We start from the raw sequence: 55,199 nt of genomic DNA, 5'->3' as shown, positions 1-55,199 counted from the left end.
AAGTGGCTGCGTCCGTCGTGGGTCCATTCGACCAGCAGAGCGAACCAGTCGCTGAGGCCCGCGACGGCGGGGCCTTCGAGCGCGATCGCCAGATCGTTCCACCCGTTCTGCTCGGGCGGGGCGAAATAGTCGTCGGCAATGTTGAAGCCGCCGAACAGAGCGCGCGCGCCGTCGGCGATGACCATTTTCTGGTGGTTGCGGATGAGATAACGCAGGCCGAGGCGCGGGCTGTAGCACGCATAGCGCCCGCCGGCATCGACAAGCGGCTGGAGGAACTTGTCCGATGCGGAGGCGCCGAAGCGATCGATTATCAGCGTGACCGCGACGCCGCGTTTCGCCGCCGTGCACAACTCGTCGCGCAATTCGGTCGAAACGGCATCCTCGGCGAAGATGTAGAAGCACACTTCGAGCGAGCTCTTGGCCGTACGGACCAGCTCCATGAGCGCTGCCCGGCGGTCCTTGCCGGCGGGATAGAATGTCAGCCGCTGCCCCTGAGCGTCGACCGTGAAGGGCGCGGGATCGCGATAGGCGCTTGGCTGGTCAGGAACATTTTTCTCGCCCATCGCCGATCAGCCTTAGCGCCCCGCTGCGCCCCGGCAAATCCTTGACTATCGCGGGCCGAGATCCTAAGTGGCGCGCTTTCCCGGAATCACTTGATTTGCATCGGAGTGCCCCATGGCGCGCGTTACCGTCGAAGACTGCGTAGACAAGGTCCCCAACCGTTTCGATCTCGTCCTGCTGGCTGCCCAGCGGGCGCGCGAGATTTCGGGCGGTGCGGAGCTGACGCTCGAGCGCGATCGCGACAAGAACCCGGTCGTCGCGCTGCGCGAGATCGCCGAGCAGACGGTCAAGCCGAAGGACCTGCACGAAGCGGCGGTAACCAACCTGCAGAAGATCCTCCCCGACGACGACGACGAGATGGATGAAGTCGGCTCGCTCAGCCAGTCGGCCGAAGCCCTGCGGATCACCGCCTCGGCCCCGACCCGGTCGACCTCGATCGGCGCCGATTACGACGGCTAGGTCGTCCCGCAGCTATGCCAATGTGAAAAGGCCGCCTATCGGGCGGCCTTTTTGCGTTGCGGCCCCCCTGCCTAAGGTTCTAGTCGATAGGAACAGGGGGGATCATGAGCGATTTTGGCGAGGCACTGGGTACTGCGGTCGAGGGCGGACTGTTCGCCAAGGCGATTGGCCGCGGCAAATCCGCGACGCCCGACGGCGTGCCGCTCGAGCGCGGCCATTTTGCCGAAGGCGCCTGCCTCAACTGCGGCACCCAGCTGATCGGCGAGCACTGCCACAGTTGCGGCCAGAAGGCCCATCTCCACCGTACTCTGGCCGCCTTCGGGCACGATCTCCTCCACGGCGCGCTGCATCTCGACGGCAAGACCTGGAAGACGCTGCCCCTGCTGGCGCTCAGGCCCGGCCAGCTGACGCGCCGCTATATCGAGGGTGAGCGTGCCCGTTTCGTCAGCCCGATGGCGCTGTTCCTGTTCTCGATCTTCCTGATGTTCGCCGTGTTCCAGGCGGTGGGACTGAGCGCGCCGACCGACATCAAGACCTCCGACGGCTTGCGTGCGGATATGGAGGAGGTGCAGCAAAAGGCACAGGAGAAGGTCGCCGCGCAGGAAGCCCGCGTCGAGGTGATGGCGAAAGACGATGAGGACTACGCCAAGCAGGTCGAGCGGCTCGGCAGCTATCGGGAGGAGCTCGACGGCATTACGAAGGCACGCGAGCTCGTCTCGGGAAACAACTCGGCTCCCGGCTACACGGTGAGCACCATCGGCGTGCCTTTCATTGATCACGCGCTGGAAAAATGGCGCACCAACCCAGGGCTGATGCTCTACAAGCTGCAGTCGAACAGCTACAAATTCAGCTGGCTGCTGATCCCGCTGTCGGTGCCCTTCATGTGGCTGCTGTTCTTCTGGAAACGGCGTTTCCGCGCCTATGATCACGCGATCTTCGTCACCTATTCGATCGCCTTCATGTCGCTGCTGTTCATTGCCATCTCGGTGGCTGTGAAACTCGGTGCCAGCGAGGCAGTCTGGGCATCGATGCTCGGCCTGATCCCGCCGATCCACATCTACAAGCAATTGCGCGGCGCCTACGGCCTGTCGCGCTTTTCCGCCTTCTGGCGCCTCTGCGTGCTCGGCGTGTTCATTTCCATCGTGCTGAGCCTGTTCCTCCAGCTGCTGCTGATCCTCGGCGCGTTCTGAAGCGCCTAGGGCGCCGCAGGCGGGCATAGCGCCAGCGTCTTGTGACGCTGGTCGATCAGCAGGACTTGGCCTTGCAATGCGTGCGCGCCGACAAGCACTTCAGGATAATCTGCCGCAACCCGCACCGGAACGTCTTCGAGCCGCAGGCTGCCGATCTGTACCGGACCGGCGAGCCGCGCCTTGGAGGACTCTATCCGCGTATTGGTGAGGCTGCCTTCGCCGGCGGGCTTGAGCGACGTGCCCTCCACCTGCTCATAGACCGCACCGGGCAGGACCAGCGTCACGTTGGCGCCGGTATCGACATTGCCCGTGGTCTCGAGGTCGCCCAGCGTCACGGGGACGCGAAAGGCGCGTTCATAGGTCATCGCACCCGCTTGCGAGGCGCGCATTTCCCGGCTGCGGTAGAAGTTCAGTCGCTCCGCCGAAAAATCGATCGCCAGGAGGCCATCGGCAAAGAATTCGCGACCGAGTATGCCCGAGAAAGCGGATTCGGCGGACATCCTGCTGCGATAATCGCGCGCGATAAGCGAGACATCGTGCCTTTCGAGCGCGCCAAGCGCCAAGCTGGCTATCCGTACCCTGTCGACCACCGCGCTGCTGACCCCGTCGGACGTCTCGTCCTCGCCATCCGGCGGCAGGGTCAGCTCCTCGACCAGGCTTGCATCGGCACGGCCCACGCCGCTGGCACCGGTATCGAGCGCGAAGACATAGGGCCCTGCGCCATTGACCATCGCCTCGAGGTAGATCCTCCCGTCGATCGTGCGGAAAGGCAGGCTGACCAGAGCCTCCGACGGTGCTTCGACCGCCAGTGCGCAGGCACCGTCGTCTGCAGCCGAAGAAGCGGATGCCGGCGTCGAAGCGAGCGGCAGCGCGCAGGCAGCCATGGCAGATGCGAAGTAACGGGCAACAAACAAGAACGACCTCCCTCAGTGTATTATTTGCCTAATACGCCAAGGGAGGGAGAGGTCAACCCGAGGTCAGGCGCCCTGCGGCGCGGGGCCTCCGCCGAGCTTGCGCCCGGCCTTGGGTACGGCGACGCCGCCGACCGGCTTGACCGTCACCGGCCCCTTGGGCTCGTCGGGCCGGTCGATCTTGCCGTCCTTCATCAGTTTGTCGATTTCCTCGCCGGTGAGCGTCTCGTATTCGAGCATGGCCTGGGCCAGCAGGTGGAGCTTGTCCTCCTGGCTGCTGAGGATTTCCTGCGCGCGCTTGAGGCCGCCTTCGACCAGCGCCTTGATCTCGGCGTCGATCAGCTTGTTGGTCTCCGCGCCCGCCATCGTGCGCTGGGTCCCGCTCATACCGAGATAGCCTTCCTGGCTCGCCTCGTACTGCAGCGGGCCGAGCTTGTCGGACATGCCCCATTTGGTGACCATGTTCTTGGCTAGGTCGGTGGCGTACTGGATGTCGCCCGACGCCCCGCTCGAGACCTTGTCGTGGCCGAAGATGATTTCCTCGGCGACACGGCCACCCATGGCGACGGCGAGGTTCGCGTGCATCTTGTCGCGGTGGTAGGAATAGCTGTCGCGCTCGGGCAAGCGCATCACCATGCCCAGCGCGCGTCCGCGCGGGATGATCGTCGCCTTGTGGATCGGGTCCGATGCCGGCTCGTTGAGGCTGACCAGCGCATGGCCGGCCTCGTGATAGGCGGTCATCTTCTTCTCGTCCTCGGTCATGACCATGCTGCGCCGTTCGGCGCCCATCATGACCTTGTCCTTGGCGTCCTCGAATTCCTGCATCGCGACGAGGCGCTTGTTGCGGCGGGCCGCCAAAAGGGCTGCTTCATTGACGAGGTTGGCGAGGTCCGCGCCCGAGAAGCCGGGCGTGCCGCGCGCGATGGTGCGCGGGTTGACGTCGGGCGCCAGCGGAACCTTCTTCATGTGCACCGCAAGAATCTTCTCGCGTCCGTCGATGTCGGGCACGGGCACGACCACCTGGCGGTCGAAACGACCGGGGCGCAGCAGCGCGGGGTCGAGCACGTCTGGGCGGTTGGTCGCGGCGATGATGATGATGCCTTCGTTGGCCTCGAAGCCGTCCATCTCGACCAGCAGCTGGTTGAGCGTCTGCTCGCGCTCGTCGTTCGAATTGCCGAGGCCATGGCCGCGGCTGCGACCGACCGCGTCGATTTCGTCGATGAACAGGATGCAGGGGGCGTTCTTCTTGGCTTGTTCGAACATGTCGCGCACGCGGCTGGCGCCGACGCCGACGAACATTTCGACGAAGTCCGAACCCGAAATGGTGAAGAAGGGCACGCCCGCCTCGCCCGCGATGGCCCGCGCGAGCAGCGTCTTGCCGGTACCGGGGCTACCGACCAGCAGCGCGCCCTTGGGGATCTGCCCGCCGAGCTTGGAGAAACGCTGCGGATCGCGCAGGAACTCGACGATTTCCTCGAGCTCTTCGCGCGCCTCGTCGATGCCCGCGACATCGGCGAAGGTGACCTTGCCCTGGCGTTCGGTGAGTAGCTTGGCCTTGGACTTGCCGAAGCCCATCGCGCCGCCGGCGCCACCGCCCTTCTGCACCTGGCGCAGCGCGAAGAAGGCGATTCCGAGGATCAGCACGAAGGGCAGGATCTGGATCAGCGCATAGAGCAGGATATTGCCGCTATCGGCCTCGACCCCCGAATAGCGTACGCCGTTGTTTTCGAGGAGCTGCGGCAGCGAAGTGTCGTTGGCGACGGGTATGGTCGAGAATTTCTCGCCATTCTTCATCTCGCCGACGATCTGCTTCTCGGAGATCTGCACCGTCGCGACCGAGCCTTCGGCAACCTTGTCGCGGAAGTCGGAATAGAGGATCTGCGCGCCGCCCCCACTCGAACTTCCGCCGAAGAAGGATACAACCAACAGCAGGGCGAGGAAAACGCCGCCCCACACCATCAGGCTCTTCACCCAGGGATTGGGCCCGTTGCCCTCGGGCTCGGGCGGGGAATTCTGATCGCTCATGCAGGGGATCCTTTCATGACCGATTATGTAGGATGCCGGGGGTGAATGGCAAGTTGACCCGTTGAGCGGAAATTCCGCACTCAGGCAAGCAGCCGGTCGATCAGCCAGTAGGCGCCGATGATCCCGACCGGGTAAGACGCGAACCGCAGCGCCCGCGCCTCGTCCCGCGGACGCCATCGCCGCACCAGGGCAAGCAGCGCCAGCACCGCGCAGATCACCAGCAGTTGGCCGGCCTCGACCCCGAGATTGAAGCTCACCAGCGCCGCCGGCACCTCGCCATCGGGCAGGCCGATCTCGCGCAGGGCCCCGGCGAAGCCGAAGCCGTGGATCAGGCCGAAGGCGAAGGCGACCAGCCAGGGCAAGCGCTGCGTCACCGTATCGCGCTGCCCGCGTGCGATCTCCACCGCGAGGAAGACGATCGACAGCGCGATCAGGGCCTCGACCAGATCCTGCCGGATCCCGGCGAAGCCGAGCGTGACCGCCGCCAGCGTGAACGAATGCGCCAGCGTGAAGGCCGTGGCCGCCTTCACCACCGGCCAGGGTCGCGCGACCAGCAGGACCAGCCCGATGACGAACAGCAAATGGTCCCAGCCCGACAGGATGTGCGCCACACCGATGGCGAAATAGCTGCGCCAGACCTGCAGCGACGAAGGCCTCGCCGCAATCACGGCGGCAGGGTGTTCGGGGGTCAGGCGATAGACCTGCACGCTCCGCCCCAGCGGTGCGACCCGCAGGATTGCATCGCTCTGGCCGATCAGCGCCGGCCAGCCGATGCTCTTGCCCGCGACCGGGCCGTCGCAGGTAATCCTTGCATGGCCGCTGACCGACAGCGGGGCGACGCGACGCGTGAGGGCGCCCGACACACGGCAGGTCTCGGGAAGCTGCGGCATGACGCTGCGATCATCTCCGGAACTGGCGATGGGCTGCCGCCAGCCGAGATCCCATTCCGCAGGCGAGACCTGCTCGAACTGGATCGCGACGGGCCGCATTTCGTCCGCCCATGCCGGCGCAGCAAGCGCCATCAGCCACAGCGCGGCCAGCCAGCGGATCATTCGACCTCGACCGAATAGGCCTCGCGCAGCAAGGCATAGGCCCGCTCGCGCCGAGCCGCGGCAGTCGCACTGCGCCAGTCGGCCTCGACCCGATCGCGAATCTCGGAAAGCGGCGGAATCCGTCCAGCTTCGCGCCGTTCGAGGTCGACGAGGTGGAAGCCGTATCCGGATTCAGTCTGAAGTTCTCCGGGCCGTTTCGCTTTTGCGACCGCCGCGGCAAAGTCCGAGCCGAATACGGCGGCGATCTCGGCGTACGTCGCGTCCACCATCTTCCGTGGCAATGCTGTCGCATGGCCTCCCGGCGGTCCCCCACCGTCGAGCGCTACATGCAATGTTTCCTCATCCGGGTAATAGGCCTGCGTGAAGGTGTATCTACCGCCATCGCTGAAACGCTCTTGGTGGGCATGGAACCAACTGCCAAGCGTCGTCTCGGCGACGGGTGCAAATTCCGCCTCGGCCCCGGCGAGCTCGTCCATCTTGGTCGCCAGCCGCCGCCGGACCACCGCGTCACCCTGGTCGAGCCCCAGCCGCAGCGCTTCGCGATAGAGCACTTCCTCGCGCACCCAGCGCGCGATCGCGGCGTCCATCTCGGCATCGGTCGGCGGGCGGCCCATCATCCGCTCGAACCCCAGCGCGATCCCGGCCTGGCGCTCGCGCGTGAGCTCGATCGTCCGGCTTGCGGGATCGACCGGCTCGCCGACCAGCGCGAAGATGCCCCAGATCGCCGCCCCGGCGAGCAGGAAATGCGCGAGCGGATCGCGCAGGAAAGCTGGTGTCATCCCTTGTCCATGATGCGCGGCGCATCGTCTGGCCCGCGGTGCGGGCGCAGCCAGACCGGCGAGGAATAGGCGCGTTCCTGGATGACATTGGCCTCGATGACCTCGGCGGGCAGGTCGACACCGAAACGCTTGGAATCGAACAGCACCCAGCTCGGCGTCGGAATCTCGATGACGCGGACGTAATAGAAGGCGCGCTGGCCGGGGCGATAGTCGGGATCACGCCAGGTCGCGCGCAATTCTGTGGCGCCGATCGAGTTGGTGTAGGTCGCCTCGCGGCGAACCACCGTATCGCCCACCGGGGGGACCTTGCCGCCGACGCGGCGGCGTTTGCCGTCCATGTCCGACCAGGCGACGTCGTAGATGCGCTCCTGCGCCTTGCCGCTTGCGTCGACCCAGCCCTTGATCACCTGAACGCGGTCGAGGTTGGCGCCTTCGGGGTCCTTGAGCGCGGAAATCAGGAACACCGGCGGCTTGCCCGTATCCTTAAGGTCGCCCCCCATCGGCACGCCGCGCGCATAGCCCGCGCGCACCCAGTCGCCCCCCCAGTCGCCATCGGTGAAATCGTGCCCGGCGAAGAGCCGCAGGACCATGCGCGGCCCGGTGGTGGCATAGACCTCGCGCCGCATGAAAGCGTCGAATATCTCGGCCCGCGTGTTGCCGCGCGCCCAGGCCGCGGCATAGCCCCCCGCAAGATAGTGCCAGCCGAAGCGCCCCTGCTTCGTGCCGAGGTTCTGGCTCTCCATCGCCCGCCCCTTGCGCGGTTCGACCCCGGTGTGCTTGCCGAAGAAATTGTCCTCGTCGCCGGTCGCCAGCGCGGTGTGGCTGTCGGTCGAACCGATCAGCCCGAAGGCATAGGGGTTCACTCCCATGCGCTGTTCGAGCGTCAGCCCGCGCAGCAGCGCGCTGCGGATATAGCTGCCGGCATACATGTCGGGCGTCGTCTCCTGCGTCAGCGGGAGATTGCCGAGCTCCCAACCCGCCACACCGAAGGCGGCGAATTCGTCATTGGGCGAAAGGAAGGGATGCGTCTCGCTGTCGCCCTTGATCTGCGTCGCCTCGACCACCGGCTCCCAGCGCGCGCGGCGGCGGGCATAGTCGGCACTCATCGGTCCGCCGTCGGGCCCGACGAGGTCGAACATCAACCCATTCGAGAGGTTGGAATTGTGCGGGATGGCGAGCACGCGCCCGCCGGTGTTGGCCTCATAGGCCTTCATATAGTCCCACAATTGCTCGGTTTCGGTGTCGAGCCCTGGGAAGGGCACGATCTGTCCCGTCTTTGCGCTGCCGTCCCTGAACATGACCACGCGGTGGAGGTTGTTGCCATCGGGCATCAGCGTCCATTCGAAGCCGGCAAAGGCGGTGAATTCGCCTGGACGATTGTAACGGTCGAGGATCGCGAGATGGTCGTCCCACAATTCGCGGGTCGCCTTCGCCTGACGCTCCGGATCGCGCAGGGCGGCGGGAATCTTGTTGTTCGCAGCGGCGGTGATGAGTTCGGCCACCGCGCGGGTCGACTGCTCGGGGCTCTCGTGCATCATGTCGTACCAGCGCCGCAGCGTCGGATCGCGCACCAGCATGCGCGGCGCATCGTAGAGCCGCTTGGTCGCGCCCATCGCATCCGAGTGGTCCGAAATGACGAGGAAATCGAGCGGGCGATCGAGCTGAGCCTCGACCCCGGTGGTCGAGGTGATCTTGTCGCCGCGCGCGAATTTCAGCGCGTCTTCCGGGCCCAGCCGGACGCCGAAGCCGAAGGCATCGACCGAGATGTCGGTGTGGAGGTGGGTGTCGCCCCAATAGGGGCGGTCGGGGAATTCGGCGAGTTCGATGGTGTCGCTGCCATCGCCTTGCTGCGCCTCGGTCGGTTCGCCTTCGCCCGCGAGATCGCAGCCCGCCAGCGCCACAACCGCCAGCACGACCCAGCTCCTTGTGATCCTCTTCACCGGCACTCCCCTCCCGATTGCCTTTTGCAACCGAATGTGCGCCACACCACGCGACGAGGTCAAGAGCGGCCCTAGAAGAAGGCCAGGCCGCCCCCATCGCCGCCACCCGAGGAATTGACATACATGGCGACTCCGATCGCCGTGGCGAGTGCGGTGAAGATCAGCGCTCCCAACACCAGCGCCCCGTCGCGGACTGTCAGCGCCAGACCGAGGATGGCGATCGCGAGCATCGGGATCGAGCTGGCGAAGGGCAGGAGTTCGAGCGGCGGAACGGTGCAGCACAGGGCCAGGATCGCCAGCGCGGTTATCTTGATCGCCGGCCCCTGCGTCAGGCCCTCGAGCCGCCCCTCGCTATGGCGATCGAGAAAGTCCCCCAGCCTGCGCAGCTTGCGCACCGATTTGTGAAGTTTCTTCGATCCCACCGCGCGCTGTTGGACGAATTGCGGCATCCACACGTGCTCGCGTCCGAGAAGCAGCTGGACGGCGATCAGCGCGATGAACAGCGCGAGGGCGGTGGGCACGCCCGGGATGCCGCCGACGGGCGTGATCTCGAGCAGCGCCGGGATCATGATGAAGGGGCCGAAGCTGCGACCGCCGAAATCGTCGAGCACGTCGGCGACGCAGACGGTGTCGCCATGCGTGGCGAGCTCGTCGAGCTCGCACAGCACATCGCTGACGCTGGTCGGTTCGTTATGCGGCACGCCTGTCTCCCTTTGCCACCGAACGCTTGTTGCAGCAAAAAGGCTACCTTTGCCTCAGTCGGGCGTCTTCCTGAGCAGCGCCGAGCGCTCGCAGCGGCACACCACCTCGCCACGCTGGTTGACCGCTTCGTGGAGGAAGGTGACGATCCCCGCATCGGGTCGCGACTTGCTCTCGCGCAGGGCGATCACCTCGCTCGTTGCGTGCAGCGTGTCGCCGAGGAACACCGGCTTGGGCATGACCAGCTTGTCGTAGCCCAGATTGGCGACAAGCGTGCCGAGCGTGGTGTCGCCGACGCTGAGCCCCACCATCAGCGAGAAGGTAAAGGTCCCGTTGACCAGGATCTGCCCGAACTCGCTCTCCCTGGCCGCTTCCACATCGAGGTGGAGCGGCTGCGGGTTGTGCGTCATCGTGGTGAAGAGGAGATTGTCGGTCTCGGTCACCGTGCGGCGGATGTCATGCGTCAGCTTGTCGCCGATCTGCCATTGGTCGAAGAACTTGCCCGCCATCAGCCGTGGCCCATGACCGCTTTCACCTCGAGGAAGTCGTGGAAGCCCCACTCGCCCCATTCGCGGCCGTTACCCGACTTTTTGTAGCCGCCGAAGGCTGCATTCAGGTCGTAGCCGCCGTTGATCGCGACGCGGCCCGCACGGATGCGCTTGGCGAGGCTGCGGGCGAGGTCCATGTCCTCGCCCGTGACAGCGCTGGCGAGGCCGTATTCGGTGTCGTTGGCGATGCGGATCGCGTCGTCGTAATCCTCGTAGCCGAGGATGCAGAGCACGGGCCCGAAGATTTCCTCGCGCGCGATGGTCATGTCGTTGGTGACATCGGCGAAAACGGTCGGTTTGACGTAGTGGCCGGTTTCGAGCCCCTCGGGCTTGCCCGGTCCGCCCGCGACCAGCGTCGCGCCTTCCTCGATGCCCTTCTCGATCAGACCCTGGATCTTTTCCCACTGCGCGCGGCTGACGACCGGGCCGATGGTGGCGTTACCCTTGGGATCGCCGGGGATGACGCCTTCGGCGGCTTCCTTGGCCGCGGCCTTGGCTTCCTCCATCCGCTTGTGTGGCACGAGCATGCGGCTCGGCGCGGTGCAGGTCTGGCCCGAATTGCCCATCATCCCGACGGTGCCCTTGGCGACCGACTGCGCGAAGACGCTGTCGTCGAGCACGATGTTGGGGCTCTTGCCGCCCAGTTCCTGCGCCACGCGCTTGACCGTGTCGGCGGCGTTCTTGGCGATGAGGATGCCCGCGCGGGTCGAGCCGGTGAAGCTGACCATGTCGATGTCGGGATGGCCCGAGATCGCCTCACCCACGCCCGGTCCGTCACCGTTGACGAGGTTGAAGACGCCCGCCGGAACGCCCGCTGCATCCATGATCTCGGCGAAAATATAGGCGTCGAAGGGCGCGATTTCGGAAGGCTTGAGCACCATGGTGCAGCCCGTCGCGAGCGCGGGGAAGACCTTGCAGGCGATCTGGTTCAATGGCCAGTTCCACGGGGTGATCATGCCGACCACGCCGATCGGCTCCCACACATGCAGCGTCGGGCCGTCCTGGCGTTCGAAGTCGAAGCCTTCGAGCACTTCGATCGCCTTCTGGCAGTGCCCGGCGAGCAGGCCGACATGCGGACCGTTCGCAAGGCTCATCGGGGCGCCCATCTCGTCGCTGACCGCGGTGGCGAGGTCGTCCTTGCGGTTCTCGATCTCGGCCTGGATCGCGCGCAGCAGCGTGAGCCGTTCCTGCTTGCTCGTCTGGCTGAAGCTCTCGAAGGCGCGGCGCGCGGCGGCCACCGCCTTGTCGACATCGGCCTTTGTGCCGAAGCTGATGTGGCCGATGGTTTCCTCGGTCGCCGGGTTCTCGACCGGCTGGGTGTTGGCGGTAACCGGGTCGACCCACCGGCCGTCGATGTAGAACTTGGTGCAATCGCGCATCTCAATCTCTCCTTTGCGCGCAGCCCTAGCCCTCTTGCCGCCAGCGCGCCACCACCTCTTCGCCGTCCTGAGCGCTGTCGCGAATTGTGTTCGGCGTGCGGTCGAAGCGCGGTGCCGGCGCGGTGTGCCAGCGCCCGCCCTTTTCGACGAAGGCGCCGCGCGCCTTCATGTGCGGGTGATCCTTGGCATGATCGAGCGGGACGACGGGCGCGAAGCAGGCGTCGGTGCCTTCGAGCAGGTCGCACCATTCGGCCTGCGTTTTCGTCGCGAACAGCGCGGCGAGATCCTCGGCATAGCTGTCCCATTTCGAGGGATCCATCTGCGCTTCGCGCAGGTGCTCGGGTGCATCGGCGCGCTGGAGCAGTTCGGCGTAGAACTGCGGTTCGATCGCCCCGACGCTGACTTCCTTGCCGTCCTTGCAGGTGTAGCAGCGGTAGAAATGCGCCGCGCCGCCAAGCAGGCCGGCACCGCGTTCGACCGTGCGCAGCGCGCTGTGCGGCTGGCCGTAGAAGAAACTCATCAGGCTGGTGACGCCATCGACGATCGCCGCGTCGACTACCTGCCCCTTGCCGCTCGTCTGGCGCTCGAACAGCGCTGCGAGGATGCCCATCGCGCAATACATCGAGCCGCCGCCGAAATCGCCGACGAGGTTCTGCGGCGGTACCGGCAGTTCGCCGCGCTTGCCGATCGCGTCGAGCGCGCCGGTGATCGCGATGTAGTTGAGATCGTGCCCGGCAGCCTGCGCCAGCGGACCTTCCTGCCCCCAGCCGGTCATCCGCGCATAGACGAGCCGCGGATTGGCGGCGAGCATCTCCTCTGGCCCCAGTCCGAGCCGCTCCATCACGCCCGGACGAAACCCTTCGACCAGCACGTCGGCATGCTTAAGCGCGGTCCTGACGAAGGCCTGCCCGTCCTCGCTCTTCAGGTCGACCGCCACCCGGTGCCGGGCGCGTTCGACCACCGCATTCATCGGCTGGTGTCCCGCGCGCTCGATCCGCACCACCTCGGCGCCCATGTCGGCGAGCATCATCGCCACGTGAGGACCGGGGCCGATGCCCTGGAATTCGACGACCTTGAGGCCGGTCAGCGGACCGTTGCTCGGCATATTTCTCTCTCCCTAGAAACTCTTCGGCAGGCCCAGCACATGCGTCGCCACATGGCTGAGGATCAGGTTCGTGCTGATCGGCGCGACCTGGTACAATCGCGTTTCGCGGAACTTGCGCTCCACGTCGTATTCCTCGGCAAAGCCGAAGCCGCCATGCGTCTGGATGCACATGTCGGCGGCGAACCAGCTCGCCTCGCTCGCCAGCATCTTGGCCATGTTCGCCTCGGTCCCGGCGGTCTCGCCCGCGTCGAACATGCGCGCCGCCTTGGTGACCATTTCGGCTGCGGCCGAAAGCTGGACATAAGCGCGGGCAATCGGGAACTGGACTCCCTGGTTCTCACCGATCGCGCGGCCGAAAACGGAGCGATCCTTGGCGTAGGCCGATGCGCGGTCGATGAAGAAGCGCCCGTCGCCGATGCATTCGCTCGCGATCAGGATGCGTTCGGCATTCATGCCCGAGAGGATGTAGCGGAAGCCCTTGCCCTCCTCACCGATCAGCGCGCTGGCGGGCACGCGGAGATCGTCGAAGAACAGTTCTGTCGTGGCATGGTTGAGCATGGTCCGCACGGGGCGCACGGTGAGCCCCTTGCCGATCGCCTCGCGCATGTCGACCAGCAGGACGCTCATCCCGTCGGACGGCTTGGAGCAGTCCTCGCGAGGCCTCGTGCGACAAAGCAGGACCATGAGGTCGGAATGCTCGGCACGGCTGATCCAGATCTTCTGCCCGTTGACCACGTAATCGTCGCCATCGCGGCGGGCGAAGGTGGAAATGCGTGTAGTGTCGGTGCCTGCCCCCGGCTCGGTCACGCCGAAGGCCTGCAGCCGCAGTTCGCCGCTCGCGATCTTGGGCAGATAGTGGCGCTTCTGCTCCTCCGACCCGTGCTTCAGCAGCGTACCCATGGTGTACATCTGCGCATGGCAGGCGCCGCCGTTCGAGCCCGAGCGATGAATCTCCTCGAGCACGGCGCAGGCCGCCTCGAGCCCGAGCCCCGAACCGTCGTATTCTTCCGGGATCAGCACCGACAGGAAGCCCGCCTCGGTCAGCGCCGCGACGAACTCGCTCGGATAGGCGCGCTCGCGATCGAGCTTCCGCCAGTATTCGCCCGGAAAGCGCGCGCACAGCCGCCGCACCGCCTCGCGGATTTCCGGAAAGGTCTCGCTCAAATGTCCGTCTCCCATTGCAACCTGTCTGGCGCGGGAAAACGGCTTTGGCAACGGGTGCGAAGGAGAATGGATGCCCCGTGAGGATTCGAACCTCAATTGACGGAGTCAGAGTCCGTAGTCTTACCATTAGACGACGGGGCATCAGCCGACCGGGCGGGCGAGAATCGCGTGACCGCTCCGGATTGGAGGCCGCGCATCTAGTTTCGTCGCCGCGCGAGGTCAACCCCGTGTCTGCGCGCGCCTCTTGCCCCGCCCCCGCTTCGCGGCTAGCGTCGCCGACAAGTCCCCGCGCACAATGGTTTGCGCGGGAGGAACAAGAAAGCTCTCGCACATGGCGGACCATCCTCCGCCGGACACGAAAAGGGGGCACGGGACACAACGGGGCGGCAAGTCCGGCAAGGTAGCCGATTTCCGCTACAAGCGCCCCTCCCGGCCCGATGGCAAGCGCAGCGAACGGCGCAAGGCGTCGCCTCGCGACAGCGTGATTGCACCTCCGTCGAATTCCGTCTCGACTCCGCAGGGCGGCCCGCCGCCGAGGCGGCAGGCCTATGCCGCACTCGATCTCGGCACCAACAACTGTCGCCTGCTGATCGCCCGGCCCTCGGGCGAAAACTTCACCGTCATCGACGCCTTCAGTCGTGTGGTCCGGCTGGGCGAGGGCCTGGCAGCGAGCGGCAAGCTGTCCGACGAAGCGATGGAGCGCACGCTCGCCGCGCTCCACGTCTGCGCCGAGAAGCTACGCCGCAGGAACGTGCGCCTCGCGCGCTCGGTGGCGACCGAGGCCTGCCGGCGGGCGGCCAATGGCCCGGCTTTCATCGAGCGGGTGCGGCGCGAGACCGGGATCATGCTCGATATCATCTCGGCTCAGGAAGAGGCGCGGCTGGCCGTGCTCGGCTGCCACATCCTGCTCGAAGATGGCGCGGGACCGGCGATCATCTTCGATATCGGCGGCGGTTCGACCGAGCTGGTGCTGGTCGAACCCGCCGACAAGGTCCCGCGCATCGTCGACTGGCTCAGCGTTCCCTGGGGCGTGGTCTCTCTGACCGACACGGTCCAGGGATCGGACGAGAGCGAGGAGACGCGGCTCGACCGTTATGTCGCGATGCGCCGGACGGTAGGGCGCAGCTTCGCCGAATTCGCAGAGCGCATCCGCGAACATACGCGCTCGCCCGAACCAATCCGCCTGCTCGGCACCAGCGGCACGGTGACGACGCTCGCCAGCCTCCATCTCGAACTGCCGCAATACGACCGCCGCGCGGTCGACGGGCTCATCGTTCCCTCGCAATCGATGCGCGACATCTCGCGCCGGCTGTCGCGGATGAGCGCGCCCGACCGAAAGCGCCTGCCCTGCATCGGCGACGACCGCGCGAACCTCGTCATCGCGGGCTGCGCGATCCTCGAATCGATCCTCGACATCTGGCCGTCGCAGCAGCTCGGCGTGGCCGATCGCGGGATTCGCGAGGGCATATTGCGCAGCCTGATCGCGGCCGACGCCGAGGGCGAACGCAGCCGCGCGGCGCTCCAGCGCATGCGAGAGCAGGATGTCTGAGGTTTTGCTTGTGGGGTGCGGTCGGGACGTCGGTCCCGACCTTCCGGCACCGGCCCACACCCCCACCCGACCGCCCATAAGATACCGTGCCGTGGGTGGCGGGGTGGGGGCGTGGGCCGGAGCAGCAGCAAGGGAAGCGCGGACGCGCTTCACGCACGAAACGAGGAACAGATAATGTCACGCTCGGGCAAGGATCGCGATACGCGGGTGCGCACCGCGAAGAAGCGCACGGCGAGTTCGACCCGCTGGCTGCAGCGCCAACTCAACGATCCCTACGTCAAGCAGGCCAAGGCCGAAGGCTATCGCAGCCGCGCGGCCTACAAGCTGATCGAGCTCGACGAGAAGTTCGGCCTGTTGAGAGGGGTGACCCGCGTGGTCGATCTCGGCATCGCGCCAGGCGGCTGGAGCCAGGTGGTGCGCAAGCTCAAGCCCAAGGCGCATGTCGTCGGCATCGACCTGCTCGAGGTCGAGCCGATCGAAGGCGTGACCATCTTCCAGATGGACTTTATGGACGACGATGCGCCGCGCATTCTCGAAGAGGCGCTCGGCGGCAAGGCCGATCTGGTGATGAGCGACATGGCCGCCAACACCGTCGGCCACAAGCAGACCGACCATCTGCGCACCATGGGGCTGGTCGAGGCCGGTGCCTGGTTCGCAGTCGAGAATCTCGCGCCCGGCGGCACCTTCCTCGCCAAGGTTCTCGCCGGCGGAACCGACAGCGACCTGCTCGCGCTGCTGAAGAAGCACTTCAAGACGGTCAAGCACGCCAAGCCGCCCGCGAGCCGCAAGGGCTCGAGCGAGTGGTACGTCATCGCGCAGGGCTTCAAGGGGTAGTTCTCCGCGCTCATACGAAAAGGGCCCCGCCGCAGCGGAGCCCTTCGAACTTTCCGGATAGAGTGAGCGTCAGGCGCCGGTCTTGGCTCCGCCGTCGTTGCTGGCCGCCGCCCCATCTCCGGCCACCGGCTGGTCGGCACCCATGGCACCCGCCGCCTCGGCTGCACCGGCTTCGGCACCTTCCACCGGACCCGGCCCCGCGCCCGGCGCATCCGCGCCTTCTGCGGCATCGGCTTCCGGTACGGCCGGTGCCGGATAGTCGGGCCCGCCGCCATTGGCCTTGAGGAAAGCGATCACATTGGCACGGTCTTCCGGCTTCGACAGGCCGGCGAAGCTCATCTTCGTACCATTGGCGAAACCGCGCGGGTTGGCGAGCCAGTGGTCGAGGTTTTCATAGGACCAGTCGCCGCCATGGTCCGACAGCGCCGAGCTGTAGGCGAAGCCCGCGGCGTGCTTGCCGATCGGCTTCCCGATGATGCCGTAAAGGTTGGGACCGATGCCGTTGGCGCCGCCCTGATTGACGGTGTGGCAGGCGGTACACTTGGCGAAGACCTTCTCGCCAGCCGCAGGATCGGCCGCAGCCAGCAGCGTGCCGAGATCGGGGCCTGCATCGGCGCCGCCCTCTTCGGCTTCGCCCTGGATGAAGAAGCCCGGCTCTTCGATATGCGCGTGCTTGTCGGCAGCAAAATACATGCCCGAAACGATGGAGCCGCCCAGCGCCACGATCCCGGCGAAGAGGACCCAGCCTGCAGCGGTGTTGAAACGATCGTCCATTGCGTAAAATACCCGGCGAAATTCGGTTGGTCGGATGGTTGGGCGCCGCTCTAGTGCGCACGGCGGGCTTTCGCAAGAGTGCAGGCGGCAATAGCGCTTGATGGCGGGGGACGGCCCCCGTAACGCGCATTCCACCATGCGCCAGTTTGCCAAGCCCGCCCTCGCCCTCGTCGACTCGATGCGCGCAGCAGCCGCCGAAGATCCGCCGCGTGCGATCGCCTTTGGCGGCGCTCCGGGATCGAACTCGCACCAGGCGGCGATGCAGTTCGCGCCGGATGCGCTGCCGCTGCCCTGCTTCAGCTTCGAGGATGCGCTCGAGGCGGTCGAGAGCGGGATGGCAGGCTGCGCGATGATCCCGATCGAGAACTCGCAGCACGGGCGCGTGGCGGATATCCATTTCCTGCTTCCCGAAAGCGGGCTGTTCATCGTCGCCGAGCATTTCATGCGCATCACGCACTGCCTGATGGCGCTGGGGCAGGGCCCGTTCGAGGCCGCCTACAGCCACCCGCAGGCGCTCGGCCAGTCGCACAAATTCCTCTCCGAGCGCGGCATCGTCGGGCTGAGTCACGCCGATACGGCGGGCGCGGCAGCCTATGTCGCGGAAATGGGCAAGCTGGACGTCGCCGCCATCGCCCCCGCGCTCGCCGCCGATCTCTACGGGCTCGAGATCGTCGAGCGCGAGGTCGAGGACGCGCATGACAACACCACCCGTTTCGTGGTGCTTGCGAGAGAGGCGCTCGACCTCGCGGCGCTCGAAGGGGCGCAGGCGATGACCACCTTCATCTTCGAGGTGAAGAACATCCCCGCCGCGCTCTACAAGGCGCTGGGCTGCTTCGCGACCAACGGCGTCAACATGACCAAGCTCGAAAGCTATCAGAAGGGCGCCAGCTTCGCGGCGACGCAGTTCTTCGCCGATATCGAGGGCGCACCCGGCGAGCCGCGTGTCGACGCTGCGCTCGAGGAGCTCGCCTTCCAGACCAATGGCGTCCGCCTGCTCGGCAGCTACGCGCAGGCGCGCAAGCGCGGCTGATCATCTGTCGACTAGAGGCGAGGCCTATTCGTCGGCATAGATAGCCACCTCGTTGACGCCATCGCTGGTCGCGCGGCCGCGATACATGCCCGAGGTGTTGAAGCTGAAGAGCGCGTGGCCTTCCGGGGTGACGAGGATGACCCCGCCGTCGCCGCCGAGTTCCTTGACCTCGCCCATCACATCGTCGGCTGTCTGTTGTGCTTCCTCGAAAGTGCTCGCCGCAGAAACCAAGCTGGCGGAGTTGGAGATCAACCCCACTCCATCTTCTGCCGCTTCCAGCAATTGGGAGACGGTCATCCCCAATCGCAGCCGCGTGCAGATCTCCTGAGCGACGCCGACGCGGATGAAATACTCGCCCCAGCCCGTCGCCGAAACCGCACAGGCGCGGTTGTCGGCATAGGTGCCCGCGCCGATGATCGGTGCATCGCCGATCCGGCCCCAGCGCTTGCCGGTCATTCCCCCGGTCGAGGTACCCGCGGCCATGTTGCCGTGGCTGTCTAGCGCGACCGCGCCGACCGTGCCGAACTTCACGTCGACATCGATGGCGGAGAGCTTCTCGGCCTTCATCCGTTCGAGCGAATCGCGGCGACGCTCGGTCTCGAACCATTCGGGCAGCATGCGTTCGAGCCCCTGCTCGGCGGCGAATGCCTCCGCGCCGTCGCCCGCCAGCATGACATGCGGACTGTCGGTCATCACCCTGCGCGCCAGCACAATCGGGTGGCGGATGCCGGTGACCCCTGCGACCGCACCCGCATCGCGCGTGCTGCCATCCATGATCGACGCATCGAGCTCGATATCGCCGTCCCAAGTGAGCACCGCACCGCGGCCCGCATTGAACAGCGGATCGTCTTCCATCGGCATGATAGCCGCCGCGACCGCATCCATCGCGCTGCCGCCCTCGCGCAGGACCTTGGCGCTCGCATCGAGCGCCGCCTGCAGCGCGGCGCGATAGGCCGCGTCCTGCTCGGGCGTCATGTTCTCGCGCGCGATCGTGCCGGCACCGCCATGGATGGCGATCGACCAGCGCGGCTCGGCCTCCTGTGCCGCGGCAGGCACTGCAAATGCGACGCAAAGCGCGGCCAGCGCGCGAACGATGGGTACTGAAAATCCTCTCATTCGAAGGCGATAGCACACAGACTTATCCACTTCACGCGCGAATGCATTTTGTAGATTTCCGACACGCGTGATAGCCCTGACGCTACGGAAACCAATGGGGAGAGGTTTCATGATTTTCGACCGCTATCGTTTCGACGAACAGCTGGCGATGGACCTGGGGGAGAAGATCCTCTTTGCCGTCGTCGCGCTGGTCGTCACCTGGCTCGCGGCGAAGGCCGCCAAATGGGCCTTCGCCAAACTCGTCGACACCGTCGATTTCTTCAAGCGCGGGACCGGTAGCGGCCAGTCGCTGGGGGAATCCCTCGGCAAGATCGTGTCCTTGCTGATCTGGCTGTTCGGCCTGCTGATCGTGCTCAACATTCTCGAACTGGGCGGGGTCGCGGGGCCGATCGACAGCCTGCTCGAAAACGTCGTCGGCTTCCTGCCCAACCTGCTGTGGGCGGGGCTGATCTTCTTCATCGGCATGATGGTGGCGCGGATCGCGCGCGACCTGGTGGTCACCACGCTGCAGACGGTCGATCTCGACAAATGGGCCAATCGCGGCGGGGTCGATAATGTCACCGGCAACACCGCGATCAGCCGGACGATCGGCACGATCGTCTATGTGCTGATCGCGATACCGGTGGCGATCGCAGCGCTCGAACAGCTCGGGATCGATTCGATAAGCGGGCCGGCCTCGCGCATGCTGGAGATGATCTTCGCCGCCATCCCGAACATCATCGCCGCCGCGGTGCTGCTCGGCATCGGTTACCTGATCAGCAAGTTCGTGGTGCAGATCGTGAAGGAAATCCTTCCGGGGCTCGGTGTCGATCGGGCGCTCGAGGAAAGCGGGCTGGTAACGGAGGGAACGACCGCCTCGGGAATCATCGCCAGGGTGACTCAGGTGGCAATCATCCTGTTCTTCGCCATCGCCGCGACACGGCTGCTCGGCTTTCCGGAGCTGACCGCGATCCTCGACCAGCTGCTCGAATTGGGCGGTCGGGTGATCTTCGGCGCAGTGGTGATCGCCTTCGGCTTCCTCATCGCCAACCTGCTCGCGCGGCTCATCGCCGGGGATGCCGGGGGAACCACGGCAGCTACCATCGTCCGCTGGGCGACGATCATCCTGTTCGTCTTCATGGGCCTGCAGTTCACCGGCATCGGCGGGATGATCCCGGCCAATGCGCTGACGATCCTGATCGCGGGCATCGCGGTGGCCGGCGCGCTCGCCTTCGGCCTCGGCGGGCGCGACTGGGCGGCGCGCAAGCTGGAGGAGATGGACAACGACCTGGGCGGGGCCGCGAGCGCGCCGACGCCCCGGCCCAAGCCCAAGGCAGCACCGACATCCGACGCCCCGCTGCCGCCGGGCAGCTGACACAAAGCCCTCCGGGAAACGCACATCGGGGCGCGGGAATAACCCTCCCGCGCCCCTTTTTCTGTGCTAGTCCCCCGCCCCGAAGGGAGACAGCGCATGAGCAATTTCGGATTCGAGAGCACCGCCGACGAAGTCCTCGAGGGCAAGGATCTCAGTGGACGGACCGCCTTCGTCACCGGCGGCTATTCGGGCCTCGGAATGGAAACCGCGCGGGCGCTGGCCGCAAAGGGCGCGCATGTGATCCTTTCGGGCCGCGACACCACCAAGCTGGCCGCCGCGGCGGACGAGATTGCCGAGACGACCGGCGCCAAGGTCGATACGCTGGTCTGCGACCTCGCCTCGCTCGACAGCGTGCGCGCCGCGGCGAAGGAAGCGAACGAGCGCTTCGAGAATATCGACCTGCTGATCAACAACGCCGGAGTCATGGCCTGCCCGCTCGGCCGCACGGCGGACGATTTCGAGATGCAGTTCGGCACCAACCATCTAGGGCATTTCCTGCTCACCAATTTGCTGATGCCGCTGGTCGAGAAGGGCAGCGAGCCGCGCATCGTCAACCTGTCGAGCCGTGGTCACCACATCGACCAGATGCATTTCGACGATCCCAATTACGAGAGCCGCGATTACGACAAGTGGCAGGCCTACGGCCAGTCGAAGACCGCCAACATCCTGTTCGCGGTCGGGCTGGAGAAGCGCCTCGCCGACAAGGGCATCCACGCCTATGCGCTGCATCCCGGCGGGATCATGACCAATCTCGGGCGTCACATGACCGAGGAAGACCGCCAGTGGATGATGGAGCGGATGCGCAAGGTGGCCGAGGAAAGCGGCCAGCAGAGCCAGGGCTTCAAGTCCATTCCGCAGGGCGCGGCGACCACCTGCTGGGTTGCCACCACCGACGAGCTGGCCGGCAAGGGCGGGGTCTATTGCGAAGACTGCCATGTCGCCGAGCGCGACGACGAGGACCCGATGGGCGGTGTGCGCGGCTATGCGATCGACGAGGGCAATGCCGAGAAGCTGTGGGCGTTGAGCGAGGAACTGGTGGGCGAAACCTTCGCCTATTGAGCGATCGCTTCGATCCACCCTTCGGCCACCCAGCGCGCGAGCATCGCACCGGCTTCGGCAATGGCCCTGTCCTCGCCCAGCGACGCGAACATGGCTGCGCAGACATCGCCCCAGCTGGCGCCCGCGTGGAAGGCATCGATCGCGCTGCCCTCCCATTCGGGGCGCAGCACGAAGACCGGGCGCTCGTCCTCGCGCCAGACGACCGCGACATGCAGGGCATCGAGTGGCGCTAGGTCCGCGTCGCCATCCCTGGCGAGCGATGACCACAGGCGCACGAGGTCGCGTGTCGCGGCAACGCAGCGGAGCGAGGGAACGAGGGCGAGCGAGAGCCGGTCCCACTCGCGCTCGCCGAAATCTGCAGTCGCCGCGGCGAAGCCTTCGGGGCTCAGCACCACGGCATCGCGCGCGGTAAAGGCAAGGTGCATCGCCCATTCGAGCGCGGCGAGTTCGGCGACGTCGGGATCGCCGGCGAAAAGCGCGGCGCAGGTCTCGGCAAAGCCGTCGCCGACCAGGTCGAGCGTCCAGCCGCTCGGCGGGTGCATGATGCAGTGATGCGCGGCGGCGCGGGCGAAGGCATCGGCGCCGACCAGCCGTTCGGTTCGCTCGAAGGTAGCTCGCAGCGCCTCGACCAGCGCGCTGCGGTAATTGTTGCGATAGATCGCCAGCCCGCGCGCCTGCCGCTCGCCCCAGCCTTCGGGCAGCGCCGCCTCCTCGTCGAGGATCGCACCGAGAACCGCCGCCTGCCGCTGCGCCAGCCCGCTCACGCCGCCACGCTCCTCTGGCGCGCGCCCGCGATTGCGCGGGCATGGTCGAGTTCGCGCAGCAGCTCGACGAGCGGCGGAATATTGTCGTCGCGCTCGATCATCGTCGCGACGGGACCGGTCCGGGCGATGACCTGTGCGTAGAGCGCCCAGACGTCCTCGCACACCGCGCGATCATGCGTATCGACCACGAGCTCGCCCGGCTGGTGCCCGGCGAGATGAATCTGCCGGACGCGATCGAGCGGTAGCCCGGCAAGATAGTCGGCGGCGGAAAAATCGTGGTTCCGCGCGCTCACATGGACATTGTTCACGTCGAGCAGCAGATAGCAGCCCGTACGCCGCGCCATCTCGGCAAGGAATTTCCATTCGGTCATCTCGTCCTCGGGAAAGGTCAGATAGCTCGAGGGATTTTCGAACAGCATGGCCCGGCCGAGCGCCTCCTGCGCGCGGTCGATATTGGCGCAGACGACATCGAGCGCTTCGCGGGTCAGCGGCAGCGGCAGGAGGTCGTGGCTGTTATGCGCGCTGGTACGGGTCCAGCACAGGTGATCGGAAACCCACAGCGGCTCGATCCGCTCGGCGAGCTTGCGCAGGCGTGCGAGATAGTCCGGCTCTAGTCCATGCGCCGAGCCGACCGAGAGCGACACGCCGTGAAGGATCACCGGATGCTCCTGCCGCACCTGTTCGAGCACGCGCAGCGGCTTGCCGCCCACGACCATGTAGTTCTCGGAAATGACCTCGACGAAATCGACCGGCACCGCACCGCCGAGGAAATCGGCGTAGTGCGCCCGGCGGAGGCCGAGGCCGAAGCCGTGGAATGGGGCGATGTCGTTCATGGAAGTGCGTGCGATGGGTGGCGACCCGGCATGCCCGATCGGGGGCTGATGAGGCTGCCGGGCCGCCGGGCGCTCAGCCAAGGTCGCCGATCATGCCGCCCTTGGCGAGACAGTCGCCCGCCTTCAACGCCTTGAAACCGTGGCCTTTGCATTCGTTCTGGCCCTTGCACTCGTGCTGCGTGGTCGCGCAGTCGGCAGTGCCCTTGCAGCTGTTGACGCCGTAGCAATGGACGGTGTCCTCGGCGCCGAGCGCCCGGCCACTGCTTCCGGCGGGCGGTTCGGCGGCGAATGCGGCCATGGAGGAAAGCGCGAAGGCAGCTGCGGCGGCGGCACTTGCGGGTTTGCGGATGGCGGTCATCGGGTCGGATCCTCTCCTGTCGTCCTGCGCGGAAATGCGCACACGGCCTTCTTCGCCCGCCCCGCCGTGCCGGTTACACGGCCGGAAAATTCACCTGTGCTGTAACGCGGTGTCCCGACCCGGCGAATGTCCGCTCGACCTGGCCCGACGCCGGATCACATTGTCAAACCTCATTCGAGAGAGACCCCATGATCGCACAGCCCCTGACCCGCCTTGCCCGTATCGCCCTGGCCGCCGGTGCGGCTGCCGGCCTCGCCGCCAGCCCCGCCGCGGCACAGAAGAAGCCCGCCATGGAGAAATGCTATGGCGTCGCCAAGGCGGGCGAGAACGATTGCGCGGCGGGCCCCGGCACCAGCTGCGCGGGCACCTCGACCCGCGACTACCAGGGCAATGCCTGGAAGCTCGTGCCCAAGGGCACCTGCGAGAAAACCGCGACACCCAAGGGCAAGGGATCGCTGACCCCGGTCACGCGCTGAGCGGCACCGAGGTCCAGCCCGATGCAGACGCTGCTCGCCCGTTACGACAATCTCGCCGCATGGCTCGCCTCGCGATGGCCCGAGGGACTGGCGCTGCTGCTCTCGCGCTTGGCGCTGGCGGGCGTATTCTGGCGCTCGGGACGCACCAAGGTGGCCGAGGGCACGCTGCTGACGATCGGCGAGCAGGCGCGCTTCCTGTTCGAATACGAGTATACCCGTGTCCCGCTACCCCCGGCCATCGCCGCCCCGCTGACGACCTATGCCGAACACCTCTTCCCGATCCTGCTGGTGTTGGGCCTGTTCACCCGCATATCGGCGCTGGCGCTGCTGGCGATGACGCTGGTGATCCAGGTCTTCGTCTATCCCGAGGCGTGGTGGCAGACGCATATGGCGTGGGTCGCGATGGCGGCGGTGCTCGTCTCGCGCGGCGGCGGGCCTCTGGCGGCGGATGTGCTGCTCGCGCGTGCCCGCGCCGGGTGGTAGGCTGGCGCATGGGAGGCCTGCGATGATCGCCGACGAAGCCAGCCTGGCCCGGCTGATGGCCGCTTCGCAGAAGGGCGATGCCGCGGCCTATCGCGTGCTGCTGGCCGAAATCCGGCTGTGGCTCGAACGCTATTTCCGCCGCCGCGTCGCGCCTGCGCAGCTCGACGACCTGGTCCAGGAAGTGCTGCTGGCGGTCCATGCCAAGCGCGCGAGCTGGGACCCCGGGCGTGCCTTCCTGCCCTGGCTCGCGGCGATCGCGCGCTATCGCTGGGTCGATCATTTGCGCCGGGTCTATCGCAAGGCCGAGGACGAGCTGGGCGATCACGATGCGATCGAGGACAGCGACGAGGAGGCGGTCATGGCGCGGATGAGTCTCGAGCGGTTGTTCGTGCACCTCTCGGCAGGGCAGTGCGAGGCCATCGAACTGGTCAAGATCGAGGGACTGTCGATTGCCGAAGCCTCGGCGCGAACGGGCCAGAGCGAGAGCCTGGTCAAGGTGAATATCCATCGCGGATTGAAGAAGCTGTCCGCGCTCGTAGAGAAAGCAGACTGACATGAATCGCGTGCCCCATTCGCTGATCGACGAGCTCGCCGCGGACCTCGCGCCCGTCCGGCCGCTCAGACGCGCGCGCGGCATCGCGCTGGTCGCTACCGCGACGCTCGTGGCCGTGGTGCTGGTCGAAGTCATCGACGGATTCTGGCGCGGCATCGCGACGGGCCAGGCCTCGCCCCTGTTCTTCATCGCCAACGGCATGTTCGCCATGCTCGGCACCGCCGCAGCCCTGGCGGCGATCCGCATGGCTTCCCCGCAAGTGGGCAACAGCCACGAAGGCACGCGCTGGGCGCTGGCTATGGCCGCGCTGCTGCCCGTCGCCGCGCTGGTCGTGCTCGGCCTGCAAGGCGACCTGGGGCAGGTCGCACACGATCCCTACGGCTTTGGATGTCTCATTGCCGGGATCGAGTTCGGCGGGCTGACCTTCGTCGCGCTGATCGTCTGGCTGCGCCGCGGCGCGCCGGTGTCGCCGCCGCTGGCGGGCACCCTGACAGGGATCGCGGCCGGATCGCTGGGCACCTTCGCACATGGCCTTGCTTGCCCGGTCGACACGCTGGCGCATCTCGGCAGCTGGCATGTCCTGCCGGTCGTCCTTGGCGGCGTAATCGGCCGGATTACGGTCCCGCCGCTCGTCCGCTGGTAAGCGACGTTCGTCCGGCCCGCGCTTGCCAAGCGGTACGGCAGGCGGCACCCCAGCAAGCGATATCCAGAGGGGAAGCCAGATGAAGACCTTTACCGCCGCCGTCGCGCTCGCCGTGGCGCTGCCCGCCGTCCCGCTCGCCGCGCAGGAAGAAACCACGGCGCCCGCCAGCCCGCAATGGGTCGAGACGAGCAATGCCTACACGCAAAAGCTCATCACCTTCGAGGCGAGCATCTTCCCTACCGGTGCGAGCTTTGCCGGCTACGAGCAGTACGATGGCCTGGTGAACGACATGGCGCTCGACCGCGACGAGCGCTACCTCGCCGGAGCCCGCGAGCTGCGCGCCGAATTCGCCGCCGCCATGGCGACCGAGACCAACCCCTACGTCAAGCAGGACCTGCAGATCCTGATCGACGCGCTCGACCACAACATCGAGGGCATCGAACTCCAGCGCCGCTACATGCTCGAATTCGCCGAAGTGCCCGAGGACATGTTCCAGACCATCGGGACGCTGCTGTCCGAACAGACAGCAGCCAGCCGTCGCGGCAAGGCGCTCGAGCTGCTCCAGCGCTTTACCGGCACCTGGCCCGACACCGAGCCGATGACCGAACTGGCCAAGCGTCGCTTCGAGGCGAGCCGCGGCGAGGGCAAGATGGGCCCCTATGCGGTCGAGGTGCGCGAATCGATCGACAATATTCCGACCTTCGCGACGGGCATTCGCGAGCTGGTTGAGAAATACGAGATCGAGGGTGCCGACGAGGCACTCGACGCGATGGATGCGCAATTCGCCGACTATGCGAAATGGACCGAAGAGGTGGTCCTGCCCGCCGCGCGCGACAATCCCCGCCTGCCCGAGGAGCTTTATGCCCTCGCGCTGAGGAACTGGGGTATCGATGCCGACCCGCGCGAGGCGATGAGCCAGGCGCGGCGCGGTTTCTACGAAATCCGCGCACAGATGGAAGCGCTCGCCCCGCAGATCGCCGAGAAGAACGGCTGGGCCGAGACCGACTACGCCTCGGTCATGCGCAAGCTCAAGCAAAGCACGATCCCCAATGACGAGATCGAGGAATTCTATCGCGGCGTGAATGCCGAGATCGAAGGGAAAATCCGCGAGCACGACGTCGTCAGCCTGCCCGACTATCCGCTCGCCATGCGGGTGGCCTCAGCCGCCGAAAGCGCCGCCCAGCCCGCGCCGCACATGCGCCCGCCGCGACTCATCGGCAACACCGGCGAACAGGGCACCTTCGTGCTGACCGTGTCGAACCCGACCGCCGCCGAGGGCGAGGCCTATGACGACTTCAACTTCCCCGCGGCCAGCTGGACGCTGAGCGCGCACGAAGCGCGTCCGGGGCACGAGATGCAATTCGCCGCGCTGGTCAAGCAGGGGGTCAGCCTCGCACGGCTGCTTTATGCCTTCAACAGCGTCAACGTCGAAGGCTGGGCGCTCTATGCCGAAGCCGAAATGCTGCCCTACGAGCCGATCGAGGGCCAGTTCATCGCCCAGCAGTTCCGCCTGCTGCGCACCGCCCGCGCCTTCCTCGACCCGATGCTCAACCTCGGGATGATCAGCCGGGAAGAGGCCGAACGGGTGCTGCGCGAAGAGGCGCTGTTCTCGCCCGGCATGGTGAAGCAGGAACTCGACCGCTACCAGTATCGCATGCCCGGCCAGGCGGGCAGCTATTACTACGGCTATCGCAAGCTCATCGACCTGCGGGTCGAGGCCGAGGTCGCGCTGGGCGCGAAGTTCGACGAGAAGGCGTTCAACGACTTCCTCCTCGGCCAGGGGATCATCCCGCTCGAGCTGATGGCCAAGGCGGTGCGCGAGGAGTTCATTCCCTCGCAGCGCTGACCTGCCGCAGCGCTAGAGCCAGCGCAGCCGGCGGAAGGCGACGATCAGGCCGATGAACAGCAGCCCGCAGAGCGCGACCACGGCCCAGAAGGCGTCGGGATCGTCCATGCCGGGCATCCCGCCGACATTGATGCCGAGCAGGCCGGTGAGGAAGGACAGCGGCAGGAAGATCCCAGCGACGATGGTCAGCATGTAGGTAGCCTGCTCGCTGCTGGCGAGGCTGCGGGCGCGGATCTCGTCCTGCAGCACCAGCGCGCTCTCCTTGCTGATGTCGATATCGTCGAGATAGCGGCGCAGCCGCGCAATGCTCTCGGCGATCTCGCGGCGGTCGCTCTCGTCGAACCAGACGGGCGCGTCGCGGCTGATCTGTTCGAGCGCCTCGTGCTGCGGGGCCATGTGCCGCTTCAGCGCTAGGCAGTTGCGGCGGATCGTGGAAATCCGCTTGAGCATGCTTTCGGCGTGTTCGTCGGGATCGTCGTCCTCGAGCTCGTCGAGCACATCGTTCATGTCGACGATCGACTGGCTCATCCGCGCAATCATGTATTCGGCCAGCAGCGTGATCGTCGCGCCGGCGTCGAGCGGCCCTTGCCCCTGGTCGAGCTGCGCAAGCACGGTGCGCGGAGTCTGCAGCGGGTGCCGCCGCAAGGTCACCAGCCGCTGCCCGTCGCACCAGAACTGCATCGAGATCATGTCTTCGGGTTCGGCCCCGGGATTGAAATTTATCCCGCGCAGCGTCCCGACCAGCGTCGCCCCCTCGCGAAAGGCGCGCGGGCGGGTCTGGTCGCTGGTCAGCAGTTCGGCGGTAGGCTCGGGAATGCCCAGGTCTTCCTCGAGCCATTCCTGGACGCCCGGGAGGCTGCGGCAGATATGGAGCCACAGCACCTCGCCCTCGGCGGAAGGCCGCCAGCCTTGCGCCTCGTACCAGCCGATCGGCCGCGCGCCGCCCTTCCCGTCGAGCACGCGGCCGAACAGGAGCGGCGTTTCGGCGTCGGTGTCGGCGGCATCGGTCAGTTCTGGCATGCCGGCATGGATGCCGCATCGCCGCGCCTCGGGGAAGAGGCAATGTGCCAGCCCTTGAGCCCGATCAGCAGGCGCAGCACCGGTATCTCGCGACCGATCCGATAGAAGAGCCAGCAGCCGAGCGTGGTGGCGGCGACCAGGACGAGGAAACTCGCGCCATTGCCCAGCCCGGCGCGCAGGCAATACCAGGCGACGACCACGATGATCGTCTGGTGGACGATGTAGAAGGGGAAGACACCCTCGTTGAGCGTGGCGCGCCAGCGGTGGTCGCGGTTCCAGAACCGATCGGCGATGCCGAGCAGTGCGACGATCATCGCCCAGGCATTGACCGCACGCGCGGCGACGAAGGCTTTCATGGCCAGTGCAGGCGCAACTGTATCGCCCGGATAGCGCCATTCGAGCGCGGCGACGACCGCATAGGCGATCACTGCCAGCGCCAGCGCCAGGCCCCAGTTCCCTCCGATCGCGCTCCAGGTCCGCCTGGCGCGCAGCAGGGCGAAACCGAACAGAAAGGCGGGGAAGTAGATCCAGTGCGCCGGCGCATCGTCGAACAGGGCGTGCGTATCTTCCATACCCGGCCACAGCCAGAATATGCGCAGCATGATCCAGCCGATGGGCACCAGCAGCAGCACCGGTGCCTGGCCGAAGCCGCGGTCGAACAGCGCGCCGATCGCGCCGCGCAGGCGCGACGGGAGGCATAGCAGCAGCGCGAGCGCCAGCGTGTAGGGCCAGAGATAGGCGACGAACCACAGGTGCTGCCAGGTCGGCAGGATGATGTCGTGAAGCGATCCGAAGCGGAAGTAATCCTCGCGCCAGAAATGGAGGAAGCCGTGCGGATAGCCGTACTTGCCCATCAGCTCGATCCACGGCTGCGCCGGAACGACCACGATCATGCCGAAGACCAGCGGGATCAGCTGGCGCGCGGTCCGACCGCGAACGAAGGCGCCCAGTGCGGGGCGCTTGGCGAGCATCGCCGCGCTGGCATAGCCCGAGACGAGGAACAGCAGCGACAGCCGCCAGCCGTTGGTGAACAGCATCGGGATCGTCGCCCATTCGACGATCGGGTCGGCCTTCACGTGCCACCCCCACGGCACGAAGAACATGCCGATGTGATAGAGGATGAGCAGCGCGAAGGCGCCGATGCGCAGCCAGTCCATGCCATAATGACGGTCGATCTCGGTGCCGAGTAGAGTGTGCGTTTCCATGCCTGCGGCGCTAGGCGAGGGGCGGCGCAGTCTGCTAGCGGCAGGACATGGATCGCGATGCGGCAGGGACGAACGGTGAGGCCGGTTTGACGAGCGGTGGAGCGCGCGTGACGAGCGGAATCCCCGTCTGGGCCCGCCGAGGAGTGATGCTGGGCATCATCGTCGTCTTCGCGGCGATCCAGGGCGCGGTGAATGGCGTCAGCCGCTTTTCCGATCTGCGCGGCGCAGGTTCCGACGTGCTTGGCTGGACGATCGCTGTCGATGAGACGAGCAGCTTCTTCGCCTGGCTGGTATGCATGGTCGTGATCTGGCGGTTGGTCGGCTTGCTGCGTCCGCCACGCTTCGGCTGGCCCGCGGTTGCCGCGTTGCACCTCCTCGCCACCGTGCCCCTCTCGCTGCTCCACATCGGATTGATGGTGATGCTGCGCGAGGGCGCCTATGCGCTCGGCGGCGTGGACTACGATTTCGCCAATGGCCAGCTGCTGGACGAAATCCTCTACGAATATCGCAAGGACGCGCCGTCCTATTTCCTTCTCGCCGCCGCCTTTGCCGGTATCCAGTGGACGACGCGCCCCGACCCGACCGAAAGCCGCACGCCGGTACTGACCATCCAGGACGGCACGCGCCGCATCCGCCTTCCCCATGCGCAGATCGACCGCGTCGAGGCGGCGGGCAATTATGTCGAGCTCCATGCGGGCGGCACGGTCCATCTCCACCGCGCGACGCTGGCCGCACTCGAGAGCGAGCTCGGCGAGAGCTTCGTCCGCATTCACCGCAGCCGCCTCCTCCGCCGCGAGGCGGTGCGCGAAATTCGTACGCTCCCGAGCGGCGATTTCGTCGTGAAGCTGGAGGACGGCAGCGAGACGCGCGGCAGCAGGCGATATCGCAACGGCTTGCATTGAGCGGGTCAGACGGCGAAAGGGCCGCCCCACAGCGGCACGCCGCTACCCCTTCCCGAAACCGAATACGAGAAACCATTGCCGAAGTTCAATCGTTCGCCCCACATGAACGCCTCGATCAGAACCGCTTCGTCCCTTGTGGCCCTCGGGCTCGGCCTGGCCATTGCCGTCCCGGCGCAGGCGGGCGGTTTCTACATCCAGGAGCAGTCGACCAAGGAGGCGGGCCGCGCCTATTCGGGTGACGCCGCCGCCGCCGACAGCCCGGCAACCATCTTCTTCAACCCGGCCGGCATGACCGAGCTCGACGGCGTCCAGATGGAAGCCAATGCGCAGGCGCTGTTCGTCGATGCGCGCCAGTCGAACACCGGCACCACGCGCAGCGTGCCGGGCCTGCCGGTCACGCTGCCGGTGAGCGGCAATGACGGCGGCAATCCGTTCTCGCAACCGCTGCTCGTGCCCTCCATCTATGCCAGCGCGCAGGTGAGCGATCGCCTGTGGGTCGGCCTCGGAGTCAACAGCCCCTTCGGCGTTGTGGTCGACTACGACGACGGTTTCTTCGGGCGCTACGATTCGCAGACCTCGGACGTCTTCACGCTCAACGTCCAGCCGAGCGTGGCCTACAAGCTGTCCGAGCATGTCTCGGTCGGCGCCGGGCTCGATATCCAGTATATCGATGTCGAATTGGCAAACGCGGTGCCCAACCTCAACCCGGCCGATCCCGACGGTGCGCTCAGGATCACCGGCGACGACATCTCGGTCGGCTGGAATGCGGGAATCACCGCCACCTTCGACCCGGTGCGCATCGGCGCGCATTACCGCTCCTCGGTCGATCACACGCTCGACGGCGAATTCGCGCTGTCGGGTCTGACCGGCCCGCTCGCCGGGAGCAATGTCACCACCGCGGCCACCGCGCCGCTCTCCACCCCCGACATCGCCACGCTCAGCGTGCTATTCGGCACCGTTACGCCGTGGCGGATCTACGGCACCTGGCGGTGGTACAACTGGAGCAAGTTCGAGGAAATCCGCGTCCAGCCCGATGGCCTCCCGCCGCAGGTCAGCGAACAGAATTACCGCGATACCTTTTCGATGGCGCTGGGCGGCGAATACGACGTCAGCGACCGGCTGACGCTGCGCGCGGGGACGATGTTCGACGAATCGCCCATCACCGATCGCTATCGCACCACGCGCGTGCCCGATGGCGACCGCACCTGGCTGTCCGCCGGGGCGACCTGGAACATCAGCGACACCTTCTCGGCCAGCCTGTCCTACGCGCATGTCTTCGTGAAGAGCGAGCCGATAGACCGGACCGACACCTTCTTCGCAGGCACGCCCGCCGCGATCGATACGCGCATCCGCTCGAACAGCACGGGCAATGCCGATGTGCTGGCACTGGCAATAGGGGCCCGTTTCTGACCGCGATTCCCTAGCCGTCATTGCCCCTTCATATCGAGGGGACTATATCGCAGGCCATGTCTTCCGTACGCCCGTGGCGCGATATCGAGCGCCGTCAGTCCCGCCAGATCATGGTCGGCAACGTCCCCGTCGGGGGCGATGCGCCGATCAGTGTGCAGACCATGACCAACACGCCGACCGAGGACGTGGGCGCGACGATCGACCAGATTCGCCGCTGTGAGGACGCAGGCGCGGACATCATCCGCGTCTCGTGTCCGACCGCGGAGGCAACCGAGCATTTCGACCGCATCACCAGGGCCGCGAACGTGCCGATCGTCGCGGACATCCACTTCCACTACAAGCGCGCGCTCGAGGCGGCGGACAAGGGCGCGGCCTGCCTGCGGATCAATCCGGGCAATATCGGGAGCAGCGAGCGCGTGGCGGAAGTGGTGCGCGCGGCCAAGGCGAACGGCTGCGCGATCCGTATTGGCGTCAACGCCGGAAGCCTCGAGAAGGACCTGCTCGAGAAATACGGCGAGCCCTGCCCCGAGGCGCTGATCGAGAGCGCGCTCGACCATATCAAGCTGCTGCAGGACCACGACTTCCACGAATACAAGGTCGCGGTGAAGGCCAGCGACGTGTTCCTCGCGGTGGCCGCCTATCACGGGCTGGCCGAGGCGGTGGACTGCCCGCTGCACCTCGGCATCACCGAGGCGGGCGGGCTGGTCGGCGGGACGGTCAAGAGCTCGATCGGCATCGGCAGCCTGCTGTGGGCGGGGATCGGCGACACGATCCGGGTCAGTCTTTCGGCCGAGCCCGAGCAGGAAGTGAAGGTCGGCTACGAAATTCTCAAGGCTCTCGGCCTGAGGACGCGCGGCGTGCGCGTCGTCTCCTGCCCCAGCTGTTCGCGCCAGGGCTTCGACGTGATCCGCACGGTGAAAACGCTCGAGAAGCGGCTCGAGCATATCAAGACGCCGATGAGCCTCTCGGTGCTCGGCTGCGTGGTCAACGGACCCGGCGAAGCGCGCGAGACCGACATCGGCATCACCGGCGGCGGCAACGGCAAGCACATGGTCTATCTGTCGGGCGTGACCGACCACCATGTGAAGAGCGACGACATGCTCGACCATATCGTGGCGCTGGTCGAGGCCAAGGCGGCGCAGATCGAGGCCGGCGAAGCGGTCGCCTTCGATCCGCATGCGCGCACTGCGGAAGCGGCGGAGTAGCCATTTACCGCGCATTAAGGCGGCTGCGAGCATTATTCACCCATGCGCGAGGCTGTCCTTCTTGCCCTTGTCGTCGCGGTATTCGTCGGCATCACCGCCATGCCCGACGATGCGCCCGATCGGTTGGCCGACGGCGCCCAAACCCTCGCGGCGGACAAAGTCGCTGCCAAGCAAGCCGATGCGAGACGCGACAGCTACGCCACCTGGGTCGCGGGCACGACCGAACTGCCGCGGGCGGCAGACGGCCACTTCTATGCCGATGCCGAGATCAACGGATCGCGCGTCGGTTTCCTCGTCGACACGGGCGCCAGCGTGGTCGCGCTGACCGGCGCCGATGCTCGTGCGGCCGGTCTGATCTGGTCGAGTGCCGACGTGCGGCCGGTGGCACAGGGAGCCTCGGGCCCGGTCTCGGGCGTCGCCGTCACGCTCGACAGCGTCACGCTCGGCGGTCACGAGGCGCGCGATGTGGCGGCGGTGATCGTCCCCGAAGGCCTGCCCATCTCGCTACTGGGCCAGAGCTTCCTGTCCACCATCCAGCCGGTCCGGATCGAGCAGGATCGCATGGTGCTGGGCGAATAGCGTGCCCGTCCCACCGCAAACCTCGTGGCAAGCCCGCGCAGAGCATGTTAAATGCACGGGATGAAGCGTCGCGATCTCCTCAAGGGCACGCTCGCCGCTGGTGCGGCGATGGCCATTCCAGCGCGCCTCTTTGCGCAAGTCAATCCGACCGCTACGCGCGATGCCAAGCTGATGGCCATCGCTCGCGACGAACTGGCGCGGGTCGGTTCGCATATCTGGCGGCGCGACATCGTCGGCATCGCCGATTTCGGACTGCATTCGGCCGAGCGACGCTTCCATTTCGTCGATCTCGAGAACGAGCGCGTGGCGAGCTACCACGTCAGCCACGGATCGGGCTCGGACAGCGAGCACGACGGCTGGCTCAAGCGCTATTCGAACATCGAGGGTAGCGAAGCCTCGAGCCGCGGCGCCTATATGACGCGCAGTTGGTACAAGGGGAAATACGGCACTTCGATCCGCCTGGACGGGCTCGACCCGACCAATTCGAACGCCCTGCCGCGCGCGATCGTGATGCACCAGGCGAATTACGCCACGCCCGAACATGTCGCTCGCTTCGGGCGCCTCGGTCGCTCGAACGGCTGTTTCGCCATGGGTCCCGAGCAGTTCGACCGTGCGCTGATCGACCTGTCGGGCGGACGCCTGCTGCTCGCGGGCAGCTATGGCATCGCCGAAGGCGGCAGCCGCATCGCGCCGCCAGTCGCGCAATACGACCTGCTGCGCAATGCCCACGGCGCCACCGTGGAGCGGGCGAGCCCGCCGCCGGTCTAGGCCCGATTCCTCAGCTGGTCTGGAGATCGTCGACGATCTCGATCACTTCCTCGCTGGTTTCCCGCGCACGGTCGCGCTGGCGCGGCGCGTCGAGCGCGGCGAGCACCGGCGCGTCGCGGTCGTAGATGTCGGCGAACTTGCGCAGATTGCCGTCCACATCGACGCCGTAGGTGAAATAGGTGATGTAGACCGGCCACTGCTTGGCCATCGGATAGCGCGTGTATTCGCGGCTGGCGGTGATTTCGGAGACCTCCTGCTGGATCGCCGGCAGGTCTTCGCGGCTCTTGGCATTGCCCAGCATCGACATGGTCATCGCCAGTTCGCGCGCGCCCTGCACGCGGATGCAGCCGTGGCTGAGCGCGCGGTTATCCTGGTTGAACAGCGCCTTGGCGGGCGTGTCGTGGAGGAAGATCGCGTGTTCGTTGGGCATGTCGAGCTTCATCAGGCCGAGCGAATTGCCCGGACCCGGCTGCTGCACCACGCTGATCCAGCCATTGGCGCCCTTGGTCGCCTTGTAGCCGGCGGCGCGCGCCCAGGCCGGATTGTTGAGCACCTTGGCGCCGAGCCCCTCGCCCTTCACGATCGACTGCGGCACCGTCCAAGTCGGATTGAAGATCACCGCCTCGACCATTTCGGCGAGCTGCGGCGTCGCGGTGCGGCCGGGTTTGCCCACCACCACGCGGTAGTTCTTGATGATCCGGTCGTTGACCGTCAGCCGCAGCTGGTATTCGGGCACGTTGGTCAGCAGATACTGCTTGCCGAGATCGCGGCCGAGCCAGCGCCAGCGGTCCATATTGGCGCGGATCAGCTTGCGCTCCGCGGGATTGGTGGTGGTCGCCAGCTTCTCTTTCAGGCGCGCGTAGTCGGGCGAGACCGGATTGAGCGCCGCCAGGATCCCGGCGATATCGCCGGTGGTCACGGCCTGTTCGAGCAGGCGATCCGAAGGGAGCACATCGGGGTCGGGATCGACCACGAACCACTGGCGCCGCGCATCCATCGGGGTGCGCCCGTCGCGCAGGTCCTCGACCAGCCAGACGAAAATCTGGCTCGCAAGCTCGTTGAGCGCCGTGCCTTCGCCCCGGGCGATCGCGGCGGACAGGTCGGCGGCGCGATAGTCGGCCGGCACCAGTCCCTCGGCCTCGACCGTGGGGATGAAGGCGAGCAGCTTCTTCGCCTGCGGCACGCTCCATGCGCGCACCAGCACGGGGAGCTGCTGAACCACCTCACCCGAACTCATGCGAATATCGTCGAAACTGTCGTCCACGCTCGGCTGCGGCTTCGGCGTGTCGGCAGTGTAGTCGGGCAGCTTCTCGGTGACCTTCGCCGGTTCGGGCGGCAGCAGGTCTTCGGGCGCCTTGTCCTGCGCCATGACCGAGGTTGCACACAGCGCCGCACCCATTGCGGAACCGAGAATCAGACGAAAGCGTGTCATAAGTCCTACCAGAAGCGCCCCGCGCCGAAGCGGCGCGTCGGGCCGTATATTAGCCCAATGCGTCAAGGCTTTCCAATATCCCTGCTTTCGCGAGGCTGAATTGATGACGCGGCGCCCGACCCTCGATATGCGCAGTCGGGTGAGCAAGCCCCCTTCCTCAATCGGTCCGATTCTTGCGACGGCCGGTGGCATCGCGATCCTCTCGGCGATGGACGCGGTCATGAAGACCGCCTCGCTCGCGCTCGGCGCCTATATGGCGGCATTGCTGCGCGCGGGGATCGCCTTCGCGATCGTGGCCCCGCTGTGGCTCGCCGGTCGCCCGTCGTGGCCGGCGCGCACGGTGATGAAGATCCACGCCATCCGCGGCGTGGTCGGCGCGGGGATGGCCCTGACCTTCTTCTACGCGCTGACCAAGCTGCCGCTCGCGGAGACCATCGCGATCAGCTTCGTCGCGCCGATCATCTCGCTCTACCTCGCCGCGATCCTGCTGGGCGAGACGGTGCGCCCGCGCGCGGTGTGGGGCGCGGTGCTGGGGCTGGCGGGCGTGCTGGTGATCGTGGGGGGCAAGTTCGGGCGCGGCAATCTCAACGAGGACACGCTGTTCGGCCTCGCGGCGATCGTGACCTCGGCACTGCTCTATGCCTGGAACCTGGTGCTCCAGCGCCAGCAGGCGCTCGTCGCCAAACCGACCGAGGTGGCGACCTTCTATATGGGGATCGCCGGGCTGACCTACTGCCTCGCCGCGCCGTTCCTGTTCGAATTCCCGGATGTGGCCGGGCTCCGCAGCGTGGCGATCGGCGCCGCACTCACGGTCGCGGGCGCGCTGACGATGGCCTGGGCCTATGCCCGGGCGGAGGCGCAGGTGCTGGTCCCGCTCGAATATTCGGGGTTCGTCTGGGCCTCGCTCTTCGGCTGGCTGTTACTCGCCGAGGCGGTGACCTGGACTGCCGTGGCGGGCGCGGCGCTGATCGTGTTCGGCTGCTGGATCGCGACGACCGGCAGGCACACCGAACAAAGCGCGCTCTAGCGCTGCTGCACCACTTCGGCGGCCTGTACCGGCTGGTCGGCGAAAGTGAAGGCGGCGGTGAAACATCCGGCCACACCGAGTGCGGCCGCGAGAACGGCGAGACGAAGCGATTGGTGCGAGCGCGTGCGCGCCTTGCGCGAAACCATTGCAATTTCCTCCTTGAGACTGCGCAACCCGTCCGGCGCGCCAGCCCTCTTGTTACCGAATCAACCGCACACCCCCGGCACGGGTTCCCGCGCCCTGCCATGCTGCACCGCGGCAGACTTGATTTTTGCGACGTTCCGGCGCAGGTGCGCGGCACATTCAGCCGTCCTGCCCATTGGACTGGTGACGGCTCTCAAACGAAAGGACAGATGCGCGCATGACCCAGGTCGGCAAGGACACGCTCGGAACCCGCTCCACTCTCACCGTGAACGGCAAGGATTACGCCTATTATTCCTTCGCCAAGGCGGCGGAAAAGATCGGTGACGTGTCGAAGCTGCCCTTCAGCCTCAAGGTCCTGCTCGAGAACATGCTGCGCTTCGAGGATGGCGGCTTCACCGTCTCGACCGACGACGCTCAAGCGATAGCCGACTGGCAGAAGAACCCCGCTACGGGCAAGGAAATCCAGTACCGCCCGGCGCGCGTCCTGCTGCAGGACTTCACCGGCGTGCCTTGCGTGGTCGACCTTGCCGCCATGCGCGATGCGATCGCCAAGCTTGGCGGCGACACCGCCAAGATCAATCCGCAGGTTCCCGTGAACCTCGTCATCGACCACTCGGTCATGGTCGACGAATTCGGCCACCCCAAGGCCTTCGAGAAGAACGTCGAGCTCGAATATGCGCGCAACGCGGAGCGTTACGACTTCCTCAAATGGGGCTCGAAGAGCTTCGAGAACTTCACCGCCGTGCCCCCGGGCACGGGCATCTGCCACCAGGTGAACCTCGAATATCTCGGCAAGGGCGTGTGGTCCTCGCCGGGTGAGGACGGCCAGATGGTCGCCTATCCCGACACCTGCGTCGGCACCGACAGCCACACCACCATGATCAACGGCCTCGGCGTGCTCGGCTGGGGCGTCGGCGGGATCGAGGCCGAAGCCGCCATGCTCGGCCAGCCGGTGTCGATGCTGATCCCCGAAGTGGTCGGCTTCAAGCTGACCGGCGCGATGGCCGAAGGCGTCACCGCCACCGACCTCGTGCTGACCTGCGTCCAGATGCTGCGCGAAGTCGGCGTGGTCGGCCGCTTCGTCGAATTCTACGGCGAAGGCGTCGCCAACCTCACCCTCGCCGACCGCGCGACGATCGCCAACATGGCCCCCGAATATGGCGCCACGTGCGGCTTTTTCGGCATCGACGACAAGACACTCGAATACATGCGCCTGACCGGCCGCGACGAGGACACCATCGCCCTCGTCGAAGCCTATTCGAAAGAACAGGGCATGTGGTTCACGCCCGAGAACGAGCCCGTCTTCACCAAAACGCTCGAACTCGACATCTCGAAGGTCGTGCCTTCGCTCGCCGGTCCGAAGCGTCCGCAAGACCGCGTCGCGCTGCCGCAGGTCGACGAGCTGTTCAACACCGACCTCAAGTCGATCTACAAGAAGGATGCGCCGGTGCGCGTCGATGTCGATGGCAAGGACCACGACGTGGGCGACGGCGACGTCGTGATCGCCGCGATCACCAGCTGCACCAACACCTCCAACCCCGACGTGCTGATCGCCGCCGGCCTCGTTGCCAAGAAGGCGCGCGAGAAGGGCCTCCAGCCCAAGCCCTGGGTCAAGACCAGCCTCGCCCCTGGATCGCAGGTGGTCACCGATTACCTCGTGAAGTCGGGCCTGCAGAACGATCTCGACGCCATGGGCTTTGATCTCGTCGGCTACGGCTGCACCACCTGCATCGGAAATTCGGGCCCGCTCGCCCCGCCGATCAGCAATGCGATCAACAACAACGACATCGTCGCCGCCTCGGTGCTGTCGGGCAACCGCAACTTCGAAGGCCGCGTGTCGCCCGACGTGCGCGCCAACTTCCTCGCTTCGCCGCCGCTGGTGGTCGCCTATTCGATCCTCGGCACGGTGACGCAGGATATCACCGAGACGCCGCTGGGCCAGGACCAGGCGGGCAACGACGTGATGCTGGCCGATGTCTGGCCGACGAACGAGGAAGTGCGCCAGCACCGCGCTGCCAATATCGACCGCCAGATGTTCGAAACCCGCTATGCCGACGTCTACAAGGGCGACGAGCACTGGCAGGCGATCAAAGTCGAAGCCAGTGACACCTATCGCTGGAACCCGACCAGCACCTATGTCGCCAGCCCGCCCTATTTCGAAGGCATGGGCATGGAACCGGCGCCGATCACCGACATCGAGGGCGCCAAGCCGCTCGCGATCCTCGGCGATTCGGTCACCACCGACCACATCTCGCCCGCGGGCTCGATCAAGGAAGACAGCCCGGCCGGCGCATACCTCAACAGCCATCAGGTTTCGAAGGCGGACTTCAACTCCTACGGCTCGCGCCGCGGCAACCACGATGTGATGATGCGCGGTACCTTCGCCAACATCCGCATCCGCAACGAAATGGTCCCCGGCGTCGAGGGTGGCTACACCACCTACAACGGCGAGCAGATGGCGATCTACGATGCCGCCATGAAGCACAAGGAAGACGGCACCCCGCTGGTGGTCGTCGCGGGCAAGGAATACGGCACGGGTTCGAGCCGCGACTGGGCCGCCAAGGGCACCATCCTGCTCGGTGTGCGCGCGGTCATCGTCGAGAGCTTCGAGCGCATCCACCGCTCGAACCTCGTCGGCATGGGCGTGCTCCCGGTCCAGTTCAAGGACGGCGACAGCCGCGCGACGCTGGGGCTGACCTCCACCGACAGCTTCTCGATCAGGGGCCTTGCGGACCTGACCCCTGGCCAGGACATCGAAGTCGAAGTCTCCCGCGAAGACGGTTCGAGCTTCACCTTCACCGCGCTGTGCCGCATCGATACGGCGAACGAAATGGAGTATTACCGCAACGGCGGCATCCTTCACTACGTACTGCGCAAGCTCGCTGCGGCATGATCTGGGGCGAGCGGTAACGCCGGCTGGCATGTCCCTACGCGGCCGCCTGTCGCAGCTGCTGGGTAGCACGCCAGCCGACCCCGAGGCCGATCCCGCCATATTGCGCGGAATCGGCCAGGCGGTGCGCGAGCGGCTGCTGGCCCATCCCGACGCCGAGCCGCGCGGCGGGGGCAAGGCCGATCTGTTCCTGGTGCGCGGCCTGCTGAGCGCGCAGCAATGCCGCAAGCTGATCGCGATCATCGACAGCCGGATCCAGCCCTCGGTATTGTTCTCGGAGCGATCGTCGCCGCGCGGACGGACCAGCTCGACCCACTTCTTCTCCGAAGAGATGCCCGAAACACGCGCGCTGGCGGACAGGATCGCCGCGATGACCGGGATCGACCGCGTCCATGCCGAACCGCTGCAGGGCCAGCGCTATTTCGTCGGTGAGGAATATCGCCATCACCGCGACCACTTCCGCCTCGACCGCCCGCACTGGCAGGTCGAGCGCAATCGCGGTGGCCAGCGCAGCTGGACCGCGATGGTCTATCTCAATGAGGTCGGGGAGGGGGGCGAGACCGAGTTTCCCGAACTCGACCTGCGGATCGTGCCCGAACCGGGCATGCTGGTGCTGTGGGACAATATGGACCGCAAGGGACAGCCCAACCGTGCCACCAGGCACGCGGCATTACCCGTGCTCGCGGGCGAGAAATATGTCGTGACGCAGTGGTATCGCCAGGGCGAATGGAGCCTCAGGCAGCGCGGCTAACGCGCCCGAGCGTCCTCACGCACCCCGCTTGATGCGGAACTTGCGGCGGCCGAGAACTGCCGCGGCAGCCATGCCGAACAGCGCCATCATCGGCGGGGCAGGGACATCGGTGCCGCTGCTGCTGCCCGAGGTCGAGCTCGAGGTGCTGCTCGAACTCGAGGTCGAGCTGGACGTCGAGGTCGAGGACGAAGTCGAGCTCGAGGTGCTGGTCGAGGACGACGAGCTGGTGCTCGAAGTGATGTTGCCGCTGGTGGTCGACACTTCGCCGGTCGAGGTGGAGACCTCGCCAGTGGACGTCGAGACTTCGCCGGTCGAGGTCGAGACCTCACCGGTGGACGTCGAAACCTCGCCGGTCGAAGTCGAAACCGAACCCGTGGTCGTGGTGGTCGAAACCTCACCCGTGGAGGTCGACACCTCGCCGGTGCTGCTGCTCGAGCTGGTGGTGGTCGACACTTCGCCGGTCGAGGTCGAAGTCGACGATCCGCCCGAGGAGGTCGAGGTCGACGAACCGCCGGTGGAGGTGGTGGTCGACACGTCGACGATCACATCGCCGGGCTCTCCGCCGGTGGTCGTGGTCGAATTGACCACCACGCTGCCACCGCCGCTCGAACCGGTGAAGAAACCGCCGAAGAAGCCGCCGCCGAAGCCGCCGCCATAGCCGCCACCGCCGCCGCTCGGGATCGAGCGGGCCGAGCCGCCGCCGCCGACGGGCGCCGCTGCGGGCAGCGGGGGAACCGGAACGGCGGCCATCGCCTGGCGATAGACCGGCGGGCAGATGTTGTTCGGATTGTTGACCGCTTCGGGCGAGTCGGCGGGGACGCATTCGACCGGGCGCGGGATCGAGCGGGCGCGCGGCACGGTCGGCCGCGGCACGGCGCGGGGCTTGGCCTGCTTGACGTATTTTACCTGCTTGACCGCCTTGGCCTTGTACTGCGGATTGTCGGTGATCGGCTTCTCGGCGACATGCACCGCGCCGCCTGCAAGCAACGCGCCACCCGCCGCAGTGGCCGAGAGTTTGGCAAGAGCTGACTTAACCGACATCGTTCTGACTTCCTGTTGCGACCGCGCAAAAGCGGGGGATTTCCGCCGTTTATCGCGATCCTGCGTATCCTGTCGCTTATCCCTCCCGTGGGACTCGCCTATGGTTATCGATCGCTAGTACCCTCAGAAAGTAAATTTTTCGCGGAAATGCGAGGGTTGCGCAAGCCCCGTCCCGTTTCGGGACCGATTTCCGCCCTGGTGTTACCGCGCCGGAAACCTCATTTGTCGAACATGTCGCCCTGCGGTCTCGAGGGCGGCGCAAGGCCGAGATGGTTCCACCCGCCGTCGTTGAGCATGCGCCCGCGCGCAGTTCGCGCGATCAGGCCGAGCTGGATGAGGTAGGGCTCGATCACCTCCTCGACCGTGTCGCGCGGCTCGCTGAGGCCCGCCGCGAGCGTTTCGACGCCGACCGGCCCGCCCTTGTACGTCGTCGCGATCATGGTGAGATAACGCCGGTCCATCGCATCGAGACCGAGCGAATCGACCTCCAGCCGCGTCAGCGCCTCGTCGGCAACCCGGGTGGTGACGATGGCTTCGCCCAGCACATGCGCGAAATCGCGCACGCGGCGCATCAGCCGCCCGGCGACGCGCGGCGTCCCGCGGCTGCGGCGGGCGATCTCGCGCGCGCCGCCCTCGTCGATGCCCATGCCGAGCAGCCCCGCCCCGCGGGTGACGACGCGGAGCAACTCGTCCTCGGTGTAGAAATTCAGCCGCACCGGAATGCCGAAACGATCGCGCAGCGGCGTGGTCAGCAGCCCCTGCCGTGTCGTGGCACCGACCAGGGTGAAGGGCGGCAGGTCGATCCGCACGCTGCGCGCGCTCGGCCCCTCGCCGATGATGATGTCGAGCGCGCGGTCTTCCATCGCGGGATAAAGCACTTCCTCGACCACCGGATTGAGCCGGTGGATCTCGTCGATGAAGAGCACGTCGTTGGGCTCGAGATTGGTGAGCAGCGCGGCAAGGTCGCCCGCCTTGGCGATCACCGGGCCGGAAGTGGCACGGAAACCGACGCCGAGTTCCTTGGCGACGATCTGCGCCAGCGTGGTCTTGCCGAGCCCCGGCGGGCCGAAGAACAGCACATGGTCCATCGCCTCACCGCGCCCACGCGCCGCCTCGATGAAGACGCGCAGATTCTCGCGCGCCGCCTTCTGCCCGACGAATTCGCCTAGCGATTTCGGGCGCAGTGCGGCGTCGGGGTCTTCGGGTTGCCGGTCTGGCGAATGGAGGGGGACGGGTTCGGTCACACCTTCCCCATACCGTCATGCCGAACTTGTTTCAGCATCCATCTGCCAGCAATCACCGGCGCATGTCTTTCGAGCGCAACCCTTGCGTCTATATCCTTGCGAGCCAACCACGCGGCACGCTGTATATCGGGGTCACCTCCGACCTCGAACAACGACTGTGGCAACATCGCGAAGGCATGACCGGTGGCTTCGTCGCGCGTTACAGGGTCTACCGCCTCGCCCGCTTCGAGATGTTCGACGAGATGGAAGCCGCGATCCTGCGCGAGAAGCAGCTGAAGCGCTGGCATCGTCAATGGAAGATCAATCTCATCGAGAGCGATAACCCGCAATGGATCGACCTGGCTGTCGGATTGGGGTTCGACCCGCTTGCTCGATACGAGCGGCCAGATGGATCCTGAAACGAGTTCAGGATGACGGATCTACGGAAATAGCCGCTCAAAACGGGTTCACCGTATAGCCCGCCTGCTGCAGCAGCGCGAAGGCGGTCATGGCGGAGAGCGCCATTTCGACGCCGGGGATCAGCTCCTCCTGGCTCACACCTTGCGCGGTGGCGCTCTGGCCGCAGACGATCAGGCGCACGCCTTCGTCGAGCATGGCGCGGATCATCGCTGCGCTGGCATTGTCGCCCAGGTCATGCGCGGTCCGGCCTTCGGGATTGAGCAGGTCGAGCACCGCCTTGCCGTGGACCACCACCGCGACACGGATATTGTCCTCGGGCACGCCGGCGGCGACATGCATGTTGATGAAGCGCGCGGCGCTTTCCACGCCCTTGTTGCGCTCGCCGTCCTTGGCCGGCTCGGTGGCGTCGAAGGCGACAGCGAATTCGGTGTCCGCCGGCACCTCGCCGATCCCTTCGACCGCGGCATGCGGGCCGAAATCCTCGAACACCGGGCCGGTCTTGAAGGCGCTCATGTCCTGCGCCGCCGCCGGCACCGAAAGCCCTGCCACCGCCAGAACCAACCACATTGCCCGCATGACCTGTATCCTCTCTCGCGCGGCGCGCTTGCCACTCCTGCCAACCGCTTGTAGCCCTTGCGCCATGCATATCAACAGACGCCAGTGGCTTGCCGGGATGGGGGCAGGCGCCGCTGCCGTTCTCGTCGGCCCCAGCCCCGTTTTCGCGCGCCCCGCCAGAAGCTTCCTCAAGGACGCCATCGTGATCGATGGTCTCGGCGGGATCGGCGATCCCTATGGCGAGGACGGCGTCACGCGTCTGTCCGCGAAGGGCTGGGCGGAGATCCGCGCAAGCGGCGTCACCGCGACGCGCATCACCGCCATGCCGGTGGGCAACCAGGTCGACGCCTGGGAGCAATACGAAGACTTCATGGACTATTTCGAAAGCTTCGTCGGCGCCAATCCCGACCGCTTCCTCGTGGTCCGGCAGGCGGCCGACATCCGCACGGCCAAGGAAACCGGCCGGATGGGGATCATCTACGGCACGCAGGACACCGCGATGATCGGCCCCGCGCTCGACCGGATCGCGACGATGAAGGAGCGCGGCCTGCGCTCGATCCAGCTGACCTACAACAACCGCAACCTCGCCGGCGACGGGTCGATCGAGCCCGACAACGCCGGCCTCTCGAAGCTCGGCCGCGCAACGATCGAGCGGATCGAGAGCGAGCGCCTGCTGCTCGACCTGTCGCACGGCGGCGCGCGGACCATGGCCGAGGCGGTCGAGGCCTCGGCCCGCCCGCTCGTGATCAGCCACACCGGCGCACGCGCGCTCAACGACCACCCGCGCAACACCTCCGACGAAACGATGCGCGCGGTCGCCGACAAGGGCGGCGTCGTGGGGCTGTATTTCATGCCTTATCTTTCGGCCGACATGGCGCCCTCGGGCGAGGTCCTGCTCGACCACGCCGACCACATGCTCGGCGTGCTGGGCGAGGATCATATCGGAATCGGGACCGACAACGGCCCGGTCCCGCCCGAAATGACGGCCGAAACCCGCAAGGCGTGGGACACCGAGCAGCAGCGCCGGATCGACGAAGGAATAGCGGCCCCGGGCGAGAAGATCGGCTTCTACCCCATCGTCCAGGACTACAATTCGATCGACCGGCTCGAAAGGTTCGCCGATGCGCTCGCGCGGCGCGGGTGGAGCCAGCGGCAGATCGAGAAGCTGCTCGGGCTCAATTTCCTGCGCGTCTACGGCGAGGCCTGGGAGGGCTGAAGCCCCCGCGTCAGTCGTAATGCTCGGTGGCCTCGCCGGCGATCGCGACCCAGGCGTGCTTGCGGCTTTCGTAGACCGAATATTCGGGCGCCGGGAAACCCGGCTCGGCGAAGCGCCCGATGGGGATCGCCATCATCTCGCGGAACGGGCGCGCGACGTACCACATCTCGCAGCCGCAGTTCGGGCAGAAATGGTGCTCGCTCGCATGGCCGCTCTCGGCCGTGCGGGTGAAGACCCTGGCCTCGCCCGTCACGGTGACCTGCTCCGCCGGATAGCGCACCTGCGCCGCGAAAGAGGAACCGCTGCGGCGCTGGCAGTCGAGGCAGTGGCACACCGAGATGCGGAAGGGCTCGCCCTCGCAGGTCAGCGACAACCCCCCGCACATGCAGCTTGCGCGGCGCGCGCTCATCCCACCGCCCGCTTCAGCGTTATTCGATGCTTCATTTGTCACCGATCCTGATTTGTCAGTTTGCCGGTGACATGCACCAGACCCAGCCAGATCACAGCCGCCGCGAATTGGAGAAGCGGGACGAGAAGGAAAACTAGCCCCGCCTGCGCATCAGGCGCAGCGAACCAAGCTGTGTGGAGATAGATCAGGGCACCCGAGAGAGCGATCACCAAAGCACCCAAGCCCTTGGGCACGACATGGCTTGATCCAAGACAGAACAGGGCCACTGGCAGGATCGCCAAAACAAGAAATGGAACACTTAGCGCGTACCAGGATGCGGCCTGTGGCGACCCCATTTCGGCCATCGCAATGAAGGTCAGCGCAGCGTACGCTGCCAAGATCGCGATACGCCAATCCACCCACTTCGGGATCATCCCGCCGCCTTTTTCAGCGCCACGCGGATAAGGTCGCCCTCGCTCGCCCCTTCGCCGAGTTCGCCCTGCGCCGCGGCGACCGCGCGCGCGGCGACCGCGGGCTTGAAGCCGAGGTTCTCGAGCGCACTCACCGCATCGGCGCCGGCCCCGCCCGCCGGTGTCGCGACGACGCCCGGCATGGCCCCGCCCGGCAGCGCGCCGGCCTTGTCCTTCAGCTCGTTGACGATCCGCCCGGCGAGCTTGGGCCCGACGCCATTGGCGCGCGCGACCATCGCCGCATCGCCCCCGGCGCAGGCCTGCTGCAGCTCACCCGTCGACAGCGCCGAGAGGATCGCCAGCGCCACCTTCGACCCCACGCCCTGGACATGGGTGAGCAGGCGGAACCATTCGCGCTCGGCACCGTCCGCAAAACCCAGCAGGCGCATGTCGTTCTCCGACACCTGCAGGTCGGTATAGAGCACGCAGGCTTCGCCGATGGCGCCCAGCGTGGCGAGCGTCTTGGTCGAGCAATGGACGAGGTAGCCGACGCCCGCGACGTCGATCACCGCCCAGTCCACGCCGGTCTCGTCGAGCACGCCCTTCAGCTTCGCAATCATGGTTTGTTCTTGGGCCTCAAGAAGGATTTGGTCCAGCGAGAATGGACAGGCGCCCACAGTTGCGGGCATGAGTTGCTGCCATGAGCTGGAATACCTTCGGACGGACGCTGCGCTTCACCACTTGGGGCGAAAGCCACGGCCCCGCGATCGGCGCGGTGGTCGACGGGTGCCCGCCGGGAATCGCGCTGTCCGAGGGCGACATCCAGCCCTACCTCGATGCGCGCAGGCCCGGGCAGAACAAGTTCACCACCCAGCGGCAGGAGCCCGATGCGGTGCGGATTCTTTCGGGCGTGTTTGAGGGGAAGACGACGGGCACGCCGATCAGCCTGCTGATCGAGAACACCGACCAGCGATCGAAGGATTATTCGGAGATCGCCAACACCTATCGCCCCGGCCATGCCGACTATGCCTATGACGCGAAATACGGCTTTCGCGACTATCGCGGCGGCGGGCGCAGCAGCGCGCGGGAGACCGCGATGCGCGTGGCGGCGGGCGCGGTGGCGCGGAAGGTGATCGGCGAGGTGTCGATCCTCGCCTATGTCGCCGAGATCGGCGGCGACGCTGTCGACCCGGCGAATTTCGACGCCGGGGAAATCGCGCGCAATCCCTTCTGGTGCCCCGACGCGGCAGCCGCCAAGCGCTGGGAGGCGCTGGTCGACGAGGCACGCAAGGCGGGATCCTCGCTCGGCGCGGTGGTCGAATGCGTCGCCACCGGCGTGCCTGCCGGCTGGGGAGCGCCGGTCTATGCCAAGCTCGACGCCGACCTCGCCGCAGGCATGATGAGCATCAATGCGGTCAAGGGCGTCGAGATCGGCGACGGTTTCGGCGCCGCGCGGCTGACGGGCGAGCAGAATGCCGACCCGATGCGGCCATCCTTGAATGAGGGGGGAAACGACGGCCCGCGCTTCGAGGCGAACCACGCGGGAGGCATCGCTGGGGGAATCTCGACCGGCCAGCCGGTCACCTGCCGTGTGGCGTTCAAGCCGACGAGCTCGATCCTCACCCCCGTCGAGAGCGTGACGCGCGACGGCGAGGCGACCGAGGTCCGCACAAAGGGCCGCCACGACCCCTGCGTCGGCATCCGAGGCACGCCGGTGGTCGAAGCGATGATGGCGCTGGTGCTCGCCGACCACAAGCTGCTCCACCGGGCGCAGTGCGGCTAGCGGATCGCACGGTGCGCTCCCCGTAAGGGCATCAATCCCGAACCACCGCACGGTTCGGAATACCTCGCAAACCGACCTGCTGACCGACTGCAAATCGCGGCAATGAGATCCGGCAAACGCCGGTCTTCGTCGCTCGGAAATCATCGTTGATCGCATCCGGCCGACTTCAGCGACGGCTTGATGAGGTCAGACGCTGACCGAACGACCGCGCGGACGGCCCGACCTATTCCCGCTCCAGAACACCGGATGGCCGGTGCTTCCGACAAAGGTGGCAATCGAGCCATCGAACGAGGGAATACGTAATGAAGAAACTGATCACCATGGCGGCGATCGTCGTCGTTTCCACTGTGGCTTCGCCTGCCTTTGCGCAGGACAGCAAGCCGTTCCACGGCCCTTGGGTGGGCGCGACTGCCGGCTACGATGTGTTCGATGCCGGCGATGGCGAAGGCGAAGACGAGGGCGGCTCGGAAGACGGCTTCGCATACGGTGTCGCGCTGGGCTACGACTACAACCTCGGTAATTTCGTCCTCGGTGTCGAAGGCGAGATCGGCGACAGTTCAGTCAGCGCCTCGGATACGGACGTCTTCGAGGATGGCGACGAGCTGATCCTGAAGGCCGGCCGCGATCTCTACGCTGGTATCCGCCTCGGGGTGCCGGTGAATGACACGCTCATGATCTACGCGAAGGGCGGCTACACCAACCAGCGCTTCAATCTCGCATATACGCTCGACGACGAGACCGAGAGCGATGGCGACAACATCGGGGGCTTCCGCTTGGGCGCCGGCGCCGAGTTCGCTTTCGGTCAGGGCTTCGGCCGCCTCGAATATCGCTATTCGGATTACGGTTCCTTTTCGGACACCGATCTGGAAACCAGCCGTCACCAGATCATGCTGACTGCCGGTATGCGCTTCTGAGTCTCTCTCGTCCCAAGCCCCCCGGAATTCAGAAGCGAGCCCGCCCGGATCATTCCGGGCGGGCTTTTCGTATCTCTGGGGCGATGGCGAGCGCCAAGCCTCCGCAGAAGGTTCAATCCTGGGTGTTGGGCCCGACCACGCGGAGCACATCCTTCACATAGCTCGGTCCGACCTGCACTATGACGCCGTCGCGGAGGATGAGGTTGAGGCTGCCCCGGCCCGGTCGTTCCAGTTTTTCGACCAGCGAGGGGCGGACGAAGGCCGAGCGATGAACCCTAAGCAGCGCCTTGGGATCGAGCTTCTCCTCGAGCGCATTCATCGAGATCCGGTGAAGATAGCTGCGTGTCGACGTGTGAAGCAGCACGTAGTCCTTCGCCGCCTCGATCCAGTCGATCAGGTCGACGTCGAGCCTGACTTGCCCGTCGCGTACCGACACCCACAGCTCGCGGGCATAGCGTCCCGTCTCTTCGGCCACGGCCTTGCCGTGTTCGGCCGCCGCCATGAGATCGATCCGGCGCCGCGCCCGAATGATCGCCTGCCGTAGCCGATCGAAACGCACGGGCTTGAGCAGATAGTCGGCAGCATCGACCGCGAAGGCGTCGGGTGCGAAGTGCTCGAAGGCGGTTACGAAGATGATCTCCGGTCGCTCCTCGACAGGCAAGTCCGCAGCCAGCGCCATGCCGCTGCGTCCCGGCATCTGGATATCGAGCAAGACGAGATCGGGGCGCACCTCGGCAATCTTCTCGCATGCCTGGTCGGCGGTATGGGCCGTTGCGACCACCTCTACTCCCTCGATATCGCCGAGCAACTCCCTCAGGCGGTCGATCGCCAACGCTTCGTCGTCGACGATGGCCACGCGCAGCGTCATACTTCGCCAAACTCCAGCGGCAGCCTGACCAGGGCGATGAAGCCCGCTTCACGCTCGATCGTTTCGAGGTTCCCGGCCCTACCATAGACCGCGGCAAGGCGTTCGCGGACGTTGCGCAGGCCCACGCCTGTCCCTTGCGCTTCGGCATCCACCGTGGGGCAGTCGTTTTCGACCGATACGATGAGTTGTCCGTGCTTTGCCCGCGCCGAGATGCTGATCATGACCGGTCGGTCGCAAGGGGCGACGCCATGCTTGACCGCGTTCTCGACCAGCGGCTGGAGCAGGAAATGCGGCAAGCGGGCGTCGCGCAACTCGGCCGGGCAGTCGATCGCCACGGCCAGCCGGTCGCCGAACCTGATCCTCTCGATCCCGAGGTAGGCATCGATCGTTTCGAGCTCGCCCTCCAGCGTCTGCGCCGCGTCGGGATCGCCCGACAAGGTCGTGCGCAGGAAATCGGACAGCTTGGCCAGCATCTCTTCCGCGTCGCGGCTGCGCCGCGTCATGACCAGCGAAGAAATCGAGTTGAGCGTGTTGAACAGGAAGTGCGGGTTGAGCTGATAGCGGAGGGCCGAGAGCTTTGCCCGGTTCGCGGTTCCCTGGGCTTCGGCGGCGATCCTTCGAACCTGCTCGATCTCAAGCTGATGGATCCGGTTGGTTTCGAGCGTCTCGAGCATCCAGAAGGTTACGGCTATGACCGAGAACTGCGACGTGAAGATCGCAAAATTGCTCGTCCACTTCACCATGTAGGAGATGTGTGGTGCGTGCTCTCGCGCGAAGAACGCGTGAATCACGTCGAACAGGGCAATGTCGGAGGTCGCCACTGCCGCTGCTGCCGCCACCACCCCGGCAACCGAACCTATAAACGCCTGGCGTTTCGGCAGCTTGCGCAGTTGCACGATCACGAGGAGCAGAAGGATGCTGAAGACCATTCCGGTGACCGCGATGACCAGGTGCGAAATGATCGTGGGGGCGTCGAGATCGTTGTGCAGATGGACCAGCGAGGGGAGCATGAACAGCCCCGCGCAGACCAGCCAGACCAGCGCCAGCAGCCACAGGACGCGGCGCCGCGCGCGGGTCAGTTCATAAAGCGTCCCGTGGAGATCGTCGGCCTGCGCGACGACCTCGTGCAGCAGCGCATCTACCGCCGAATGCGGATCAATCTTCGCCAAGCGCACTGTTCGCCGGATCCCAGAATGCCGCGAGGGCGATGGCGCCGACCGTGATCGTGCGGGAGAGGCCCTCGTCGGTCAGGTCCTCGATGTAGAGAACAGGCGAACCATTGAGCTCCACGGCGCCAATCGCGCGGCCATGCCTTTCGAAAACATATCCGATGGGAACGGCCATTTCTATCGGCGATCCGGCAAGTTTGTGAACCGATCGGATTTGCACCGTATTTCCGCCCAGCGCAATCTCTCCGCGTCGCGCGCTGCGATTCAACACGCCTCCCAATCCGTTGCGCACTTCCTGCAGCTCAAACCGGGCCGGAATATCGCGTCCCTCGGCGGTGAATTCGCACCTGTAGGACATGCGCTTCGGCTTGAATTCGGCGAACCCGAAATCGAGCACTCTTTCGCGCATGCGGCAGTAGGCCTCGATGCTCGAAGAGACACCCGGCCCTTCGATCGTGAACTCGCTGTGTCCAGAATTGCGGACGAAGGTGTCGAAGAATTCCAGCCGCTCTTCGGAACGCTTGTAGCCGCCATACCAGTCTCCGGTCCGGAAGCGACCGTGCGTCCAGCCGGTGAACCCTTCCACAGGGAGGCGGGCAGAGCGATCGGCAAGGTTTTGTGGAAGCCGCATTTCAGCAGGGTGAAAGGCAGAACATGCCGAGGTGAGGGCGAGCAGTATGGCGCCAGACAGGAATTTGCGCATGCTAGGGTTCCCTTTTGCGTTTCAGGAACACTGCCCAAATGCCGCTCCAGGAGCATTCGGTATGAGACGAGACCGCCACTACGGCATCGCAATCGCCCAAACCGGCTTTCAGAGAGACGAAGAATGCCGGGCGCCATTTCGTTGCAATTATGGCAACACAATCCCCGGTATGTTGAACTTTTCGAAAGTTCCATCGATTTGATCGATTATTCCGATGCTCGCAATCGCAACATATCGCTTTTGTGCATCGCAACAGGGCCTATCTGACACCCACGAGTTTCAACCCGAACAACGGAGAAAACCATGGGTATCATCGGATCGCAGATCAAACCGTTCACCGCCACCGCCTTCCAGGCCGGCAAGGACTTCTTCGAAGTCACCGACGAGGACGTGAAGGGCAAGTGGGCCGTGTTCTTCTTCTACCCCGCCGACTTCACCTTCGTCTGCCCGACCGAGCTCGAAGACCTCGGCGAGCAGTATGCCATGCTCCAGAAGATGGACGTCGAAGTCTACGGCGTGTCGACCGACACGCACTTCAGCCACAAGGCCTGGCACGACACGTCGGAAAAGATCGGCAAGCTCAAGTTCCCCTTCCTCGGTGACCAGAACCACGTCCTCGCGCGCAATTTCGACGTGCTGCGCGAAGGCGTCGGCCTCGCCGACCGCGCGACCTTCGTGGTCGATCCCGACGGCGTGATCCAGATCATGGAACAGACCTGCGAAGGCGTCGGCCGCAATGCCAACGAACTCGCGCGCAAGATCAAGGCGGCCCAGTACGTCCGCGCCAACCCCGGCCAGGTCTGCCCGGCCGCGTGGGAAGAAGGCAGCGAGACGCTGGCTCCCTCGCTCGATCTCGTCGGCAAGATCTGAGCCGTTAAGGCAAGCGAAAGATCGGGACGCCTAGCGGCGCCCGTACAACAGCCCGAGCCCTAAGACTCGGGTCGCTGGAAGACCCGGGGCCATCCCCCTCCCCCCCAAGCCCCGGGTCTTTTCCTTCCCCCACATTTTCGAAGCCTCGTTCCACCCGACGCCCGGAGTCCCCCTATGCTCGACGCAACGATGACCCAGCAGCTCAAAACCTATCTCGCGAACCTGCGCGAGCCGGTCGAACTCGTCGCCTCACTCGGCGAGGACGCGAAGAGCGCGCAGACGCGCGAGCTGCTCGAAGAGATTGCCGCGCTGCACGATTTCGTCAGCGCCAGCTTCGACGGGATCGATGCGCGCAAGCCGAGCTTCGTCATCCGCCGCGCGAGCGATGCGGAAAAGTGGGTGCGCTTCGCCGGCCTGCCGATGGGGCACGAATTCACCAGCCTCGTGCTCGCACTGCTGTGGGCCGGCGGCCACCCGCCCAAGGTCGATGCCGACCTGATCGAACAGGTTCGCGGGCTGGAGGGCGATTTCAACTTCGAGATGTATTTCTCGCTGAGCTGCCACAACTGCCCCGACGTGGTGCAGGCCCTGACCCTGATGGCGCTCGAGAACCCGCGCATCACCGCCACGCTGATCGAGGGCGGCACCTTCCAGGACGAGGTCGATGCGCGCGAGATCATGGCGGTGCCCGCGACCTTCCTCAACGGCGAACCCTTCTACAACGGCAAGATGGAGCTGGCCGAGATCCTCGCGCGGCTCGACACCGGCAGCGAGGAAAAGGCTGCCGCGAAGCTCTCGGCGAGGGAGCCGTTCGAAGTGCTGGTGATCGGCGGCGGCCCGGCTGGCGCGGCAAGTGCGATCTACACCGCGCGCAAGGGCTTTAGCACCGGCATGGCGGCCGAACGCTTCGGCGGCCAGTTGCACGACACGCTCGGCATCGAGAATCTGCCCGGCACGCCCTATACCGAGGGCCCGAAGCTGGCGGGCGAGCTCAAGCGCCATGTCGGCGAATACGAGATCGACCTGATGGATCTCGCCAAGGCCGTGAAGCTGGTTCCGGCCACGGAAGAGGGCGGGCTCCACACCGTCGAACTCGGCAATGGCGGCAGTCTCAAGGCGCGGTCGCTCATCCTCGCCACCGGCGCGCGCTGGCGCAATCTCGGCGTCCCCGGCGAGGCCGAATACCGCAACAAGGGCGTCGCCTATTGTCCGCACTGCGACGGCCCCCTGTTCAAGGGCAAGCGCATCGCCGTGATCGGCGGCGGGAATTCGGGCGTCGAGGCGGCGATCGACCTCGCCAAGATCGTCGGCCACGTAACGCTGATCGAATATGACGACAGACTGCGCGCCGACGATGTGCTGCAGAAGAAGCTCCGCAGCATGGCCAATGTCGAGATCGTCACCAGCGGTCAGACGACCGAGATCACCGGCGCAGACGGCAAGGTCAACGGCCTCGTGTTCAAGGACCGCAAGACCGGGGACGAGCGCCGCATCGAACTCGAAGGCGTCTTCGTCCAGATCGGCCTCGTGCCCAACACCGAATGGCTGCATGACTCGGGGCTCGAACTGACCGAGTTCGGCGAGATCGTCACCGACGAGGAAGGCCGCACCAATGTGCCGGGCGTCTTCGGCGCGGGCGACGTGACCGATGTGCCCTACAAGCAAATCGTCGTCGCGATGGGCGAAGGATCGAAAGCCGGGCTGTCAGCCTTCGACTACCTCATCCGCACCGAGCCGGCCGAGGATATCGCGCAAGCCGCCTGAATTAGACTCAGATCAGTCACGAAAGCGTCGTCATTCCAAGCGGATGGCGGCGCTTTTCGTATTTTGCGCGCGCTTTGCGTTATAATCGGCATAGGCAATCAAACCGACGCAATTAATCGATTGGACGGATCACCGGCAAATGCGCAATCCTTCTCCCACGAACTACCTTCGAGTCTCAAAGAGTGGAGAGATACGACAATGGACGCCAAAACCGGTGAAATGAGCGGCTGCCCCTTCCATGGCGATGGCGGGACGCGCCACCTGCTCGGCCGCACCAATCGCGACTGGTGGCCCGACCAGCTGCAGGTCGACATCCTCCAGACCGAAGGCCGCAACCCCGACCCGATGGGCCCCGATTTCGACTATTGCGAGGCCTTCAACGCGCTCGACTACAAGGCGCTCAAGGACGATCTGACGGCGCTGATGACCGACAGCCAGGAATGGTGGCCGGCAGACTACGGCCACTACGGGCCGTTCTTCATCCGCATGGCGTGGCACGCCGCGGGCACCTATCGCACTGGCGACGGCCGCGGCGGTGCCAGCAGCGGTCAGCAGCGCTTCGCGCCGCTCAACAGCTGGCCCGACAACGGCAATCTCGACAAGGCACGCCGCCTGCTGTGGCCGATCAAGCAGAAATACGGCAAGCACATCAGCTGGGCCGACCTCTTCATCCTCACCGGCAATGTCGCGATCGAATCGATGGGCGGCCCGGTGTTCGGCTTCGGCGGCGGTCGCAAGGACGTGTTCGAACCAGAACTGGTCTATTGGGGCTCGGAAGAGAAATGGGTCAACGAAGGCGTCGCGACGCGCATCATCCCCGATGAGGGCAAGGCGCTCGAAAACCCGCTCGCCGCAATCCAGATGGGCCTCATCTACGTCAATCCCGAAGGCCCGGGCGGCAATCCGCACGATGCCGAGGGCATGGCGCGCGACATGCGCGAGACCTTCGCCCGGATGGCGATGAACGATGAGGAAACGGTCGCGCTGACCGCTGGGGGCCACGCCTTCGGCAAGTGTCACGGCGCCGCGCCCTCCGACACTTTCGGCAGCGCACCCGA

At 66.0% G+C, this 55,199-nt stretch carries 56 protein-coding genes and 1 tRNA gene (2 of these 57 cut by a window edge); 27 read left to right on the top strand and 30 right to left on the bottom strand.

Features of this window, described 5'->3' with window-relative positions:
- Positions 1–563: the 5' portion of a phospholipase D-like domain-containing protein gene (locus tag K3181_RS09265; RefSeq protein ID WP_221602699.1), read on the bottom strand. The gene continues 625 nt to the left of window position 1, outside the view; only the first 563 of its 1,188 coding nucleotides appear in the window; its start codon is at positions 561–563; the stop codon falls past the left edge of the window.
- A 112-nt stretch (positions 564–675) separates the two neighbouring features.
- On the opposite strand from K3181_RS09265, the gene rpoZ reads away from it, so the two are divergent.
- Complete coding sequence (gene rpoZ / locus K3181_RS09260) at positions 676–1,020, top strand: DNA-directed RNA polymerase subunit omega (RefSeq protein WP_221602698.1); 345 nt, start codon at positions 676–678, stop codon at positions 1,018–1,020.
- Positions 1,021–1,124: 104 nt separating this feature from the next.
- The gene (locus K3181_RS09255) at positions 1,125–2,210 is read left to right on the top strand and encodes a DUF3667 domain-containing protein (protein WP_221602697.1); all 1,086 of its coding nucleotides are present in this window, start codon (positions 1,125–1,127) and stop codon (positions 2,208–2,210) included.
- 5 nt (positions 2,211–2,215) lie between these two features.
- On the opposite strand, the gene K3181_RS09250 is transcribed toward K3181_RS09255, so the two are convergent.
- The 11 genes from K3181_RS09250 to K3181_RS09200 form a co-directional block, all read right to left on the bottom strand.
- Positions 2,216–3,094: a pepsin/retropepsin-like aspartic protease family protein gene (locus K3181_RS09250; RefSeq protein ID WP_221602696.1), complete on the bottom strand. Its 879-nt coding sequence runs from the start codon at positions 3,092–3,094 to the stop codon at positions 2,216–2,218.
- A 93-nt stretch (positions 3,095–3,187) separates the two neighbouring features.
- Positions 3,188–5,146, bottom strand: a complete 1,959-nt coding sequence (gene ftsH / locus K3181_RS09245; protein ID WP_221602695.1) for an ATP-dependent zinc metalloprotease FtsH — start codon at positions 5,144–5,146, stop codon at positions 3,188–3,190.
- A gap of 80 nt (positions 5,147–5,226) precedes the next feature.
- Positions 5,227–6,198: a HupE/UreJ family protein gene (locus K3181_RS09240; RefSeq protein WP_221602694.1), complete on the bottom strand. Its 972-nt coding sequence runs from the start codon at positions 6,196–6,198 to the stop codon at positions 5,227–5,229.
- Complete coding sequence (locus tag K3181_RS09235) at positions 6,195–6,977, bottom strand: peptidylprolyl isomerase (protein WP_221602693.1); 783 nt, start codon at positions 6,975–6,977, stop codon at positions 6,195–6,197. The genes K3181_RS09240 and K3181_RS09235 overlap by 4 nt, the downstream gene beginning before the upstream one ends.
- The gene (locus K3181_RS09230; protein WP_345725470.1) at positions 6,974–8,917 is read right to left on the bottom strand and encodes a DUF3604 domain-containing protein; all 1,944 of its coding nucleotides are present in this window, start codon (positions 8,915–8,917) and stop codon (positions 6,974–6,976) included. Before K3181_RS09230 ends, K3181_RS09235 begins: the two co-directional genes overlap by 4 nt.
- A 71-nt stretch (positions 8,918–8,988) precedes the next feature.
- Positions 8,989–9,618, bottom strand: coding sequence for an exopolysaccharide biosynthesis protein (locus tag K3181_RS09225; protein WP_221602692.1), 630 nt, complete (start codon positions 9,616–9,618; stop codon positions 8,989–8,991).
- A 54-nt stretch (positions 9,619–9,672) separates the two neighbouring features.
- Positions 9,673–10,125, bottom strand: coding sequence for a MaoC family dehydratase (locus K3181_RS09220; protein ID WP_221602691.1), 453 nt, complete (start codon positions 10,123–10,125; stop codon positions 9,673–9,675).
- Positions 10,125–11,543 (bottom strand): aldehyde dehydrogenase family protein, encoded by a 1,419-nt coding sequence (locus K3181_RS09215; protein ID WP_221602690.1) that lies wholly within the window; start codon positions 11,541–11,543, stop codon positions 10,125–10,127. The genes K3181_RS09220 and K3181_RS09215 overlap by 1 nt, the downstream gene beginning before the upstream one ends.
- A 25-nt stretch (positions 11,544–11,568) precedes the next feature.
- Entirely contained in the window at positions 11,569–12,648 is a 1,080-nt protein-coding gene (locus K3181_RS09210) for a CaiB/BaiF CoA transferase family protein (protein ID WP_221602689.1), read from the bottom strand.
- A gap of 12 nt (positions 12,649–12,660) precedes the next feature.
- Positions 12,661–13,827, bottom strand: coding sequence for an acyl-CoA dehydrogenase family protein (locus K3181_RS09205; RefSeq protein ID WP_221602688.1), 1,167 nt, complete (start codon positions 13,825–13,827; stop codon positions 12,661–12,663).
- 52 nt (positions 13,828–13,879) lie between these two features.
- Positions 13,880–13,953, bottom strand: a tRNA-Gln gene (locus K3181_RS09200).
- Between the two features lie 190 nt (positions 13,954–14,143).
- On the opposite strand from K3181_RS09200, the gene K3181_RS09195 reads away from it, so the two are divergent.
- Complete coding sequence (locus tag K3181_RS09195; RefSeq protein WP_221602687.1) at positions 14,144–15,361, top strand: Ppx/GppA phosphatase family protein; 1,218 nt, start codon at positions 14,144–14,146, stop codon at positions 15,359–15,361.
- Between the two features lie 174 nt (positions 15,362–15,535).
- On the top strand, positions 15,536–16,195 hold the full coding sequence (locus tag K3181_RS09190; RefSeq protein WP_221602686.1) for an RlmE family RNA methyltransferase: 660 nt from the start codon (positions 15,536–15,538) through the stop codon (positions 16,193–16,195).
- 69 nt (positions 16,196–16,264) lie between these two features.
- Here K3181_RS09190 and K3181_RS09185 read toward each other — a convergent pair whose 3' ends face one another.
- A complete protein-coding gene (locus K3181_RS09185) occupies positions 16,265–16,969 on the bottom strand; it encodes a c-type cytochrome (protein ID WP_221602685.1) in 705 nt (234 codons plus the stop codon).
- Positions 16,970–17,105: 136 nt separating this feature from the next.
- Here K3181_RS09185 and K3181_RS09180 point away from each other — a divergent pair, with 136 nt between their 5' ends.
- A complete protein-coding gene (locus K3181_RS09180; RefSeq protein WP_221602684.1) occupies positions 17,106–17,999 on the top strand; it encodes a prephenate dehydratase in 894 nt (297 codons plus the stop codon).
- Positions 18,000–18,023: 24 nt separating this feature from the next.
- Here K3181_RS09180 and K3181_RS09175 read toward each other — a convergent pair whose 3' ends face one another.
- Positions 18,024–19,115 (bottom strand): isoaspartyl peptidase/L-asparaginase family protein, encoded by a 1,092-nt coding sequence (locus tag K3181_RS09175; RefSeq protein ID WP_221602683.1) that lies wholly within the window; start codon positions 19,113–19,115, stop codon positions 18,024–18,026.
- A gap of 109 nt (positions 19,116–19,224) precedes the next feature.
- On the opposite strand from K3181_RS09175, the gene K3181_RS09170 reads away from it, so the two are divergent.
- Complete coding sequence (locus K3181_RS09170; protein ID WP_221602682.1) at positions 19,225–20,469, top strand: mechanosensitive ion channel; 1,245 nt, start codon at positions 19,225–19,227, stop codon at positions 20,467–20,469.
- 96 nt (positions 20,470–20,565) lie between these two features.
- On the top strand, positions 20,566–21,528 hold the full coding sequence (locus tag K3181_RS09165) for an SDR family NAD(P)-dependent oxidoreductase (protein ID WP_221602681.1): 963 nt from the start codon (positions 20,566–20,568) through the stop codon (positions 21,526–21,528).
- Here the strand turns inward: K3181_RS09165 and K3181_RS09160 are convergent.
- The 3 genes from K3181_RS09160 to bufA2 all read right to left on the bottom strand — a co-directional run bounded on the left by K3181_RS09160 (position 21,522) and on the right by bufA2 (position 23,483).
- The gene (locus K3181_RS09160; RefSeq protein WP_221602680.1) at positions 21,522–22,292 is read right to left on the bottom strand and encodes an HvfC/BufC family peptide modification chaperone; all 771 of its coding nucleotides are present in this window, start codon (positions 22,290–22,292) and stop codon (positions 21,522–21,524) included. The genes K3181_RS09165 and K3181_RS09160 overlap by 7 nt on opposite strands.
- Complete coding sequence (gene bufB, locus K3181_RS09155; protein ID WP_221602679.1) at positions 22,289–23,125, bottom strand: MNIO family bufferin maturase; 837 nt, start codon at positions 23,123–23,125, stop codon at positions 22,289–22,291. Before bufB ends, K3181_RS09160 begins: the two co-directional genes overlap by 4 nt.
- Positions 23,126–23,198: 73 nt before the next feature.
- Positions 23,199–23,483: a BufA2 family periplasmic bufferin-type metallophore gene (gene bufA2 / locus K3181_RS09150; RefSeq protein WP_221602678.1), complete on the bottom strand. Its 285-nt coding sequence runs from the start codon at positions 23,481–23,483 to the stop codon at positions 23,199–23,201.
- A 188-nt stretch (positions 23,484–23,671) separates the two neighbouring features.
- Here bufA2 and K3181_RS09145 point away from each other — a divergent pair, with 188 nt between their 5' ends.
- The 5 genes from K3181_RS09145 (at position 23,672) to K3181_RS09125 (ending at position 27,484) form a co-directional block, all read left to right on the top strand.
- Complete coding sequence (locus tag K3181_RS09145; RefSeq protein WP_221602677.1) at positions 23,672–23,959, top strand: BufA1 family periplasmic bufferin-type metallophore; 288 nt, start codon at positions 23,672–23,674, stop codon at positions 23,957–23,959.
- 21 nt (positions 23,960–23,980) lie between these two features.
- Complete coding sequence (locus tag K3181_RS09140; RefSeq protein ID WP_221602676.1) at positions 23,981–24,442, top strand: DoxX family protein; 462 nt, start codon at positions 23,981–23,983, stop codon at positions 24,440–24,442.
- A 22-nt stretch (positions 24,443–24,464) separates the two neighbouring features.
- Positions 24,465–24,995 (top strand): sigma-70 family RNA polymerase sigma factor, encoded by a 531-nt coding sequence (locus K3181_RS09135; protein WP_221602675.1) that lies wholly within the window; start codon positions 24,465–24,467, stop codon positions 24,993–24,995.
- Position 24,996: 1 nt separating this feature from the next.
- Positions 24,997–25,638 carry a DUF1109 domain-containing protein gene (locus tag K3181_RS09130; RefSeq protein ID WP_221602674.1) on the top strand — a complete coding sequence of 214 codons (642 nt, stop codon included), beginning with the start codon at positions 24,997–24,999 and terminating at the stop codon, positions 25,636–25,638.
- 79 nt (positions 25,639–25,717) lie between these two features.
- Complete coding sequence (locus tag K3181_RS09125) at positions 25,718–27,484, top strand: DUF885 domain-containing protein (RefSeq protein WP_221602673.1); 1,767 nt, start codon at positions 25,718–25,720, stop codon at positions 27,482–27,484.
- A gap of 12 nt (positions 27,485–27,496) precedes the next feature.
- Here the strand turns inward: K3181_RS09125 and K3181_RS09120 are convergent, their stop codons facing one another.
- Positions 27,497–28,504 carry a zinc transporter ZntB gene (locus K3181_RS09120; RefSeq protein ID WP_221602672.1) on the bottom strand — a complete coding sequence of 336 codons (1,008 nt, stop codon included), beginning with the start codon at positions 28,502–28,504 and terminating at the stop codon, positions 27,497–27,499.
- Complete coding sequence (locus K3181_RS09115; RefSeq protein WP_247714914.1) at positions 28,492–29,709, bottom strand: acyltransferase family protein; 1,218 nt, start codon at positions 29,707–29,709, stop codon at positions 28,492–28,494. The genes K3181_RS09120 and K3181_RS09115 overlap by 13 nt, the downstream gene beginning before the upstream one ends.
- Positions 29,710–29,855: 146 nt before the next feature.
- Between K3181_RS09115 and K3181_RS09110 the strand changes: the two genes are divergently transcribed.
- The 5 genes from K3181_RS09110 to K3181_RS09090 all read left to right on the top strand — a co-directional run bounded on the left by K3181_RS09110 (position 29,856) and on the right by K3181_RS09090 (position 34,573).
- Positions 29,856–30,611 (top strand): LytTR family DNA-binding domain-containing protein, encoded by a 756-nt coding sequence (locus tag K3181_RS09110; RefSeq protein WP_221602671.1) that lies wholly within the window; start codon positions 29,856–29,858, stop codon positions 30,609–30,611.
- A gap of 102 nt (positions 30,612–30,713) precedes the next feature.
- Positions 30,714–32,021, top strand: coding sequence for an OmpP1/FadL family transporter (locus K3181_RS09105; protein WP_221602670.1), 1,308 nt, complete (start codon positions 30,714–30,716; stop codon positions 32,019–32,021).
- Positions 32,022–32,077: 56 nt separating this feature from the next.
- The gene (gene ispG, locus K3181_RS09100; RefSeq protein ID WP_221602669.1) at positions 32,078–33,226 is read left to right on the top strand and encodes a flavodoxin-dependent (E)-4-hydroxy-3-methylbut-2-enyl-diphosphate synthase; all 1,149 of its coding nucleotides are present in this window, start codon (positions 32,078–32,080) and stop codon (positions 33,224–33,226) included.
- Between the two features lie 42 nt (positions 33,227–33,268).
- A complete protein-coding gene (locus K3181_RS09095) occupies positions 33,269–33,805 on the top strand; it encodes a retropepsin-like aspartic protease family protein (RefSeq protein WP_247714913.1) in 537 nt (178 codons plus the stop codon).
- Between the two features lie 60 nt (positions 33,806–33,865).
- Positions 33,866–34,573, top strand: a complete 708-nt coding sequence (locus tag K3181_RS09090) for a murein L,D-transpeptidase catalytic domain-containing protein (RefSeq protein WP_221602668.1) — start codon at positions 33,866–33,868, stop codon at positions 34,571–34,573.
- 10 nt (positions 34,574–34,583) lie between these two features.
- Here the strand turns inward: K3181_RS09090 and K3181_RS09085 are convergent, their stop codons facing one another.
- Positions 34,584–36,005 (bottom strand): L,D-transpeptidase family protein, encoded by a 1,422-nt coding sequence (locus K3181_RS09085; protein ID WP_221602667.1) that lies wholly within the window; start codon positions 36,003–36,005, stop codon positions 34,584–34,586.
- Positions 36,006–36,108: 103 nt separating this feature from the next.
- Here K3181_RS09085 and K3181_RS09080 point away from each other — a divergent pair, with 103 nt between their 5' ends.
- A complete protein-coding gene (locus tag K3181_RS09080; RefSeq protein WP_345725469.1) occupies positions 36,109–37,032 on the top strand; it encodes a DMT family transporter in 924 nt (307 codons plus the stop codon).
- On the opposite strand, the gene K3181_RS09075 is transcribed toward K3181_RS09080, so the two are convergent.
- A complete protein-coding gene (locus K3181_RS09075; RefSeq protein ID WP_221602666.1) occupies positions 37,029–37,178 on the bottom strand; it encodes a hypothetical protein in 150 nt (49 codons plus the stop codon). The two genes, K3181_RS09080 and K3181_RS09075, sit on opposite strands and share 4 nt — an antisense overlap.
- 215 nt (positions 37,179–37,393) lie before the next feature.
- Between K3181_RS09075 and acnA the strand changes: the two genes are divergently transcribed.
- Both acnA and K3181_RS09065 read left to right on the top strand, forming a co-directional pair.
- The gene (gene acnA, locus K3181_RS09070; RefSeq protein ID WP_221602665.1) at positions 37,394–40,069 is read left to right on the top strand and encodes an aconitate hydratase AcnA; all 2,676 of its coding nucleotides are present in this window, start codon (positions 37,394–37,396) and stop codon (positions 40,067–40,069) included.
- A gap of 28 nt (positions 40,070–40,097) precedes the next feature.
- A complete protein-coding gene (locus K3181_RS09065) occupies positions 40,098–40,817 on the top strand; it encodes a prolyl hydroxylase family protein (protein ID WP_221602664.1) in 720 nt (239 codons plus the stop codon).
- Between the two features lie 15 nt (positions 40,818–40,832).
- Here K3181_RS09065 and K3181_RS09060 read toward each other — a convergent pair whose 3' ends face one another.
- Both K3181_RS09060 and ruvB read right to left on the bottom strand, forming a co-directional pair.
- Positions 40,833–41,858, bottom strand: a complete 1,026-nt coding sequence (locus K3181_RS09060) for an MYXO-CTERM sorting domain-containing protein (RefSeq protein WP_221602663.1) — start codon at positions 41,856–41,858, stop codon at positions 40,833–40,835.
- 218 nt (positions 41,859–42,076) lie between these two features.
- Positions 42,077–43,102 (bottom strand): Holliday junction branch migration DNA helicase RuvB, encoded by a 1,026-nt coding sequence (gene ruvB, locus K3181_RS09055; protein WP_221602662.1) that lies wholly within the window; start codon positions 43,100–43,102, stop codon positions 42,077–42,079.
- Positions 43,103–43,164: 62 nt separating this feature from the next.
- Here ruvB and K3181_RS09050 point away from each other — a divergent pair, with 62 nt between their 5' ends.
- A complete protein-coding gene (locus K3181_RS09050; protein WP_221602661.1) occupies positions 43,165–43,500 on the top strand; it encodes a GIY-YIG nuclease family protein in 336 nt (111 codons plus the stop codon).
- Between the two features lie 37 nt (positions 43,501–43,537).
- Here K3181_RS09050 and K3181_RS09045 read toward each other — a convergent pair whose 3' ends face one another.
- On the bottom strand, positions 43,538–44,077 hold the full coding sequence (locus K3181_RS09045; RefSeq protein ID WP_221602660.1) for a DsrE family protein: 540 nt from the start codon (positions 44,075–44,077) through the stop codon (positions 43,538–43,540).
- A gap of 64 nt (positions 44,078–44,141) precedes the next feature.
- On the opposite strand from K3181_RS09045, the gene K3181_RS09040 reads away from it, so the two are divergent.
- Positions 44,142–45,272 carry a dipeptidase gene (locus K3181_RS09040; protein ID WP_221602659.1) on the top strand — a complete coding sequence of 377 codons (1,131 nt, stop codon included), beginning with the start codon at positions 44,142–44,144 and terminating at the stop codon, positions 45,270–45,272.
- A 10-nt stretch (positions 45,273–45,282) separates the two neighbouring features.
- Here the strand turns inward: K3181_RS09040 and K3181_RS09035 are convergent, their stop codons facing one another.
- The 3 genes from K3181_RS09035 to ruvA are packed head-to-tail and all read right to left on the bottom strand — an operon-like array spanning position 45,283 to position 46,690.
- On the bottom strand, positions 45,283–45,681 hold the full coding sequence (locus K3181_RS09035; protein WP_221602658.1) for a GFA family protein: 399 nt from the start codon (positions 45,679–45,681) through the stop codon (positions 45,283–45,285).
- Between the two features lie 38 nt (positions 45,682–45,719).
- Positions 45,720–46,094 (bottom strand): hypothetical protein, encoded by a 375-nt coding sequence (locus tag K3181_RS09030; protein ID WP_221602657.1) that lies wholly within the window; start codon positions 46,092–46,094, stop codon positions 45,720–45,722.
- Positions 46,091–46,690: a Holliday junction branch migration protein RuvA gene (gene ruvA / locus K3181_RS09025; RefSeq protein WP_221602656.1), complete on the bottom strand. Its 600-nt coding sequence runs from the start codon at positions 46,688–46,690 to the stop codon at positions 46,091–46,093. The genes K3181_RS09030 and ruvA overlap by 4 nt, the downstream gene beginning before the upstream one ends.
- Positions 46,691–46,770: 80 nt before the next feature.
- Here ruvA and aroC point away from each other — a divergent pair, with 80 nt between their 5' ends.
- On the top strand, positions 46,771–47,853 hold the full coding sequence (gene aroC, locus K3181_RS09020; RefSeq protein WP_221602655.1) for a chorismate synthase: 1,083 nt from the start codon (positions 46,771–46,773) through the stop codon (positions 47,851–47,853).
- Between the two features lie 302 nt (positions 47,854–48,155).
- Positions 48,156–48,767, top strand: a complete 612-nt coding sequence (locus K3181_RS09015) for an outer membrane protein (protein WP_221602654.1) — start codon at positions 48,156–48,158, stop codon at positions 48,765–48,767.
- Between the two features lie 112 nt (positions 48,768–48,879).
- Here the strand turns inward: K3181_RS09015 and K3181_RS09010 are convergent, their stop codons facing one another.
- The 3 genes from K3181_RS09010 to K3181_RS09000 are packed head-to-tail and all read right to left on the bottom strand — an operon-like array spanning position 48,880 to position 51,507.
- The gene (locus tag K3181_RS09010) at positions 48,880–49,635 is read right to left on the bottom strand and encodes a LytR/AlgR family response regulator transcription factor (protein WP_247714911.1); all 756 of its coding nucleotides are present in this window, start codon (positions 49,633–49,635) and stop codon (positions 48,880–48,882) included.
- Entirely contained in the window at positions 49,632–50,804 is a 1,173-nt protein-coding gene (locus tag K3181_RS09005; protein WP_221602653.1) for a sensor histidine kinase, read from the bottom strand. The genes K3181_RS09010 and K3181_RS09005 overlap by 4 nt, the downstream gene beginning before the upstream one ends.
- Positions 50,791–51,507: a VV20781 family protein gene (locus K3181_RS09000; protein WP_221602652.1), complete on the bottom strand. Its 717-nt coding sequence runs from the start codon at positions 51,505–51,507 to the stop codon at positions 50,791–50,793. The genes K3181_RS09005 and K3181_RS09000 overlap by 14 nt, the downstream gene beginning before the upstream one ends.
- A 303-nt stretch (positions 51,508–51,810) precedes the next feature.
- Here K3181_RS09000 and ahpC point away from each other — a divergent pair, with 303 nt between their 5' ends.
- From ahpC to katG, 3 genes are all read left to right on the top strand, one after another.
- Positions 51,811–52,377: an alkyl hydroperoxide reductase subunit C gene (gene ahpC / locus K3181_RS08995; RefSeq protein WP_221602651.1), complete on the top strand. Its 567-nt coding sequence runs from the start codon at positions 51,811–51,813 to the stop codon at positions 52,375–52,377.
- Between the two features lie 174 nt (positions 52,378–52,551).
- A complete protein-coding gene (gene ahpF, locus K3181_RS08990; RefSeq protein WP_221602650.1) occupies positions 52,552–54,141 on the top strand; it encodes an alkyl hydroperoxide reductase subunit F in 1,590 nt (529 codons plus the stop codon).
- Between the two features lie 198 nt (positions 54,142–54,339).
- Positions 54,340–55,199 carry the 5' end (the start) of a catalase/peroxidase HPI gene (katG, locus tag K3181_RS08985; protein WP_221602649.1) on the top strand. The gene runs 1,357 nt beyond the window's last position, so only the first 860 of its 2,217 coding nucleotides appear in the window; its start codon is at positions 54,340–54,342; its stop codon lies off the right edge, out of view.

The sequence above is a fragment of the Qipengyuania mesophila genome (assembly GCF_019711655.1).
Taxonomy (GTDB): domain Bacteria; phylum Pseudomonadota; class Alphaproteobacteria; order Sphingomonadales; family Sphingomonadaceae; genus Qipengyuania; species Qipengyuania mesophila.
This window is presented reverse-complemented; position numbering and strand designations above follow the sequence as displayed.

Bases quoted from the DNA above. Each gene is read 5' to 3' on its own strand.
- K3181_RS09105 (WP_221602670.1), top strand. From the start codon at position 30,714: ATGAACGCCTCGATCAGAACCGCTTCGTCCCTTGTGGCCCTCGGGCTC.
- ispG (WP_221602669.1), top strand. From the start codon at position 32,078: ATGTCTTCCGTACGCCCGTGGCGCGATATCGAGCGCCGTCAGTCCCGC.
- K3181_RS09120 (WP_221602672.1), bottom strand. From the start codon at position 28,504: ATGCCAGAACTGACCGATGCCGCCGACACCGACGCCGAAACGCCGCTC.
- K3181_RS09135 (WP_221602675.1), top strand. From the start codon at position 24,465: ATGATCGCCGACGAAGCCAGCCTGGCCCGGCTGATGGCCGCTTCGCAG.
- K3181_RS09145 (WP_221602677.1), top strand. From the start codon at position 23,672: ATGATCGCACAGCCCCTGACCCGCCTTGCCCGTATCGCCCTGGCCGCC.
- K3181_RS09050 (WP_221602661.1), top strand. From the start codon at position 43,165: ATGTCTTTCGAGCGCAACCCTTGCGTCTATATCCTTGCGAGCCAACCA.
- ruvA (WP_221602656.1), bottom strand. From the start codon at position 46,690: ATGATTGCGAAGCTGAAGGGCGTGCTCGACGAGACCGGCGTGGACTGG.
- K3181_RS09065 (WP_221602664.1), top strand. From the start codon at position 40,098: ATGTCCCTACGCGGCCGCCTGTCGCAGCTGCTGGGTAGCACGCCAGCC.
- K3181_RS09095 (WP_247714913.1), top strand. From the start codon at position 33,269: ATGCGCGAGGCTGTCCTTCTTGCCCTTGTCGTCGCGGTATTCGTCGGC.
- K3181_RS09250 (WP_221602696.1), bottom strand. From the start codon at position 3,094: ATGGCTGCCTGCGCGCTGCCGCTCGCTTCGACGCCGGCATCCGCTTCT.
- K3181_RS09045 (WP_221602660.1), bottom strand. From the start codon at position 44,077: ATGCGGGCAATGTGGTTGGTTCTGGCGGTGGCAGGGCTTTCGGTGCCG.
- K3181_RS09125 (WP_221602673.1), top strand. From the start codon at position 25,718: ATGAAGACCTTTACCGCCGCCGTCGCGCTCGCCGTGGCGCTGCCCGCC.
- ftsH (WP_221602695.1), bottom strand. From the start codon at position 5,146: ATGAGCGATCAGAATTCCCCGCCCGAGCCCGAGGGCAACGGGCCCAAT.
- K3181_RS09175 (WP_221602683.1), bottom strand. From the start codon at position 19,115: ATGAGAGGATTTTCAGTACCCATCGTTCGCGCGCTGGCCGCGCTTTGC.
- ahpC (WP_221602651.1), top strand. From the start codon at position 51,811: ATGGGTATCATCGGATCGCAGATCAAACCGTTCACCGCCACCGCCTTC.
- K3181_RS09255 (WP_221602697.1), top strand. From the start codon at position 1,125: ATGAGCGATTTTGGCGAGGCACTGGGTACTGCGGTCGAGGGCGGACTG.
- K3181_RS09180 (WP_221602684.1), top strand. From the start codon at position 17,106: ATGCGCCAGTTTGCCAAGCCCGCCCTCGCCCTCGTCGACTCGATGCGC.
- K3181_RS09235 (WP_221602693.1), bottom strand. From the start codon at position 6,977: ATGACACCAGCTTTCCTGCGCGATCCGCTCGCGCATTTCCTGCTCGCC.
- K3181_RS09190 (WP_221602686.1), top strand. From the start codon at position 15,536: ATGTCACGCTCGGGCAAGGATCGCGATACGCGGGTGCGCACCGCGAAG.
- K3181_RS09040 (WP_221602659.1), top strand. From the start codon at position 44,142: ATGCATATCAACAGACGCCAGTGGCTTGCCGGGATGGGGGCAGGCGCC.
- K3181_RS09205 (WP_221602688.1), bottom strand. From the start codon at position 13,827: ATGGGAGACGGACATTTGAGCGAGACCTTTCCGGAAATCCGCGAGGCG.
- K3181_RS09080 (WP_345725469.1), top strand. From the start codon at position 36,109: ATGACGCGGCGCCCGACCCTCGATATGCGCAGTCGGGTGAGCAAGCCC.
- ahpF (WP_221602650.1), top strand. From the start codon at position 52,552: ATGCTCGACGCAACGATGACCCAGCAGCTCAAAACCTATCTCGCGAAC.
- K3181_RS09010 (WP_247714911.1), bottom strand. From the start codon at position 49,635: ATGACGCTGCGCGTGGCCATCGTCGACGACGAAGCGTTGGCGATCGAC.
- K3181_RS09110 (WP_221602671.1), top strand. From the start codon at position 29,856: ATGCTGGGCATCATCGTCGTCTTCGCGGCGATCCAGGGCGCGGTGAAT.
- K3181_RS09000 (WP_221602652.1), bottom strand. From the start codon at position 51,507: ATGCGCAAATTCCTGTCTGGCGCCATACTGCTCGCCCTCACCTCGGCA.
- K3181_RS09220 (WP_221602691.1), bottom strand. From the start codon at position 10,125: ATGGCGGGCAAGTTCTTCGACCAATGGCAGATCGGCGACAAGCTGACG.
- K3181_RS09130 (WP_221602674.1), top strand. From the start codon at position 24,997: ATGAATCGCGTGCCCCATTCGCTGATCGACGAGCTCGCCGCGGACCTC.
- K3181_RS09035 (WP_221602658.1), bottom strand. From the start codon at position 45,681: ATGAGCGCGCGCCGCGCAAGCTGCATGTGCGGGGGGTTGTCGCTGACC.
- K3181_RS09170 (WP_221602682.1), top strand. From the start codon at position 19,225: ATGATTTTCGACCGCTATCGTTTCGACGAACAGCTGGCGATGGACCTG.
- bufA2 (WP_221602678.1), bottom strand. From the start codon at position 23,483: ATGACCGCCATCCGCAAACCCGCAAGTGCCGCCGCCGCAGCTGCCTTC.
- K3181_RS09075 (WP_221602666.1), bottom strand. From the start codon at position 37,178: ATGGTTTCGCGCAAGGCGCGCACGCGCTCGCACCAATCGCTTCGTCTC.
- K3181_RS09085 (WP_221602667.1), bottom strand. From the start codon at position 36,005: ATGACACGCTTTCGTCTGATTCTCGGTTCCGCAATGGGTGCGGCGCTG.
- K3181_RS09090 (WP_221602668.1), top strand. From the start codon at position 33,866: ATGAAGCGTCGCGATCTCCTCAAGGGCACGCTCGCCGCTGGTGCGGCG.
- rpoZ (WP_221602698.1), top strand. From the start codon at position 676: ATGGCGCGCGTTACCGTCGAAGACTGCGTAGACAAGGTCCCCAACCGT.
- aroC (WP_221602655.1), top strand. From the start codon at position 46,771: ATGAGCTGGAATACCTTCGGACGGACGCTGCGCTTCACCACTTGGGGC.
- K3181_RS09240 (WP_221602694.1), bottom strand. From the start codon at position 6,198: ATGATCCGCTGGCTGGCCGCGCTGTGGCTGATGGCGCTTGCTGCGCCG.
- K3181_RS09185 (WP_221602685.1), bottom strand. From the start codon at position 16,969: ATGGACGATCGTTTCAACACCGCTGCAGGCTGGGTCCTCTTCGCCGGG.
- K3181_RS09030 (WP_221602657.1), bottom strand. From the start codon at position 46,094: ATGATCCCGAAGTGGGTGGATTGGCGTATCGCGATCTTGGCAGCGTAC.
- K3181_RS09140 (WP_221602676.1), top strand. From the start codon at position 23,981: ATGCAGACGCTGCTCGCCCGTTACGACAATCTCGCCGCATGGCTCGCC.
- K3181_RS09015 (WP_221602654.1), top strand. From the start codon at position 48,156: ATGAAGAAACTGATCACCATGGCGGCGATCGTCGTCGTTTCCACTGTG.
- K3181_RS09195 (WP_221602687.1), top strand. From the start codon at position 14,144: ATGGCGGACCATCCTCCGCCGGACACGAAAAGGGGGCACGGGACACAA.
- K3181_RS09210 (WP_221602689.1), bottom strand. From the start codon at position 12,648: ATGCCGAGCAACGGTCCGCTGACCGGCCTCAAGGTCGTCGAATTCCAG.
- K3181_RS09165 (WP_221602681.1), top strand. From the start codon at position 20,566: ATGAGCAATTTCGGATTCGAGAGCACCGCCGACGAAGTCCTCGAGGGC.
- K3181_RS09115 (WP_247714914.1), bottom strand. From the start codon at position 29,709: ATGGAAACGCACACTCTACTCGGCACCGAGATCGACCGTCATTATGGC.
- bufB (WP_221602679.1), bottom strand. From the start codon at position 23,125: ATGAACGACATCGCCCCATTCCACGGCTTCGGCCTCGGCCTCCGCCGG.
- K3181_RS09060 (WP_221602663.1), bottom strand. From the start codon at position 41,858: ATGTCGGTTAAGTCAGCTCTTGCCAAACTCTCGGCCACTGCGGCGGGT.
- K3181_RS09215 (WP_221602690.1), bottom strand. From the start codon at position 11,543: ATGCGCGATTGCACCAAGTTCTACATCGACGGCCGGTGGGTCGACCCG.
- acnA (WP_221602665.1), top strand. From the start codon at position 37,394: ATGACCCAGGTCGGCAAGGACACGCTCGGAACCCGCTCCACTCTCACC.